Raw genomic sequence first — 57,671 nt, forward strand, 5'->3', positions numbered from 1 at the left:
ATGCTTGGTATCTTAGGCGCGTTATGTGCAGGGCTATTTATCGGTTTGATGAACGGGATCTTTGTAACTAAAGTGCGAGTGAATGCTTTGATCGCAACCTTAGCTATGATGGAAATCGTTAGAGGCGGCGCGTACATTATTTCTGGTGGTAATGCGGTTGGTGTTGTTAACATGAATTTCTTTATGTTAGGACAGTCGACCATCTTAGGATTACCAACCCCTATCGTGATTACCATTATTTGTTTTGTTGTTTTTGGCTTCCTGCTCAAAAATACAGCCTATGGTCGCAACGCTCTAGCTGTCGGGGGCAATTCTGACGCTGCAAATTTAGCGGGCGTAGATGTCGACAAAGTGCGTATTGCCAATTTTGCCATACAGGGTGCGATTTGTGCGGTGGCGGGCATCATTTTGGCTTCTCGTATTACTAGTGGGCAGCCAAATGCATCATTAGGGTTTGAGCTAAGTGTTATTTCAGCCTGCGTGCTCGGCGGGGTTTCACTTAATGGTGGTAAGGCAAGTATAGTTGGTGTTGCGATCGGTGTATTGATCATGGGGACGGTGGAAAATGCACTCAATCTTCTTAATGTCGACTCTTTCTACCAGTATTTAGTGCGTGGTGGCATACTGTTGTTAGCGGTTGGAGCTGACCAGTATCGACAGCGACTTGCTGAAAAAGGCTAATTTCACTGGTATAAGAGGTACATATGATTAAAGGTATGAACAATAAATCAGTTCGCAGCTTCAATTCGAAACAGGTTATGCGCCTTTTATTCCAGCATAGAAAATTATCTAAATCGCAACTGGCTGCCAAGCTAGAATTGAGTATTCCTGCTTTAAGTAAAATATTGAATTATTTGATCGACTTAGAACTGGTTGAGCATATTCACGTGATACATTCGGGGCGGGGGAACTCTACTGGGATGTATCAAATGACACAGAATACGACACCAATTTTGTGCCTCCACATCACACCTTATCGAATATCAACAACAGTACTGAATGGATTAATGGACCCAATTGTTGATTATCGCCACATCGAGATAAATCCTACCCATCCATCAGAGTTAGTTGCATCTGTATTTGAGATTTATCGGCAATGTATAAAAGACACTGGTAGTTCGAAATTTAAAGTTGCAATGGCGCTACATGGCCAGGTTGATAGGCGATCTGGAACATCAGTCTTGATGCCACAAGCAAAGTGGTCTGCACCTATAGATTTCAAATACTTAATAGAAGAGGAGTTTGGTGCTGAGGTTCAAGTAGATAACGATTGTGTCATGTTAGCGTTGGCAGAGAAATGGTTAACGAAAGACCACCCTAAGGATTTCTGCGTTATTAATGTTGACTATGGGATTGGTTCTTCATTTTTGGTAAACGATAAAATATTTCGCGGCGAATTGTTTGGCAGTGGACAAATAGGACATTCTATTATTGACCAAGATGGGCGAAAGTGTTGTTGTGGAAGATATGGTTGTTTAGAGACCATATCTTCCACTAAAGCGATTACATCGGAAATTCGTAAAACTTATAAAACTAATCCTAATCATGGACACAATGCCTCGCAAATTACCTTTGAAGATGTGGTGAGGCTTTTTCACTCTGGAGATATGATCACAAGGAAGACTGTTGAAAAAGCAGCTACTTCATTTGGTATCAGTTTATACAATTTTCTCGTGACTTTAAGTGTTAACGACATAGTTATTTATGGTGATATCAAAGATCTAGGAGAAGAGTGGTTAAACATTGTTAGAACTATAGCATTATCTAATCCATTTGAAGCTAATACGAATGCACTTAAAGAGCAAAGAGCGTCCATTCGATACGGTGAGTTGCCAGATAGTCGTTTATTAAATGGCATAGGTTTCTTATATATAGAGTCGCTAATAGAAACATTTTAAATTGTCTCGCTATTTTCAATAATTTTGTAGCATCGCTATATATTGTATCTGTAGATTTGAGTAGCCGTCTTCAACCGTTGTCTGTTAACGAGAAATCAAGGAGTTAGATCTTGGAAAATAGTGACAGATAAACTTCGCAGAAATGATGTTGCTCACAGAGCTTGTTCCATGATCCACTTCTGATATAACTTCTAACTAAGTGACCAAATTCACTATGCCACTTGTATCTTGAGGCTTTGGATGATTAGCTATCCCCAAGCTCTAAAACAGTGAGGATGTTATGCCACGTAATGTTTAACATTGAGCTGTAGATTATCCCCTGATTTTACTTTCTCTAATACTGGATGGTATCCGAGCACTTAGTGCTTTACTAATGATGCTGTATGTACAAGTGGAGTCATTGATATGAGATTAAATGTTGTAATTGATGTAAGCAAAGAAACGCTCGATCTCTGTTTATTGTTAAATCAAGCCAAGAGCAGCAGCAAATTTAAATGCTTCAAAAACAGAAAGATTGACTATTTAGCCATCAATGATTGGATCTTGAAGCTATCTAAATCTCAGCCTAATGACATTATCATTACGATGGAATCCACAGGGGTTTATCATGAAGAAATAGCCCTGTATTTATACACTATGGGCTTCCAAATCTTTATTTCAAATCCTGGCAAAGCTAAGAAATTTTCGCAAGCACTAGGATTAATCCATAAAACTGATAAGTCAGATGCGTATATGCTCGCAAGATATGGGGTCACTCAAAATGAGCAGATTAATTTATGGAAGTCTGATGATGCTAATACCAGGAATATCAAGGCTTTAATTCGCAGATTATCCGCTTTAGAAAAAGATCGTTTAAGAGAAAATAACCGACTTGAAGCAAGTGAAACCAGCGATGATCATGATAGAGTATTACTCTCAATTACTCGTATTATTAGGTTCATAGAAGACGAAATTCAAGAGATTGAAAACGAAATCGATACTATTATCTCTGCTTGTCCTACCATGAAAAAGAACCATGATTTACTCATGAGTGTTATCGGTATAGGTAAGGTAATGTCACGAGAGTTAGTCTATTTATTTTCAGGTAAAACTTTTCAACAGCTAAGCATATGTTGGCCTAATACCTAAGCTAAATGAATCAGGTTCGTTTAAAGGGAGAGCGACACTGAGTAAAATTGGTCCATCCAGAATTCGATCCAAAATATTTTTAGCAGCAGTTAGTGCTGGAACACATAACCCAGATATTAAAGCACAAAAAAATCGACTTCTAGCTGCTGGGAAAACAAAGATGCAAGCGTTAGTTGCAGCAATGAGAAAGCTAATTCAAATTTGTTTTGGGGTGATAAAGAACCAAACAAGGTGTCAGTCCACATTAGCTTTAAATTAGGTTTGTACTCTGTTCTGAGTTTGGATCATTCCATTCTCAAAGAGGCTATCGAAAAAACTGTAAAGTCATCGGTTCGCTGTAAGCTGGTCGATTATGGAAAGAAAGAATATGACGTCAGCTCAAGTAGAGCGTGCTGAGTAGTTCCTCATCGAGAAGAAGAAACCATTAATGCGGTTCATCCCACACTGTCGACCAATATCTCCACTCCAAGATATACACCAATCAAGATAAAGAGCTGGAAACGACAGGAAATTGTAGCCAGCTGATTATTATTGGTGCGTTACACTTGTCAGGTATCGATTCAACCATTGTTAGCAACTACGAAAGCAATCACAGTGAAAATATTGTTCGCTTTTTCTGGCAAACTCGGAGAAAGCCAAACTTAACACTGCGCACATGCCAGTATCATCTGAATAGAGTTGTGCAGTTTGTGGTTTATATCTTCAATGGGCAGTACTTCGTCCTTCGGTCTGAGAATAGCGCGACCATCGGTTTTTCGGATTAATGCAAAAGGTGCCTCGATACTGAAAAACGGCATTTTCTGGCCTTGAGCTACTCGTCGGAACAGTTCAGGATAGTGGCAGATCCCATTCCCTATAGTACAGAATCGGTAGCTGTCGCCCTCTATGAATAGATCCTTGATATGGATATGTTCCGCAACGCTCAAGCTTTGCACGGTATCCATCAATAGGTCATTCTGCGGTCGGTGTGAAGCTAGGTTGCCCGGATCGAAGTTGATGCCCATAGACTCAGAGGTATAAGCCTGTAAGACAGAAGCAAAGTCTTTACAATCGTTAAGCATGTAAGGTTGCTGATCACCAACATTTTCTATCAGAATCTTGATATTTTCGGCTTCAGCTAGCACAATCGCTTCACGTGCGGCCTGCTGAAACTCAGCCAGACTACCATCACGTGGCGCGTACACGATCAAACGCGGACAATCTAGCAGCCTTGTCAGTTTTACTCGCTTCAAAAGCAACTCATTACAGTTTTCTAATGTTATCTCACAGTGCGCCGCCAATGATGTGCAATGCATCTTGCGCTGGTTAAGCTGTGCGCGAATATTAGTGACAACCTGCTCGTTTACGCCATCTTCATCTAAGTCATACACGGCTCCTTGGATAAGTGCCAGTTCAATGTTGTATACCCCCAAAGAGTAGATGGCATCCAACGCCTCCTCTATAGGGTAACCAGAATAAGCAACGGTACTGATGGAAAAGTTATCCTTCATTCCATTATCCTCCATTGCTGTAGCTAGTCGCGATCTTTAACAGTGACGCATAACCTTCTGCTTGCCATGCTGAGCGACCGACAAACAAGCCATCAATGCTCGGTTGCTGGATCAATTCAGCCGCATTTTCCTGATTGACGCTACCGCCATACAGAAGCACGACCTTTTCTGCATTGGTGCTTCCATATTGGGCAATCAATGCCTGCTTGATTGCCCTCAACCCTTTTTCTGCTTCGTCTGCACGGGCAGGAGTACCATTTTCACCGATGGCCCAGACGGGTTCGTAAGCAATAATCACCTGGTCGAGTTGTTCCTCAGAGACCTCAAACAACGCGATCTTGATCTGTCTGACGACTGACTCAACAGAAACTCCCCAGCGTTTTTCATCAAAGGTATCACCGACACAAATAAGCGGTATCAAACCTTTTGTCAACGCTGCTTTCGTTTTCAAATTGACAGTTTCGTCAGTTTCATTGAAGCAGTGGCGACGCTCAGAATGACCGATCTCCACTATCGTGGCACCGATATCTGTGGCTATCGTGGTTGATATCTCGCCGGTAAAAGCGCCTGATTCGGCCCAGCAAATATTTTGTACACCGATGTGGGTGCCGTGTTGGCTAAGCTGCTTGGCAACCTGATCCACATAAGGATACGGCGGGATCAGGAAGCTCTGAATAGAAGCAGGAAGTTGTTGCAGTGTCGGCTGGATTTGATGACAAAACGCCTCGACCTCGGCCGAGGTTTTGTTCATCTTCCAGCTAGAACCTAGCCATAATTTTTTCATGCCGCTACCTCAACACTACAGTACTCGGCCATAAACTTTAGGATAAGTGACATGGAGATCGCTCCGGGATCTGGGTGTCCCAATGAACGTTCACCTAAGGTTTTGGCCTTACCTGTTGTTGCTATCATCTGTTTCGTCGCTTCAACACCTTGCTCTGCTGCTTTGGCAATCTCAACAATCGCCTGTTCAAATTCGGTATTTTCCAACTCCTGAGCCTTACGTACTGCTGGTGCCAAGGCGTCTATCATCGTCTTTGCACCTTCTGTCGCACCTCCACGTTTGTAGATACCTTCCAGACCCGCATCCAGAAAATGTGCCAGTACCGGTGTGGTCAATTCCATTTCACCAGCAATGGCTTTACCGCCTGCGCGGAACAGGGTGCCAAAGATAGCACCGGATGCTCCACCCATAGTTGACATTAGTTTTGTGCCAATCTTTGTCAGAACATCACCTACATCCGTTGCTGTAAAGTCTTCTATCAGATAAGTGGCTACATTGGAAAAACCGCGCTCGATACCCAAACCATGGTCACCATCACCGATAGTCTGGTCATATTTGGTAAGCATCGGCTCATTTTCTACCATACCGCGTGCGACAAGCTGCATCATTTCAATGGATTGTTGTATATTCATGTTATTTCCTTAGGGCAAAAGAGTGACAAGATTGGTCGTAAAGGAGTTTAAGTTGTTCATCTAGCTTGAGTAGTGAAATAGAGTAGCCGGACATTTCCAATGATGTGCAATAGCTACCTACCAAGCAGTCATGGATGGCCACCCCTTTATCTACGAGGTAGTTACTCACAGCTCGGTTGGCTATAAGCAGTTCCATCTGAGTGGATGCTCCTAGATTGTTAACCAATACACATACTTCGTCACCAGCGCTCAGTTCCAATTCTTTATAGAGCTTATTCATTAACTCAATAACTGTGTCATCGGCGGTACCTAGTTTCGATTTTCCTACGCCCGGCTCACCATGTAGACCCATACCGATCTCGATCTCGTCATCAGCAATATCAAAGTTGAAGGTTTTATTGCGAGGAATTGCGCAAGGACCAAGGGCTACACCCACGGATGCAGTGTTTTGCAGTGCTTTTTCTATGGCGGCGACTACATCGTCAAATTCAGTATACAGTTCTGACGCGGCTCCCGCAGCTTTAAGCACAAACAATGCGCCTGCGATACCCCGGCGCTCTTTGGCGTTGTTTTGCTCTGCAGAGAGCACATCGTCATTAATGCGCACAGTATGTGATTTAATATCATCATCTTGTAGAAGCTCAGCTGCAATATCATAGTTCATGTTATCACCAGCGTAGTTACCGTAGACGAAAATTACGCCATTTTCTGGCTTCAGAGCCATGCAGGTTTCCACAATCACATCGGGGGTAGGCGCTGCAAACACATCACCAATAGAAACCGCATCGGCCAGGCCATTGCCAACATAACCACCATACATCGGCTCATGGCCCGCACCACCACCGGTTACTATAGCAACTTTTTCTGGGTTAAAGTCCTTACGAATAGAGGCTGTCAGTGAACCAACCTGCTCCATATGATTAGCAGCGACCATGAAACCTTCGAATTGTTCTCGCGCAACTGCATCAGGATTATTAAGTAATTTTTTAGGTTTTTTCATCGTTCTTCTCCTAACGCGCCTGAATGGCCGTTTCCAGTTCCATGATACGTTCAACTTTAGGTAACGAAGACTCGTCAATGCTGTCTGCTTTCATCCAGTGATCTAGGATGGTTTTAGCCAGCTCAGAGCCGATCACTCGAGCCCCCATAGTGATGATCTGTGCACCGTTGCTCTTTCGGGCTCGAATGGCCGAAAATACATCATGACAGAGTGCTGCGCGGATACCCGGTACTTTGTTAGCCATAATGGATACGCCGATACCAGTACCACAAACAATAAGTCCACGTTCATGTTTATTATCTGCGACAGCCTTAGCAACCCGCTGGGCGACATCAGCATAATAGTTTTCTTCACCGCTTGGTGCTTCGCTGTAATCGGTATATTCATAACCCAATGAAACAAGATGTTCTTTTAATATATTTTTAAATTCCACAGCTGCGTCATCGCAGCCAATAGCTATATTCATAATATGCTCCGCATTAAATGTTAGGGTAAAAAGAAATATTTCTTTATTATTTACGCTATGACATTTTTAATTAATTATCTAATTAAAAACTCATTGTATTTGACCTGAATCACGAAATATTTATTAATTTATCTATTAAAAAATACGGAAAAAATAAAAGATTAAATAATTTAATTATCTTTGAATGTAAGTGTTTTTTTTTGATTATTAATGCTTTGTAGAAAAACAATAACAAACTTTTTTTATACTTTAATATTTATTTTAGTCAACATTTTTTATAGCTCTTTAATTAGTATTTTAAATAACGTGTATGTACACTTAAATATTTATTTAAAACGTATTTTTTTTGTACTTTAATGTTTATTTAAAAAACGTATTAATGCGTGATTTGGTTCAAATTTTAATCTGACTTGATAAGTTAGACTTCATTCAACTTAACGAATAAATTAAAAAATTTTTTAACGTATGTTTTGGCGTATACACCTATAATTACAATTATCGAAGGGTTATACGAAAAAAGGTAGAAGGAAAATGAAGTTATCAGAGCAAGCATACGTGAAACTTAAGTCAATGATTTTAGGTAATAATTTTCGAATAAATCAGCAGTTATTAATAGAAGATGCAGTCGAAATATGTGGATTTAGCCGAACACCAGTACGTGAAGCGCTACTGAGATTGCAGGAAGATGGGTTGATTACTCTGCATCCAAGACATGGTTTGCGTATCTGCGCACTATGTCGCAGAGACTTAGAAGAGCTATATGAACTGATTGCTCATCTAGAAATCACGGCAATAGAACTTTGTATACAACATACGTTAACAAAAGAACAAATCAGCAAGTTACGTGAATATACGCGTCAAATGCATCTGGCCCTTGAGGACAATGACATTTTTTTGTGGGCCGAACATGACAGGCAGTTTCACGAAGAGATATTTAAATATACGGGAAATTCCCGTTTAATTAAAACCGCAAAGAAATATAACGAACAAAATAAACGTTGTAAGGATATCGTAATTAAACTTCGTCCCATGCCTTGGGATTCTATTAATGAGCATAATAAACTAGTTGATGCTATTGAAAAAAAGGATGCAGTAGGGGCAAGAGAAATGCACTTATCTCACTGGCGTGAAGTTTCAGCACAATTTATTGAATTTTTAGATAATTATCATTTTCTCGATAATTAACTTTAGATAGTCGTATTTTAAATATATTTTTTAAATCTTATTAAATTAAGGAGGGCACTGCTATGCCTAAAAAAAGTGTGGCAGAGCTTTATAAACTCACCCGAGATATTCGTGTAGATATTTTGGACATGGTTTATAAAGCCCAATCAGGTCATATTGGTGGTTCTTTTTCAGCTGCTGAAATTGTCACAACCCTATATTTCTCAGAAATGCAGAACCTAGATCCAACCAACCCGCGCAAAGCAAATCGTGATCGTTTTGTACTTTCCAAAGGTCACGCTTGTCCGGTTTGGTACGCGTGCCTTTGTCGTCTTGGCTTTTTTGAACGTGAGCATTTAGGTTCGTTGCGCAAAATCAACTCTATTTTGCAAGGACACCCGGATATGAAGTCGACCTCAGGCATTGATATCACCACAGGATCTCTGGGCCATGGATGCGCTTCAGCGACTGGTATGGCACTCGAAGGCTTGATGACCAAGGACAACCGCCGCGTTTATTCGGTACTGGGTGATGGCGAAATCAACGAGGGCGTTGTTTGGGAAACCGCCATGGCGGCAGGCAAGTACAAGTTGGATAACCTAGTGTTCTTTATCGATAAGAACAATCTACAAATGGATGGTACCAGCGACCAGATCATGCCGTTACTAAGCATCGAGGATAAGTTCAGCTCATTCGGCTGGAACGTACTAACCATTGATGGCCATGATATTGCACAGATCTTGGAAGCGCTAGAAGCCGCCCGTACCTTCAAAGGAAAACCGACTTGTATCGTCGCCAACACGGTGAAGGGCAAAGGGGTCAGCTTTATGGAAAATGTGCGCAACTGGCACGGTAAAGCACCATCGACCGAAGAGTACGAAGCAGCACGCGCCGAGCTGGTTGCATAAACAGAGACAACAATTGGTATACATTATGAAAGAGCTAGTGAAATCAAACAAGCCTACCCGCTTAGCCTTTGCTGAACGTATGGTGGAGTACGGCGAGATCAACCAGGACTTTGCTGTGTTCGAAGCAGATATCGGTTACTCAACCAACTCTTATTTGTTCAACGAGAAATACTCCGAACGTTACTTCCAGATGGGTATTGCTGAATTTGGCATGATGGCTTCAGCTGCCGGTATGGCTGCCAACGGCCGCCCAGTTATCGTAGCCGGCTATGGTGTATTTCTCACCATGCGTGCCCTAGAAAGTGTGCGTAGTTTTATCTGTTATCCAAACCTGAACGTGAAGCTAATGTCTTCACATGGCGGTACTACTGCTGCCATTGATGGGGTAACCCACCAAGCATCAGAAGATATGGCATTGATGACCTCTTTGCCAAACATGCATGTGTTTGCACCGTGTGATACTGCCTCTACCCGTGCGCTGTTTGACGTCACAATGGAAACTCAAGGGCCTGTCTACTGTCGTCTGATGCGTGACTCTTATAAGGAGCTGTATGACGAAACTACCGATTTTAAGTGTGGTGGCAGTAACGTGATCAGCAAGGGTAACGATATGACCATTATTTCTTATGGTGACATCCTGTTCCAAGCCATTGAAGCAGCAAACGAGCTGCGTGCTTCCGGCGTCAGCGTTGAAATCATCGATGCTTACAGTGTGAAGCCGCTGGACTGGGACACTATCCGCACATCTATCAAGAAGACCGGCCGTGTAATCGTGGCTGAGGGGCACCAACAACGCAACGGAATGGCTTATGAAATTGCCGCGCGCATGGCAAAAGAAGGCATCCGTGTAAAGTTTGACAACTTGGGCCTACGTGACACCTTTGCTGAGTCTGGTGATTACCCTTTGTTGCTAGAAAAATACGGCCTATCCGCCAAACACATCATCGATTCTGCCAGTGCACTTTTGGTTGAGCCGGAAGTAACTGTTTAGAAAATTTACCAATCAACCTGTATCCATGCAGGTAAAGGGAGCTAATAATGTTTAAACATGCAGTAATTACCCCATTTTTGGGGCAAACCAAGGACCGTTTTTCTGAATACAACGAGCCGAAAACCTTGGATCAAAAGTTCCAAACCCTACGCATGATTGAGGGAATGACAGGCGCCGAGCTTATCTACCCATATGAAGTGAACTTCAACAACCTGACAGAAGTAAAACTACTGCTGGCCAAATATGACATCGAGGTTGCGGCAATCAATGTGAATGTGAAGGTTGAGCCAGAATTCAAATCCGGCGGCTTAACCTCTCCAGACAAAGCAGTGCGTGAACGCGCGGTGCAGTTTATAAAAGAAGCGAAAGATTTCGCCCAAGAAGTGGGTGCTGACAAGGTGCAATGTTGCCCACTGAGCGATGGTTACGAGTTCTCATTTCAAGCCGACTATGTCGAGACTTGGAAGCATCTGTGTGAAACTTTTGCTGCTGCGGGTGAATACAAGCCGGAGATCCCTCTGTTTATCGAATACAAGCCTAACGAAGTGCGTGGTCGTTGTTATTTAGACGATGCTGCTAAGACCATCTGTCTGATTAAGGAAATTGGCAACCCGAACATTGGTGTCACCTTAGATTACGGCCACTCACTCTACGGTGATAACAACCCAGCAGAAGAGCTGGCACTGCTGAACTCGCAAGATGTGAAGTATTACATTCATATCAATGATAATGATGGCAAATGGGACTGGGATTACTTCTGTGGCAGCCGCAGCCTGATGCAGTACATCGAGTTCATCTTCTATTTGAAGAAATTTAACTACCAAGGCTGGCTGACGTCTGACACATCACCAACCCGTTGGGATATTGTCAAAATGTTTGAAGCCAACGTCAACATGACAAACCGTATCTCGGCTCGTATCGACGAGATTGGCATGTCCAATTTTGAAGAGAGTCTGCGTAAGAAGGAGTACATGGATATTTGGACAGACTTACAGGGTTACTTTATGAAATTTTAGTTTAGTGACTCTACCCTACGACTAATACTATAACAAAATGTTAACTTAACGGCGTGCTTCGGGCACGAAATATAAAAGGTATATAACATGAAACGAAGAACATTACTTGCCGGTGTTGCTCTGGCAGCAGTTACACTGATGTCTAACGTAGCACTAAGCTCAGATCGCTATCCAAGTCGCAATATCACCGATGTTGTAACTTGGTCAGCAGGTGGTGGTACCGACGTGATCAACCGTGTCGCAACAGCGTCAATGGTAAAATACCTCGGCACCAACATCAATGTGATCAACAAACCAGGTGGTGTATCCGGTTCAGTTGGTCTTTTGGAAGGTTATGGCGCGAAGGCTGACGGCTATACTTTTATCGGCTTGTCAGAGTCAAACGTCACTGCCGCTGTTATGGGGGGCTGGGACAAGCGAATGGATGTGTTTGACTACTTTATTGTAGCCAGTTCACCAGATGTGATCTCAGTATCACGTAACTCAGAGTTCGATACTATTGAAGAGCTGGTTGCTTATGTAAAGCAGAACCCTAACAAGCTGCGTGTTGGCGCGGGCTCTTCTGGCTCACTGCACCACATCAACTACCTAGCGTTTTCTAAAGGTATCGATGGTGAAATGAACTTCATCCCTTACCCAGGCTCATCCAAGAGTCAGAATGCGGCATTGAGTGGTGAAGTAGACGTGGTTATCACCTCAGTGGCTGAGCAGAACCAGCTTATCCAGTCTGGTGACTTCAAAGCGTTGGCAACGCTCACAGATAAGCCGTTCACTGTGGGTGAGATCACTATCCCATCTGGCCTTGAGACTTACCCGTCACTGACCACATACCTTCCTATCTCTCAGGCTATCGGTTTTGCGATGAAAAAAGAAACGCCTAAAGATATCAAAATGAAGGTTGCTAAAGCGTTTGCTAGTGCAATGCAGAGCGATGAGCTCAAAACTTATGCTCGCGAGAACCATTATCAGGTAGTGGGTGAGTTCGGTAAAAAAGCCAACGAGCGTATGGCACGTCTGGAATCTCTGTTCAGCTGGACTCTATGGGAACTTAAAGCAGCCAAGGTAAATCCTGAATCCTTGGGTATCCCTCGTCCAGAGTAACCGCTTTTGACACGTAATCAGGGCTTTTAAGTCCTTTGGCTCTGGTTGCTTTCACCTTCTTGTTTAAATCCTTTAATTGGGGGTCATAATGTCTAGCTCTATCATACACTCGAAAGACGAGCATCTAGATGATGACAATACAGCAGCGGAAGCACTAGAGCAGAAAAAAATGCATGGATGGGACTTTGCGTTCTCCCTTGTCGTCATGTTGTTTTCTGTGGGTGTTATCGTTACCTCGCTAACTATGCCTTTCTCGGGTACTGTGGGCGGTGTGACAACCGAGTGGTATGAATCACCCGGACTGTTGCCATTATTTATCGGCGGTTCTCTATTTGCTGCTGGTTTGTCGGTATTTATACAGGCAAAAAATTCAGATGGCCGAGCGCTGTTTGCTAAATACTTTAAAGAAATCAATCCAACTGGTTTCCTAATTTCTGCCGGTGGTATCATCAGTTACATTTATGTTCTGATCTCTTGGTATGACTTCTTCCTAGCCTCAGTGGTCTTCTTGTTACTGTATATCGGGATATATTATTTAGATGATGATGCTATCTCACGCAAACTCCTGAAGATCTATTACTCAGCGATTATATTATCTATCGCTCTATTCATGACAGGAGCCGAAAAATTGCTGAACAGTGGTTATGCCTTTACCACTGACTTAATACTGCTTGTCACTGCGGTACTGCTGATATTGGCGATGTACCGCTCAGCCTACGAGGACAACAGTGAACTGCGCCAGAAGGTTCGTCGCCTGACATTGATCGCCATTATTTTCCCGGCGGTTCTTTGTCCAATCTTCCGTTACTTCCTCCTAGTGCCACTACCAAAAGAAGGTCTAGTAGTAGAGCAGGTGTTTAATCACACCTACTACACCTACATCAATACTGGCACCGTCACCGAAGAAGTTGAACTATCTGATGAGCAGATGTCGCTGCTTGAAGATGCATTTTAACAGGAAATAACACATGGACATTTTATCTGTATTCGGAAGTATGTTTTGGCATATTTTCACCTCTCCACTACTGATACTTATTTTGGCAGGTAGTACCTTTCTTGGGATTATCTTTGGTGCGATGCCCGGACTGACCGCGACTCTAGGGGTTGCACTATTAACCACACTAACCTATGGTTTGGATAATCAGACCGCTCTACTGGCACTGCTCTCTATTTATGTAGGCGGCGTGTACGGCGGCATGTACACCTCTATTCTCCTCAATATTCCGGGAACGGCGGCATCCGCTGCGACCGCAATGGACGGCTATCCGATGGCGCAGAAAGGCCAGACCGGCCGAGCCTTTGGCCTGGCGACGACCTCATCACTTATCGGCTCAGCGATCGGTATGGTATTTGTGGCTCTGTTGTCACCGATGATCGCAAAAGCGGCGCTGCAGTTTACCTCGTATGAGTACTTCTTGTTGGCTCTGTTCGGCATCTTGATCAGTGGTAGTTTGACCTCACCAGAGTTGGCTATCAAGGGTTGGATCGCTGGTCTGTTTGGTATTTGGCTCTCAACTATTGGTCAAGACCATATGCAGATGTACCCTCGTTTCACTATGGGTATGCATGACCTAGATAACGGCATCGATGTCGTTCCGGTACTGATTGGAGCTTTTGGTATCCCACAGATCATGTCAGTACTTGAATCCAAGATAAAGATGAAGTCGATGAACGCCAAGTCTGTCGGCAAACTACTACCTGATATGAAGACCATGTTCAAAAACTCGCGTCTGATTGGTAGTTCAGCGATAACCGGTGTGGGTATTGGTGCGGTACCAGGCATCGGTGAAGATATCGCTGCCTGGGTAGCGTACGGCATTGCTCGTAAGACCAGCAAAAAACCGGAAACCTTTGGTAAAGGTGCGCCGGAAGGTGTTATTTCTACCTCAGTGGCCAACCAAGCCTGTGTTGGTGGTGCGATGATTCCGCTACTGAGTCTTGGTATCCCTGGTTCACCGCCGGCAGTAATGCTACTGGGTGCGTTGATGCTACATAACGTGGCACCGGGTCCGATGCTTCTGAAAACCAATCCAAATTTTATCCCTGAAGTAACCGCTATCCTGTTTGCGGCCGCGATCGCGATGTGGGTATGTGGCATGATCCTGTCTAAGCAGGTAATTCACATCCTTCGTATCCCTCAGACACTGTTTATGCCTCTTATCGCTGTACTGTGTGTGATCGGTTCATTCGCTCTGGGTATGCGCGTGTTTAACCTGTACTTGATGGGTGTTATCGGCATTATTTCTTACTTCTTCATGAAGCTGAATGTACCGATTGCACCGCTGGTTATTGGGGTGATCTTGGGCCCTATGGCTGATACTTCACTACGTACCGGTCTGAAAACAACTGGTGGTAGCCTGATGCCGATGATCGAGCGTCCTATCTCTTTCGTTCTGGTGTGCATCATTGTGATGATTATCTGTAGCCAAATCCCACCAGTAAACAAGGGTATAAAGGCACTGTTTTCCAATCTAAAGAGTAGACTCGCACCATCATCTTAGGGAGAATATTTATGAAAACTATCGTATGCCTTGACGGTTATACGCTGAACCCAGGAGATAACTCCTGGGCACCAGTTGAAGCACTGGGAAACTTTATCTGCTATGACCGATCAACCGACAGTACGCAGCAAGTGATTGAACGTGCTCAAGCTGCCAATATTGTTCTGACCAACAAAACGCCTATCACCCGCGAAATAATTGATACTTGTCCGAAGATAGAGTGTATCGCGGTACTCGCTACTGGCTACAATGTAGTGGATGTGGAATATGCTAAAAGCAAAGGCATACCTGTGATGAACGTGCCAGTTTACGGTACTGATACCGTAGCAGAGATGGTGTTTGCGCATATAATGCATCTGGTTCGCAATGTTGCGGCTAACAGCGATGATGTGCAAAATAACCTAGGCTGGACTAACAATGATGACTGGACCTACTGGTTGAATACACAGATCGAACTGTCAGGAAAAACCATCGGTATCATCGGCTTTGGTAACATCGGCCAGCGCGTAGGCGAGATAGCTGCGGCCTTTAAAATGAAAGTAGTGGCCCATGATGCTTATGTACAGAAATTCCCAGATTATACGCATAGTATGCTGGATTTGGATAAAGTACTGGAACAAGCTGATTTTGTCTCTCTACACTGTCCAGCTCTGCCAAACACCATCAATTTTATGAACCGTGATAAGTTTATCCTGATGAAGAATGAGGCGTTCCTTATCAATACTTCAAGGGGGCAATTGGTGGTCGAACAAGATCTGGCGGATGCACTCAACACGGGTGAGATCGCTGGTGCCGCTCTAGACACTCTTTGGCAGGAGCCGCCAAGTGCGAGCAACCCGTTGCTCAGTGCTAAGAACTGCACTATTACCCCTCATCTTGCCTGGGCAACACTGGATGCTCGTAGGCGTATTACTGCTATGGTCGCGGACAACATCCGCTCTTTCCTTGAAGGTAACCCGAAAAACACCGTCTGACGGAATACATCAAAGGCTTATAATATGAAGATAGAACGGTTTCCATTTGGCACTTTCTATAACCAGAGTGTCAGAAGGATAGTGTTGTCAAATGAAAATGGTATGTCTGTCTCCATCCTTGAGTTAGGAGGGATCATCTCAAACTTGCTTGTCCCAGATAAACAAGGGGATCTGGCGGATGTGGTTCTTGGTTTTGATAACATCAAAGACTATGTCAGGCACGACACCCACTACTTTGGTGCTCTTATCGGCCGAGTAGCAAACCGAATTGAAGGAGCGCAGTTTGAACTGGATGGTGAAATGGTTCAGGTTCATGGTAACGCTTATGGTGGACGGCACTGCGTGCATGGTGGTCGTTTTGGTTACCATCGCCGCGTGTGGCAACAGGTTAAAAGCGAGCAGACCCACGATCACGTATCGGTGACGCTACGTCTTATCGATAATGACGGTGAAGAGGGATTCAAACATACGGTTTTAGTACATGCCACTTATACCTTAACTCGTGATAACAAGCTCAGCTTGATCTTCAATGCAGATGCTGACGGGCCGACGCCAGTTAATATGACGGCACACAGCTATTTTAACCTGTTTGGACATCAGCACGGCTCAATCAAAGCGCATACATTGACGTTGCATGCTAAGCAATATCTGGGTCAGAAAGCGGACCGCATCCCAGATGGCAGCTTAGTCAGTGTTGATGATTCGATGTTTGATTTTAGCCAGACGAGAGTTTTAGCAAAGGGAGTGGCCTACGGCGACGAAGTGAATCACTCCTACGTATTTGATCAGACAGGTGCGTCACGCGACAAATTGCATAAAATGGCCGTTCTGCAAGGAGGAGGCCGCCAGCTTACTATCTACTCTAACGAGCGTACCTTGCATTTGTACAATGGTCATAACTTGGACGGTGTTTCTGGCAAACAAGGCAGTATCTACAACCGCTACGCTGGGCTTTGCTTAGAGCCAAAAGGGTATGTAAATGGCATTAATGAGATCAACTTCCCATATACGATTATTGACAGTAGCAACAGCTATGAACACCGTATCATTTACGACTTTAGTCACTGAACGCACCAGCCCGTATTAGCGTTTTTATACGGGCTCCTCTCCAGTTGAATTCAACTCACAATGAATTTTGTTATGCCGCCAGTAATAGCCATTGATTCATCTAAAGAATTGTTATCCGTATAGGAAGTCATCAATTGTATCCGGTGACGATGTCACGGAAAAATCATGAACATCCCCGCTCCCTTGTGTCAGACTACTTGTCTAGAGGCATTAAAAATGAGCGTAAAATTCACTGAAGCATTTAAAGGTGAAAATCATAGAACTCATCATCTCAGCCTTTATTCTTGGTTATGTTCTGAGCCAATGATTCAAAAGTGTTGAAGAGTTTTTCTTCTGGAGTCTCTTTTCTTCGTTCTAATAATAAGTTGCTAAACTGCTCAAAAGTGCCATCAATAATGGCAATTCTTCGATCACCCTTATTGATAGCTGGGTACTGTCAAGATAACCGATGCTATGGCAGTATTTCTTCATGAGCATATATAAAAGACATCGATTTCCTCCTGAAATCATCCGACATACCGTCTGGTTGTATTACCGTTTTAGCTTGAGTTTTAGAGATGGTGAAGATTTTCTAGCAGAGAGAGGCATTACAGTAAGTTACGAAACTATTCGAAATTCGGGCGTATCTATAGCAAACGTCTCAAGAAACACGCCGATCGATTTGGTGATACGTGGTTCATTGACGAGGTCATATTAATATTCGTGGTGAACGGTAGATCAGGATGGTGATGTTATCGGTATTCGCATCCAGAAAAGAAGTGTAATGATCCACTTCTGATAACTAGGTGGCCAAATTAACTATGCCACTTCAGTGAAAGCGATGCTTGGTGAACAAGCATTAGAAGATCGCACAATTACCGCTATTGGTCGCAGAGGGGAAGATGGTAATATCCACGAATCGAGCCTATTAATGCAATTTGGTGAACAACAGACGGCAAATGTACACACAGCAGAGGACCATGGTCTAAAGCACCAATTCACTATTCTTAGTAGCAAAGGTTGTATTACTCTAGATTCCAATCCGTGGTTACCGACGCAAGAAAACCAATTCAGTGTCGAAATCTACGAAGACTCAAAACGTACGGTTTCAGTTTTTGCAGAAGGCGATGCTTTTTTCTACCAGGTTCGTAACATTCGTGACGCGGTAGAGAACGGGTACAAAGAACTAGAAAGTCCATGCCCAACATGGGGAGATTCGCATCGTATCATGCAACTACTTACAGAATGGGAAACAGCTGTCTCATAGAAAGTAAAACTGTTGGTTGAACAGCAAAGCGGCGCCCAAATTAGTGTGCCGTTTTACGATCGTTTGAATTAAATATATAGGTACTTCCCAATTTTTCAATATGAGAAGTTATCCGAGAAATCATAGGTTCCAGAGTGTAATAAATACTTAGAACTCAATGAGTGGTGTATTTTGTTATCAATGTTTCGATCGTCGCTAAAACTTCATTGCTCTTTTTATCGTTAAGAGCATCAGTATGCGGGGACGCGAAAGCTGTAATATCGTTATCGAAGTAAGCACCATGTGCTTCAGAAAATTCTTGTGAAAGTGCTGCTTTGACCAAAATATCGGCTCCTAGTTGAATATCGTGACCAGGAATGTTGTATGCATTGCGAACCATTTTGCTGCCAAGAAATGATTTAGGGTTTACAGAAACCACTAATGGCCCTTTACCTTTTAATTTCAGTCCCAATACTCGTGACCACATTGTTAGCGCCAGTTTGCTTTGAGCGTAAGCTTCCCCATCGCTAAGCACCTTAGTTCCTTGGAGAGCTAGTAAATCAACGGAAGATTGTGCAGCCGAAGAAAGGTTAATAATACGACCAGACTCATCAAAAAGCGCTAAGAGTGATTTAACGAGAAGGTATGGAGCAATAGTATTTACCATAAATCGAATATCAAGATTTTCTTTTGTTTGGGTTTGTTGAGTTGAGTACACCCCTGCGTTATTGATGAGTATATCCAGTTTACCAAAGCGTTCAGCAACTTCTCTAATCATACTGTTGAGAGCATCAAAAGATGAAAGGTCTGCAACTATGGTGTCAATTTTACCAGTGCCAATCATGTCTAAAGACTTTTTTACATTCTGAACTTTTTGGTTGTTGCGACCATGGATAATGACATGATGACCTTGATGGGCTAATGCTTTCGCGGTCTCTAAACCAATGCCATCAGTTGACCCCGTGACTAATATAATTTTTTGCATAACTGGACTCTTTATCTGACCGTTAGTAATGCAACCAATTATAGACATTAGGCTTCATTACACTAGTGAGTAAAAAATCAAAACAGTTTATTGAAAATGTTGAAAGTCCACTGAGTTTAAACCGTACCGATCTAGGATGGAAATCACGTAATGCATTTTATTAATAGTGTTTATTATACAGCTTCATTAAAATTGCGTTTGAATAACAACTGGAGCGACATTGTCCGCAGCCATTGCAGAGCTCATTGTTTAGGCGTGGCAGTTCATCATCTTGAATCGAGATGGCATGCTGTGGGCAGGCGGAGGCGCATTGCTGACACTCCATCTGAAGATAATTGTTGCAGTTTTGCGAGAAGTGCGGACGCAAGTTGATGTCTAACGGTACCGAAGCGTGCAGAGCATCGCTCGGGCAGGCTTTGACACACTCGTCACACAAACTGCACTGGCTGTAATCGAGATTGAGCTGCGCGAGTTGGGCATCTAGCTCAATGACACTATTTGGGCAAACTTTTAGGCATTCACCACAGCCGTCGCAAAGACGCGCAAACAACGCCTCATCCACCGCGTGAGGTGGGCGAGCGACAGGGCGGGGTGTTATTTCTACTTGCCGAGCTCGTTTTACTGGTTGGCTAAAACGGCTCAGAAAGCCTCGTCGATTATTATCGATAGATTCACTCATCTAAATAGATCTTCTTTTTCACTACTTCTATGCGCTGTTGTTGAATCAATGCGTTTAGCCATTTCGAGACGTCTGCTGCTAATCGGTGATAAAACGAATTTGGCGCTTTGTCTCTGAATTGCTCAAGATAGGTTGAGCCCCAAGGCATTAAATGCTCTCCAAGTAGCTCACATGCTGCTTGTGTTTGGTCTTGCTCAAGAAAATATGCGCAGGCTAATAGCATTAAACCAAATTGATCCTCCGGCTCGCGTTGACCTGAATCTAATTCGATACCGTTCTGTTGTAAAAACAACCGATATTGCGTGTTCGATTCACCGAACAATACCTGCTCTCTGTCTAAATACACGGATCCCCAAGGTGGAACTGGCATGCAGCCCATTCCTTCAAATAGCACGCTAAAATCCTGTTCGAGCTGTTCTTCTGTTAAAGAAGTGAGCGCATGCAATGTTTCTGTTTGAAGAACATTGTCTGCCACTAAAGAGCGTACCAGCTCAACGGATTCTGATTTGCTCCGCTTGTGGTAGAACAGTGTTCCTAATATCTTAAAAGTATCGATAATCATTTTCATTTCAATAAATTAGCTTAACAATGTGTGTTTCTATTCTTTCATATTTACGTCAAGTTTAATCACAAATTTGACAATTTAAAATTAAATTCATATTCATGTTGATTTATATCAATAGTGGTTGCTCTCATCATTTTAATTGAAAAAATAACCCTTAATATAGTGTGTGAAAGCAATGTTAAGGCATCCAATTATGACGAAGAATAAACAGCAATCTGACTTGATGAATCTGACTCGTCGCGGGTTCATTAAAGCGAGTTCTGCGGTGGGTAGCGCAGCGGCGTTAGCCAGTGGTATTAGCTTACCATTTAAGTCTAGTTCTGTGCACGCAGCAGAATCAGTAACAAGTGACGAGAAAGTTGTTTGGAGCGCATGCACAGTAAATTGCGGTTCACGCTGCCCGCTACGAATGCATGTACAAAATGGTGAGATTAAATATGTTGAAACCGATAATACCGGTGGAGACGTGTTTGGAGACAGTCCTCAAGTAAGGGCTTGTCTTCGTGGACGCTCAATGCGTCGCCGAGTCTATAATCCAGATCGATTGAAGTACCCAATGAAACGGATTGGGAAGCGTGGCGAAGGAAAATTCAAGCGCATCAGTTGGCAAGAAGCATATGATGAAGTCGCCACAACGATGCAGCGCTTGATTAAAGACTACGGCAACGACTCAATCTATTTAAACTACGGTACGGGTACGCTTGGCGGAACGGTGACTAAGTCTTGGCCGCCAGCGTCAACATTGATTGCTCGTTTGATGAATTTATGCGGAGGCTATTTGAATCACTACGGTGATTACTCCACTGCGCAAATTTCGGAAGGTCTCAGCCATACCTACGGCGGTTGGGCGAAGAATAACTCATTCTCAGATTTGGCTAACGCAAAACTCAATATTCAGTTTGGTAATAACCCAGCTGAGACGCGTATGTCTGGTGGAGGGTTGATTCATCACTATGTTGAGAGTAAGAACAAGTCTAACGTAAGAACCATCATTATTGACCCTCGCTATACTGATACGGCAGGTGGGCGTGAAGACCAATGGATTCCAATTCGTCCTTCCACGGATGCGGCGTTGGTGGCAGGTCTGGCGCATGTGCTGATCACAGAGAACTATGTTGATCAGGCTTTCCTTGATAAATACTGTATCGGTTACGATGAGAAAACCCTTCCAGCATCTGCGCCTAAAAACAGTGACTACAAGTCATACATTTTAGGCTTGGGTGATGATGGGGTAGAAAAAACGCCAAAGTGGGCGTCTAAGATCACAGGGATCCCTGTTGACACCATTATCAAACTCGGCCGTGAAATGGGCGCAAACAAACCATGTGCGATTCATCAAGGCTGGGGAGTGCAACGCACGGCGAACGGTGAGTTAGCATCGCGCGCTATTGCTATGCTGTCTCTATTGACGGGCTCGGTAGGTGTGTCTGGTGGTTCAACAGGTGCGCGTGAGACTGATATCAATATTCCGTTTGTTCGTTTTCCAAAGGTTCCTAACCCAGTAAAAACCTCTATTTCGATGTTCTTGTGGACGGATGCAATTTACCGACACCATGAAATGACAGACAAAACCGATGGTGTGCGCGGTGCAGAGCGCTTAGCTAATCCGATCAAGATGATTTGGAACTACGCGGGTAACTGCTTGATTAACCAGCATTCGGAGATCAACCGTACTCACGAAATTCTACAAGATGAGAAAGCGTGTGAAATGATCGTGGTGATCGATAACCACATGACATCTTCTGCTAAGTACGCCGATATTATCCTGCCGGATTTAACTACCTCTGAACAAGATGACTGGGCGATGGACGGTAAGGCATCGAATGCGCCTTATTTCATCTATGCCCAGAAAGCGATTGAGCCTCAGTTCGAAGCGAAAAGTATCTACGAAATGTGCTCTGAAATCGCCAAACGTATGGGAGTAGAGAAAGAGTTTACCGAAGGGCGGACGCAACAAGAGTGGGTGGAACATTTGTACGCGGAAACCCGCAAACAAGATCCATCTTTGCCAACCTTTGAAGAGATGAAAGAGTTGGGAATTTATAAGCGTCAATATCAGCGTGATTACATCGCTTATCAAGATTTTCGCAATGATCCGCAAGCCAATCCGCTTTCAACACCAAGTGGCAAGATTGAAATTTACTCCGAAACACTAGCGAACATCGCTAAAGAATGGACGCTAAAAGAAGACGAGGTCATTCATCCTCTGCCTATCTATACGGATTCGTTTGAAGGGCACAATGATCCGCTAACCGCCAAATATCCGTTGCAACTGACTGGCTTTCACTTTAAAGCTCGTTGCCACTCTACATACGGTAACGTTGCGTTGCTTAAAGCCGCGGCGCGTCAGGAAGTATGGATTAACCCGATCGATGCCGAGGCTCGTGGAATCAAAAATGGTGACATGGTGAGTATCTTTAATGATCGCGGTGAACTGCGTATACCTGCTAAAGTTACGCCACGTATCTTGCCGCATGTAGTCGCGTTAGGAGAGGGCGCTTGGTATGCCCCCGATGGACAAAAAGTCGATCACGCTGGCTCGATTAACGTGTTAACCACCCAACGACCGAGTCCACTGGCGAAGGGTAATCCGCAACACACCAATCTGGTGGACATTAAGTTCGCTAATAAAGCATAAGGTAGGTAAAGATGAAACAATACGGCTTTTACATAGATTCAAGTAAATGCACAGGTTGTAAAACTTGCCAGCTTGCTTGTAAAGATTATCGGGACTTGGATGTGAAGCGCAATTATCGCCGTGTCTATGAATACGCCGGTGGCAGCTTTGTCCAAGATGGGGATACGTGGATCCAAAATGATGTGTTCTCTTACTATTTGTCCATTGCGTGTAACCACTGCTCAAATCCAGCTTGTGTGAAAGTGTGTCCGTCAGGCGCGATGCATAAACGCCAAGAAGATGGTTTTGTGGTAGTAAACGAAGAGGTTTGTATTGGCTGCCAGCACTGTAGCAACGCCTGCCCTTATGGCGCGCCTCAATTTAGCAAAGAGAAAGGCCATATGACTAAGTGCGATGGGTGCTACGAGCGTGTGGCTGATGGCAAGCAACCTATGTGTGTTGAATCTTGCCCTCTGCGTGCGTTGGAATTTGGGGAAATCCAAGTCTTGCGTGAGAAATACGGCACAACCGCTGATGTTGCGCCACTACCTTCTTCACACCTGACTTTACCCAATATTGTGATTAAGTTGAACAAGAATGCTAAGCCAACGGGTGATACAACGGGCTACTTAGCAAACCCTCAGGAGGTTTAAGATGATTTTCCATGAGTATTCTTTAATCTTCTTTACTGTGCTGGCGCAAACGGCTGTCGGTGGTTATTTACTCGTTAGCGCGCGTGCATTGGCCATGGGTTTTGATGAGGCAAAAATCAACAGCTACAAAGTGCCGATGTTTGCGTTGTGGGCGATTATGGGACTGGGCTTTTTGTTCTCGATCACCCATTTAGGCTCTCCGCTACGCGCATTTAACTCATTTAATCAGCTAGGTTCAGCGTGGCTGTCGAATGAAGTGTTCTTTGGCGCAGCGTTCTTCGCTGTTGGTGGACTACAGTGGTTACTTTCAGTATTGAATAAAGGCAGTGTCGCAGTTCAAAAAACCTTAATGATTGGTGCGATGGTCCTGGGCTGTATCTTTATGTATTCCATGGTGAATGTGTACATGATCAATACCGTTCCAACCTGGTTCAACATTTACACACCGTTAAGTTTTGTGATGACGATGGTGGTCTGTGGTTTATTGCTATCGCAGCTGGTGATCGTATCTGCCAAGGATAGCCGCTTCACTGTGGATCGAAATATCGTGATGTTGGCTGTTGTTGCCGTTGCCATTAGCCTGGTCGTGACGGTCGGCAAGATGAACCTTGTGAATGAAGTACAAAGTTCAATTGTTAAAGCTTCTGAGCTGGTGGATGGACTTGGTGGTTATCTGAGTGTGCAAGTGGCACTTTTACTGGCTGGTCTACTCATCTGGGTATTGCCGATGATCAATAAGTCGAGTGTCAACCTAGTTAACTTAACCGTCGCGCTAGTATTGATTTTAGCGTCGGAGTTGATAGGACGTGGTTTGTTTTACAGCTTACATATGACGGTCGGTTTCTAGGGCGTGTTGATTTTTGCTGTGTATCTTTTATGCAGCAATACATCGGTAGCCACATCATAGTAAACGCCAGTGATATCATACTGGCGTAATTTTTTGTGACTACTCACCGCCCCCCTAACGTGTTCGAACTCAAAGACACTAGTTTTGACGCTAATGCTTAATCAACAACTTGCTTGTGAACGATTACCGTAATGAGAGTCGCGCATTTAAATTAAAAATTGCTGTGCCCGATCAAAACACAAATTATTTATTTCCAAGCGCCAGCCTTGAATTTATTTTTAGTGATAGAAGGTAAGATTATAATTATAATGAATGGTACCGTATATTAAGCAGGACAATCCTTTGTGCTACCTTGTCAAGTCAAAACGATTAGGCAAAAATTGTTATGAGCTTGTTTATAACAAAAGAGACTCCCAATAATTAAGAATGGTATATGCAAGGAGGTAACTTTACTGCGGTGCTAACGGGGTAGATGAACATATAACTCATCTGGCCCCTAAAATTCATAAAGTAGGAGAGCACTGTGTCATTGTGTGTTTTTGCTTTAAATAAATATGCTGATTTCCTCCCTGTAAATCGCTCTAAAAGCGTCACAAGCTTACAAGGCAGTCTGGAAGCATACGTCTTGAACAAGTGTCTAAAATCTTGCTTAATAAGCGTTTGAAACGTTCTGATGACTGTTTCTGATTGTAAACTCGTTGGTTTACTAGGAGTATCGCGCATCAAGTTTGTTTGGACTAACAGACATTGGACTAAAACTAGAGGTATTAACGTAGGGCATGGGTATCTGAAAGTCGACTTAAAAAATGCCAGTAAAGCTAGGCCATTAAATTACTTTCTAGTTCATACCTTGAAAGTAATTTAAATAAGCCTCACCTATATCTTAATAAGAACAGATAAAAATACAACAAGTCCCACTTTGGTTGTTCGCGTAAACCATGAATCTTTTTATTAATGCTGCATTAGGATTATTTACTATGCTCAACACTTTATTCCAACCTTATTACCTTAACGATACGTTAACATTATCTAATCGAATTACAATGGCACCTTTAACTCGTTGCATGGCGAGTGATGATTTAGTTCCGACGGATCAAATGGTGGCATATTATGCGCGTCGAGCGGATGTCGGTTTAATTATTAGTGAAGCCACAATTATTCGTGCTGATGGCCAAGGCTTTCCTAATACGCCAGGGCTATTTACTCAAGCTCAAATTGACGGTTGGAAAAAAGTCACCGCGGCAGTACATGATAAAGGTGGCAAAATGTTTGCTCAACTTTGGCACTTAGGTCGCCAAGCTCATTCGCATTATTTTGGGGAAGGCATTGTTTATGCTCCTTCAGCGTTACAAATTGAGGGGACTTTACCGCGTGCTCGTGATTTACATTATGAAGTGCCAAAAGCGGCCGATAAAGAAGAGATAGCTCAATTAATTGCGGATTACACTCAAGCGGCTAAAAATGCGATTGAGGCAGGTTTTGATGGGGTTGAAATACATGCAGCTAATGGGTATTTAATCGACCAATTCCTACACTTTAACACTAACCTTCGTGATGATGAGTACGGCCAAACGCCAGAAAATATGGCTCGTTTTGCACTAGAGATCACAGATTCAATCAGCGCGGCAATTGGCCAGGACCGTACCGCTATTCGTTTATCACCAGCGGCTTACACTCATATTGAAATTGATGCTCGTGATAAAGAGGTGTTCGATTACTTACTGATGAAATTGTCTGATAGGAACTTAGCGTATGTACACGCAGGGATTTTTGATGACAGTGTGGTGTATGAGCATTTAGGCGGCAAAGTGTCACAATACATGCGCAAGACATTTACCGGTCATTTTATGGCTGTAGGTGGCTATTCAGCCGAGCAAGCCGCCAAACATATCGAAAATAATGATTTTGACTTAATCGCAATTGGTCGTCCATTGATTGCTAACCCAGATTACATTGAAAAAATTAAAAGTGGTAAAGAGCTCACCCAATATAGTGCTGATATGTTAGGTGAACTGATATAAGCTCGATATTCGAATTCAACCATCACAGTTGTAGTACGAACTCTGAAGGTCGCCAGTGGGTGGCCTTTTTCGTTATTGCACTTAATGTGATCTGTACTATCAAGTCAGGACACTGAGTTAAGATATTTCCATTCCTGCATGACACTTATTTATGGATTGCGAATTAGCACATCCATGGATACGTATTTGTCCAGAGATGTGCCAGCGCGGTTATCGCTAGCACGTTTCTGCCCCAAACCTTCTTAGTCCGAACGAACTGACCGCCTAGCCAGTACTGCAATAGACCAAATTAATCTAATCCGTACTTTGGGAAGCTTTCCGTTGTTCTACCCAGAAATTCTCAGTCAATATACACAACACGTTGATAGCAGTTTAGTTTCATAATAAATACCAGCAACATAGACGGAATGCAAAGACGGAAAAATCCTGTCTATAAAGCGTTATTTTTTCATCAATTTCTGTTGTAATTCAGAGTTATATAGATAGAATGTGCAACAGTTTACGAACGTATGGCATTGAGTTTATCTCTGTGCTGTCAACCGTCCCGCTAGGTTTGCTACTCCTTAAATAAGCGGGTTTAAAAAAAGTAGCAAAAGTCTGGACGTTCCTATGCCTAGTGTTTTGAAAGACTGGGGACAGTTGATGGAGGGTTTGCCTATGGTAGATCAGTCGTTGGCGAGTTCAGCAAGCTTACACCTGAGGCTCGGAGCTTTTGGTGTGCTGTTTGGAGCCTTGGTGGTGTTTTTTACGCCACCTGTAGCGTTCTGTCTTACAGTGCTTACTACTATCTTCTTGTCAAAAGTGTAACTGCTTAGGCACGTAACAGTTCGGCTGACGTGCCGCCTCTCTTTTCTGAACATCCTTCCAATACAAACATAACAAATTGTTCAACTGGATTCCAAAACGCTTGGCACTTTTGTAATGGTTAGCTTTTGTGGTTAAGGTGGTCATATCAAGTTTGGTGGCATTGTTTTGTCACTAGTTAACAAGGCTATGTGTATAGAGGAAACTATGGAACAGCAGGAGCTAGCAGTAATATTAGAAATGGTTGCGAAATCTCAGCCGAATCAATGGATTCCTGTAATTTCTGCTCTTGGAGGGGCATTCGTTGGTGGTTTGGTCACGTTTTTCCCCACAAAGTTTCTTGAAGATCGCAGATCTAAACAGTTTTCAGAACAAGTGCAAAACTCGATAATTTCGGAGATTTCGGCATTAATACGAGTTATAGAGAGTCGGGGATATCTTGAGTCCATTAAAGAGGCTGTAGAGTATCTAAAGAAAAACCCTAACAGTAATTACACTCTATTCGCCGATATCCCTGCTCATTACTCTCATATATATCAAGAGCAATGTAGACATCTTGGGGCATTGGAGCGAGAGGTAGCGCGAGATATTATAAACTTTTACCAGTTGATAGATGCGGTTGTCCAAGATATCAAACCAAATGGAACATTTTCAAACCACCCTAGCTTAGAAAGGTATCAAGAGTCCTTAGCCTTGTTTCAACTAGCAATGCAAATTGGTAAGAGTTTAGAAAAACGGTAGAACATACACTGAACTGCTCCAGTGATACTGGACACTCAAATAAGCGAGTTACCATACCTCAGTTAATTCAGGTTTTGCTAAATGAGAATATACGCAACTCGGAATTGTCCAGAGGCTTCATAGACCTGAAGTTTTACTCGTGGCACTTTTCTCAAAAGTGCCAGCTAACTCAGATCTGCCCCAAAACTGCTTAGCTCAAGATTCCTGACCACTTTCACATGTCAGTTCTTGGCCTACATATACTAATAACAGATTATAAATCTAGTTGAGTAATTGTTATTATACAGACATGTTCTGCAATCTGTGAGAGCAAGGGAGCTAAGGGTTGCAAGAACAGTATATTGCTGCTTAGGAGTCTGTATTTTAAAACAACACCATATAGACAATGTTTGCTGAAAAGATACTGTTATGATTTTAGTCGGAGGCTACAATTGGATAAAGATAGAGCACATGCCCTAATGCCGTTCACTTAAGGTGAACGGCATTGTTTTTTCTAGGATATCGGCTTGGCTTTTTCTTCACGACTCTAGGGAAAGATCTGTCTCGCCTTGGCTCTAATATTAAACTCTCACTCATCGAGTAAAAGTTCTGGAGTTGCCGCGGGATTGCTCCCGGTGATGAATATGGAAGACCGACTATTAAACGCATAATATGGGCTAATGCACCGTTGAAGCTTAGCTGATATGGCAAGTAATCTCCATTTAACGTATTACACATTTGTACTGTTACCAGCAATGCAAAAATGGGTCATCCGCAACTTAGGTGGTGAAAATTTAATGAAACTTTTTATTTAACAACGATCTAAGCTACTTTAAGTTGGGATAATTAAATGGCTTCGCTCAAGACCTTATTACAGCTTCCTCGAGGATGGCATCCAACTCGACAAAGCACCTCTATAACTGGACTCAATGTTTATCTAAAGGCTTCCAGTAAGACTGCTCGTTGCCCTGATTGTTCGAAGCGCAGCAATTCTATACATAGCCACCGTAAACGTCGCCTACAACATCTGCCATGTGTTGGACAGACGCTATATTTGATATTTACAGTGCGACATTGGTACTGCCGCAACCGATTCTGTAAACAACGTATTTTTGCTGAATCATTGTCACCATTCGCTGAGCCTCGCCAACAGTCTTCTATTGCTCTCCAAAATTTGCAGCGTCAATTTGGATTGATCGCAGGTGGTAATGCAGGGAAGCGAGCAGTGTCGGTATTCGAACGAGTGCGGACACTTTGCTTCGCAGAGTAGTGCAAGCACCTGAGGCACCTCAACCCAAAACTCCACACATAGGTATTGATGAATGGGCGTGGCAACGTGGTCACACATACGGGACGTTGATCGTTGATCTTGATACCCATCGACCTTTAGTCTTACTTCCTGGTCGAGAGAAACGAGCATTAACAACCTGGTTTAGGAAATATCCTGAAATACAGGTTGTCTCTAGAGATCGTGGGGGTATCTATGCTGTTGCGGCTCGTGAGGGAGCTCCCCAAGCTAGGCAAGTAGCCGATCGATGGCATCTTTTGAAAAATATAGGTGACGCTTTAGAACGGATGATGCATAGACATATGCCGTTAATACGAGAAGTTGCGAATGAATTATCACCCAAAGTAACAACACAAGCCGCGATCCACAAAGCCCCATCAATTCCGAGTAATTCGAGTTCGATACAACTGAAGCAACAAAAAAGAGAAAAGCGTTATCAACGATGGAGTCAAGTGAATGACCTCTATAAAAAAGGGAGCGGTATTAGAGAAATATCAAGGGTCACAGGGCTGTCACGAGTAACTGTTCGACGATGGATACAGTCGAAAACTTTTCCTGAAATATCAAGTAAACCACCGAGACCTAAGCTCATCGATTCGTGGCATGACTGGCTAGAAAAGCAAATCCAAAGCGGCCAATGTAATGCAAGCCAGTTATGGCAAGAAATGCTCGAAGCTGGTTTTACAGGTAGTGTTAGTACAGTGAGGGATGCTGTTTTCAAGCTTCGTAAAGGTAAGGTCTACCCAATGAATATTCCAGCACGCATTCCGTCAGCATCTCGTATCAGTCGATGGTTAACACCTTGGAGAATAATTCGAGGGGAAGAAAACTATGCGTCACGATTTATTAATCTGATGTGTGCCAAAGAGCCTCAGTTCAAATTAGCACAAAAGCTTGCTTTAGAGTTCTACAAAATACTTAAAACAAAGAATAAAAAGTCATTAAATCGATGGTTCGATGATGTAAGCGATAGCGAACTTATCGACCTTCAGCGAGTTGCTAGAGGAATGGAGGCAGACTTAGCTGCGGTCAGTGAAGCTGTCGTTAGCCGCTGGAGTAATGGTGTTGTTGAAGGACATGTAAATAGATTGAAGATGTTAAAGCGTCAAATGTACGGCCGTGCAGGATTCGAGCTATTGAGACGTCGAGTGATGAGTCCTTTAGCATGATTTTATGCACCCTAGTTGCGGAAGACCCTGAAATGAACCAGTACAGCGAAAGTATTGCTGTGCCAAAACCTCAAAAGAATGAAGTGTTAATAAAGGTAATGGCAGCTGGCGTTAACAATACCGATATTAATACACGTATTGGTTGGTATTCTAAAGGTGACAACGATAGTGAAGATGCCACTTGGTCGGGTAATGCGCTCTCTTTACCGCGAGTACAGGGTGCAGATGTATGTGGGGTGATTGTTGCAGTAGGTGAAGGTGCAGGTGTCTCTCGTATCGGAGAGCGAGTGATCATCGAACCTAGTATGACACATGCTCGTGGACAGAAACTTGGTTCTCCTTGGTATTTTGGTTCTGAGTGTGATGGCGGTTTTGCTGAATACACAGCGGTAGATTCGCGTCATGCCTTTCGAGTTAACTCTGATATGACAGATGTTGAATTGGCGTCATTCCCATGTTCCTATTCAACTGCGGAAAATATGTTAACGCGTGCAAATATCGTTGAGACAGATACTGTACTGGTATCAGGTGCGTCTGGTGGAGTGGGCTCTGCTGCCGTTCAACTCGCTAAAGCGCGTGGTGCGAAGGAAATTGCAATCGCTAGCGCAACAAAGAAAGAGGAAATTCTCGAACTAGGCGCTGATCAAGTGATTGCTCGTGGCGATAATTTGGTTGCTGAGTTAGGAACAAACAGTGTTACTGTTGTGATAGACCTGGTTGCGGGTGAGCAATGGTCTGATTTTCTTGAAGTGTTGACGCCAAAAGGTCGTTATGCCGTCTCGGGAGCGATCGGGGGTGCAATGGTTGAGCTAGATGTGCGTACACTGTATCTCAAAGACTTGAGTTTCTTTGGCTGTACTGTTCTAGAGCCTGAGGTATTCCCAAATCTGGTTAATGTGATTGAACAACGTAAAATCAAACCTTTGGTAGCTCAGACATTTGCGTTAAACGAAATCAACGAAGCACAAGCAACGTTTTTGCAAAAAAAGCACATCGGTAAGTTAGTGCTAAAAGTAAACAGTGCCAACTATCCACTTAGTTGATGGTAAACATACGCAAGCTCAATGCTAGGGTATTTGAAGTCATCAACGTTTGTATGGGCATTTTTGATTGACTCTAGATGATTAATTAACTTTAGAATGAGCGCTGTTAATAGAAGTCATTGCGGTCTTATTTATGAGATTTCTACTACTCATTTTTCTAGATTATATTTATATCTTATCGAATGATGCCGATTATTTTTTTAATACATCATTGATTTTGAAAATAATTTCATGTGAACAAATATTATCAATGTTTATGAAATTGTGATACGTGCCACCGAATCGTATTTATTAGTGCGATAGACAGACGAAATATCACTATGTTAGCGTGAAAAACCGATTGTTTTATGCCGCGGTTTCTGATGTGGAATATGAGAATGTACAGAAGGTAGAAATCGGAACTTATATTTTACGTTATAAATAGAAAGGGACTGGTTATGAATAGGCTTAAAATAGTATGGATATTCTCAGTGTTTTTGGTTGCGTGTGGTAATGATAGTTCTACAAATGAAGGAGTGTTTATTGATAGTGCAGTTGAGGGAATAACGTTCAGCTATGATGATGTCAGTGGTACTACTGATTCTAGTGGTACATTTACTTATGTAGAGGGTACAGAAGTAACCTTTAGTGTGGGTGGAATAGTGTTAGGTAGTGCGACAGGGCGTTCTTTTATTACTCCTCTTTCTCTAGTTCCCGGTGCTACGGATGAAACGGATCCACATGTTGTTAATATCGCTCGCTTCCTTCAAACTTTAGATGATGATGATAATCCAGATAATGGTATTACTCTTAATCAAGCACTTTTATCTGAAGCTGGCAGTTTATCGATCAATTTTGATCAGAGCCTCGATGCGTTTGCCAATGATGTTAACGTTCAGTCAGTAGTTTCATCGTTAACCAGTTTTAACAATACAGGGCAACGTACACTTGTTAGTGCAGACGATGCGTTAGAGCATTTACAAGAGTCGTTAGCCAGTATAGCGAATAGTGGTGATAGTTATGAGTATGGTACTATTGCGATTGTTGGTGCTGACACTTCAACAATCGGAACTTCTTTATTGGTTGAGGATGTCGTTTATGGTCGGGAAGATTTGACAAATTTAGAAGAGTCAGTGGTAATTACTGGTCGAGGTATTATAGTAAATGCCAAAGGTAGCGATTCGATATTTACTCACGATAGTTATACCGAAGGTTTTATACTTAGTGTTGGCGCTGGGGCTATCTCTATGACAGTAATCGATGGAGAACAACAATTTGATTACACATGTACGGTATGTAATACCACTTTAAACGTGAATACTCGTCAGCTAACTTTTTCTAATTCGATAGTTTACAATGTAAATGGTGGAGAAGAGCTCATGTTAAATGGCATTATCACTTGGAATGCCTCAGACGAAGATTTATAGGTTAAGCCTTTGCATTTTATGCCGAAAAGTTCAACACGTCCTAGCTATTATGAAATAGAAAGATAATATGAATACATACTCATACAGCAGAGAAAGAACGCTAATTGTTCGTTTTTTTTCGACCATCGGATTTATAGCTACCTTCGCTATGGCGTGTGTTGCAATGTCTAATGCTGATATAGTGCTTGGTATTTTGCTTTTAGTTTCTGCTGGTTTATATGCATGGGCTTTTCTTTATAGCGCAGTTGAAAAGTCAGCGACCACCATATTATATAATCTTTACTGTTTAATGTTGTATTTAGTAATCACTGGTGGAGTCGAAGGTACTGGTCCGATTTGGATATTTATTGTATCACCAGTGGCTTACTCAATTAGAGGCCTTAAAAAAGGAACAATTGATATTGTTGTCTTCTTATTTGTTGTGATCGCCGGCTTTATTATCACAGATAACTATAATATCTATGATTATCAGCCTGAAGCACTTCCATTGAGGGTGGTCATTTCTTTTATCATTGTTGCGTTATTAACCGGCTTTTATGAGCGTTTACGTGAAAAATACAATGAAGAAATAGTCGCTCTGAGTCAAAAAAATGAGCGCCTTGCTACAATCGATTTCGTAACTGATTTGCCTAACAGGCGTTTTATGATGAAAGAGCTTGTTGAGCTTAAACACCGCCATAAAAAAACTAAGCAGCCGTATGTGATTTTGTTAGCTGATGTTGATAATTTCAAAAAAATTAATGACAACTACGGCCACGACTTAGGTGATGAAGCGTTAACCCAACTTGCCAATATTTTAAAAAAGAGCATGCCAACGCAAGGTATTGCTTCTCGATGGGGCGGGGAGGAGTTTTTGATTGCATTACCAAACAGCGACAAAGCGTTGGGACAAAGTATTGCAGAAAAAATTCATGCTGAATTACAAAAAACAACGATCTACATGAACGGAAAATCGGTAGCATTAACACTAAGTATAGGGCTTGTGCAAAGCCAGTTAGATAAAACTATAGCTCAAGATATAAAGCTGGCCGACGAGCGCTTATATAAGGCAAAAGAGCAAGGCAAAAATAGAACTTGTTCTTAATGTTTGTGTCTAGCGTAAGTATGACAACCACCTCAAATGCTGTCTGTTTACTCTACCGAAAAAATCAACATGTCCTAGTTAACCTCAGATCTGCATAAGAAACGACTTTTCAAGCCAAGTAACTTTAATACTCGGCTTCTTTGCTTTAAAGCTATAAGTTATTATTCTTTTTGACCAACAATTTCTAATGATACAAATTCAAAATCAGCTGGTTAGCGTAAACAGTGCTCGATGCTATTCAATAGGTTTGTGGGACTTAATTATTGACATGTGCATTGATATTTGGGGAATGGATTTTTTGGGCGTAACTGTATGATATAAAGGTTTCCATGTTGAACTTTTATAGCCTCGAACCGTTAAATAATGAACAAAAACGCTTTGCTAAGCTTGTAGCGAAAAGCTCATCATCAGGGTTTTCTTAGTCATCAGTAAGTGATAATACCGGATGTTTTTGATTTTAATACGTGATAGCGTTGTTTCATTAATAGGATGCATTTTTGACGACATGGAAAAGAAAGAATTAAAGATAAAATCGAAAATAATTCATCAATATACTTTGCCTTTCAGCGTACATGGTTGCCTGGCACTGTCGAATGATATTTGTGTGATTCTGGGTGTAGGTGAATTAGGTAAGTTCTTACTCTTAAATTCAGGTTCTGTAGAAGTGCTTGATTATGAAGTGCCTTCAATGGATAAGTGTGGCTTCAACTACCGCGGGGCATTATTTAAAACGGAGGTTGGGTTTGGTTGTGTGTTTGATTATGAGCTTGTTGAATATGACCTTCGTAAAAGAACTTTTAAAACTACTCGTATTAAAGATTCACTTCCTCGTGATGAGGCTAACCGTAAGACGGGACCTTATCGTGCTGCGGTTAAAGTTGGTGAAAAGGAATATATTGTTACACTTCAAGATAACTCGCATTACTTTAAAACTAAATATTTTTGTACTTTGAAAAAAAACATTTGGGGTGCGCGTTATGAGCCCTTTATTTACAAGATGCAAAGAGCGACATTTAGCAGCACAGTTGATTGTCATGCTACTTTTACCAATGGTCGGTTACTTTTTCATAGGTGTGAGTACTTATCGATGCTAGTCGATAGAAGCAATGATATTTCTGAGTTTTGTGAGATAGCAAACGGTAGAGAAAATGTCATTGCCACTATAACGAAAGGTATAGGGCGATTTAGCAGCGATGAGGAACACTTGCTCATTAAAACGTACACAAAACCCTACGTACTTGAGTTCTATTCATTACAAGGTGAAAAACTATTTACTATCCCACTGACTCCTAAGCGCGTAATAGGCAACATACAAAAGCAATTTCTAGAGTTTTTTGATAAATATGATTCGACTATATGGATGGGCCGGAATCACAACGTCACACAAACTCGATTTGAAACATCTTAATAACATACAAGTGGTGAAGGTTTCAAGAAAAACGCTGGTCGATTTGGTGGTTGATGGACGAGATGGAAAGGCTGCCAAGCGTTTCTTCAGCCGCTCATTAACAAGAAATCAAGGAATTAGCCCTTAGAAAATAGTGACAGATCCACATGGTTAGGTTTTGGCGCAGTTTAAAATGTTGCTCACCGGGAGTTTGTTCCATGATCAACTCACGAAAATAGCAACTCACGACAATAGCAATTCACGACAATAGCAAGTACCGCAATAATCGGTGTGAAAGTTCTCATGAGCCAACAAGGGTGAGGGAGCGGCAAATGAGAAAATTCAAAAGTATCTTTTTAACTAGTGCTCTATTGATGTTGAGAATATGTTCATGACTAACACCCCTGATATGATCAATATCATCCCAATGATTGCTGCTAAATCTAACTTTTGATTGAATGCCACAGTTCCTACTATAGCAACAAGAACGACTCCAAGTCCTGCCCAAATAGCGTAAGCTACTCCAACAGGAATGACTTTTAGCACTAGTGATAGAAAATAAAAAGCCACTCCGTAACCCATTATCGCCACAAAGCTAGATAATGTTTGAGTGAATCCTTCAGATGCTTTTAGGGCGCTTGTTCCTATTACTTCTGCAATTATTGCAATCGCTAGGTAAAAATATCCCATAATGTCTTTAACCTTAACTTTGAGGTGTGTTTTTTATAGCATGCTCAATAAACCAGAAAATATATTGGTGCCCGTTATAAAAACTCAGTGAAACTTAATTTTATAAGGCTTAACCGTTAATTGATTGACTCTAAATGCATATTATTACTGCTCGTTAATCTATTATTGGTTAAACCGTTGAGGCCAAAGCTAGTTAACTTGACTGTGCCTTTAAAATGGTCGGAACTTGTACTTTAGCGATTGCTTTCGTCCTCTATTTTCCAATAAATGCCATTAGCACTTTCTACTTGTTCGAGTAACCTTTCCTTTGGCGACAGCCCTTCTAGATGTTTGACCAGATCTTCAATTACCGGCAGCTTATTAGCGTAATAAGAGTGTGATTCGGGGATACTCCAAGGCGCAGCATTGAGATCGCTCGTATCTATCACATCAAAATTATTGGCCAAACTGACAGGCATACCTAATCGTTTGGCCTCGTTAACTTTTTCAGAAGCCATTAACGCACCGTCGTTGGCTGAGGTGTAAATTGCCCAGTTTTTGGAAAGTTTGCTAATTCGTGGCGCGAGTTGATAGGTAAACCATTCGCTATCAACATCGGGGGCGGCCAGTATGATGCTGCCAAATTCTACTTTTGAGTAGGCGTCTTGTAGGGAAAGCTCGTTTAGCGCATTAAGCAGAACTTGGTTGCCCATACTGTGGGCGACGATATGAATATTAGCCGTTGAAAAACGGTTTTTTAGATCGACCAAGAACTGGGCCAAATAAGTCGCACTCCAGATAGCATCTTCCCTGTCTGACGCGTAGCCGAGTAGCGAAGCATTGGATGGCCATGAAAATAGCATGGGTACCCCAGAATAATCGAAGTCATAGGCCATTTGAGCGGTGCGCTTGATTGCCGAAGAGAACGCCACATTATAGCCATGAATGTAGACAATCATGCTGTTTTCCCACACCCCCACACCAGAGTGAATAGGAAGAGACGACCAAAACTGATCGGCTTGAAGCTCCGTAACCGATTGAATCAACACATGCTTGTCGGCTTGTTTTAACCACTTAACCGATAATAGCGGCTGTTCCACTTGCCCTTTTTGATGATTTTTCGGAATGGATATATCCGCCTGTCCAAAATGTATCGGATCCTTTGTATCTCTTTGGCTGCCATAAAAATGTTCGCTGGGGACGGGAGAACGCGTTGTCGCATAATAAACGGTTTGCACGTGGAATGCTTTCTCTGCAGAAGAACGTGATGTGCTGAGTGTTGGTGCTAATGCAATATTGTCTGCTAGTTCAGATACGGTCTCATAAAGCTCATCAGGTTGGGATTTTTTTCCTAGAGTATAAGCGAGGTACTGTATTTCTGCTATTTGGTCGAATGAGAGTCCAAGGTCGTCAACAAAGTGTGAACTTGGCGCAATCGCAATTGGGCTGCTAATGATATGACGAGTGGCTTGTAGACTTATTTCGAGCTCTGGGGTCAATTGCGCACAGGAAGTCGCAATAATAGTGGTCGCTTTTGGCGCGGCAGGCGCCGTTATGGTGTAGAGCCCATGATTGTCTGTTTGATCGGTTAGCCAAATTATCGTGCCACTATCGGGATTATGTGTCATGACCGTAAAGGGGTTTTGTTTGGTAATATTGGGTTTGATTTGCTCCCCACTTAAAAGTGGATAAGAAAATTCAAACTCTGGGCAAAGAGGTGTTTTGGCAGCATATGTTGGTAACGAGAGCAGTGTTATGGTTGCCGTTGCAATAGCAATAAGTGTCGAGACTTTCAAAGCATCCATCCTTAGTTTCGCAACCTAAAACGTGATTATAATCCTGACATAAACACGGTACGATGAGTTTATGTAAACAGCATGTTATCGAAGTATAATGAAAAAAGATGGTAACATGTTGTTCATCTGGTTTACAAATGATTGGTATATGAGCAATATTGGAACGGTATACCTCTAATCTTGTTATGGCGAAAACTTAAGAAAATTAAGGCATAAAATAAATCAGAACTCCATCATTTCAAGGAAGAATAGATGAAAAAAATACTGTTGCTCATTAGCTTACTGTGTTCACCTGTTACCTGGTCAATGGATTATTATGCGCTCATAGTCGGCGTATCAGAGTACCCAAATTTAGACGAAAACCTATCATTACAAGGTCCTAAATTTGATGCGCTTCGAGTACAGAAGATGCTGTTACAACAAGGGTTCAATGAGGACAATGTGCACCTTTTAGCTGATGGGGTACCTGGGGCGGCGTTACCAAATAAACAAGCCATTATGCAAGCCATCTACGATATTGAACGCCAAGTTCAGCCGGGAGATTTTGTTTATTTGCACTTTTCTGGCCATGGTAGCCAGCAACCGGTTAAAGGAGACGGGGACAGTAGTGATGCTGTCGATGGATTAGATGAAATCTTTTTACCCAGGGATGTGCAGCAGTGGTCGAGAGCGCTCGGTGAAGTCCCCAATAGCTTGAGTGATGACGAAGTTAATATTCTTACCACGCGTTTGCGTAATAAAGGTGCTAACGTTTGGTCTATTTTCGATTCTTGCCACTCAGGAACCATGACTCGAAGCGTCACAGGTCAACAAATTCGGACAAGAAACATAGAGTTAGACCTACTTAGAGATGCAGGTAATATTGAACCGTCAGGGGCGGTTTCGTCTTCAGCTACCTCATTGCAACCCGTGGAGCTTATTGAAGGTGCGGGCTCATTAATCAGTTTTGGCGCCGCTCAAAGTAACGAAGAAGCGCCTGAAATGGAACTACCTAACGGCGATTCTCCAGCTCCGCAAGGTTTGTTTACCTATACCATGACCTCGATGATTAGCCAAAACCCGACCATGAGTTATCGGCAGTTGGCTCAAGGTATTCTAACCGCATATAACAGTTTACCCTGGTATCGAACCACGCCCCTTTTTGAAGGGCAAGCATTGGATAAACCTATCTTTCATAGAGAAGGGTCGATTGACATTCGTTATCCGATTAATAACAACAAAAGCCGATATTTGATTGAAGCCGGTCAACTGAATGGATTTGAAAAGGGTGCAGTCGTTGCTGTCTTTGATGATGTGACATCTGATACACCGGTTGCAACACTTGAGGTGACTAAGAGTCAGTTTGCAACCAGTGAAGCGGTGGTTCGCAGCGGTGAGATGAAGGGTAAAAAAGGGTTTGTTAAACTGCAGAGCCCAGCCTACCCACAAGCGCTTAAAGTTAAATGGCAAAGTACGCCCAACCAAAAATGGCAAGACGCTATGCAAAATCAATTGGTTGATAATGCGTTTTTACAACGGACGATTGATTGGGTTGATTCGGATAAACCGGCTGACCTTTCTTTGTATGTATCGGATACGGATTTGTATTTTTTTACCATGAGTAATGCCCGTTTACCTTGTCAGTTAATGACATTGGAACAAGAACATTGCAGTAACCAAATCGAACGTTATTTGAGCCTTGATTTGTCAGAGTTAACAGCCGAAGAGGCTTTGAATAATGGTTTGACTCGTATAGTAAGAGCACACAACTTAAAACGTTTAGCCACGCAAATGACGGGTGCTTCTTCTGTGATGTCGGAAGTGTATGTTAATGATGCGCCGATTGCTTTGGATAAAGTGATTCAAACTTACGATGGTGACCAACTGTACATGAGTTTTACCAATCAAAGCAGGGAGCCTATCGACTTGACGGTGATGTTTATCGATAGTGGTCAAGGCATTATGCAAATATACCCAGAACCCGGTCACAGTGGACGATTGTTTGCGGGGGAGTTTGCTGAATTTGGTGGTGAAGTCAGTAGTAGTGAAACAAATGGAGAAGAGCAGTTTGTGGTTATTGCGATCCCTGTCAATCGTGATGCGCCACAGGTATCACTGGCACATTTACAACAAGAGCCGTTAGAGAGCAAAGTTTTTGCGCAACCGGAAACAGTGACAACGCGCGCGAGTAGCGATTCAGGCTATGAAGTGCTGTTTACCCAAGCATTGGGTGATATGCCTCAACAGCGTGCTTTTAAAAAAGCACAGAAAACCGCACCAAGCGCCACCATTAGCGTGATCCGGTTACAAACAGAATGATTAATACTATTATCACACGATGCCAACAGGTGTTTGGGCGTGTTCATCAACGGTTCACTTTCTTGACGCAATGGACGGTCATGTGTGTTCTTGGTGCATGGCTTATTTATGGCGTTCCATACCAGCTGGGCAGTGCGAGTGAACAAGCTGCTGAGCGAGCCGTTTACCGGTTGATGTCGGGTATTTACGATGCTTCAGAGAGTGAAGACAATATTCTTGTTGTGCTGTTTAACGATCAATCGATAGAAAATCTTTACCCTTATTTGAGGGAATCAAATGATTGGCCACTGGCGTACAGCGATCAAGCCAGCATATTAACAACCATCATGTCATTGCAGCCGTTAGGCATATTTTATGATGTTGCGTGGATGAAGCAGCGGTCATTAGATAATAGTTATTCGCGTGCTATCGAACAATTGAAGGCGATGGCGCAAACCACGCAAATACCGCTATGGTTTGCACGAGGAGCAGTTAACTCGAATATGGCAGAGAATGTTAAACAAGATCTCACTTCGTTTGCGCATCTTGCGATAAACGGTTGGCAAGGGCAGCGAAATTTGTATCCCCTTTATTCTGCTGAGTCGCCCACGATTGCGACCATGTTATACAATGTTCATTGTCAACAACATGCTTGTGAGGGAATAAAAGATAGTAACGCGTCTCCTATGAGTGTGCGATGGAATGCCAATACTGCACCGATATTACTACCTCATCGTAGTGAGGAATGTCGCGAGAAGAAAGAGGCGTTGCAAACCTTGGCGTTGGCGCTTAAGTCTATTATATGGAACATTATTCCTGGTTTAGATGAGCAATCACAATTGCAACTGTGTCCTGCGCAACGCGTTATGTACATTGATGAAGTTATAGCGATGGCTCGCTCGCAAGATGTAACTGAACGGGATCGAATCAAAGCAATAGTGGAAGGTTCGTTAGTGTTGGTTGGTGGACAAATAGAGGGGGTACAAGATTACGTTGTATCACCCGTGCATGGTTCGCTGCCTGGTGTGTTTTTTCATGCGATGGCTTTAGATAATCTGATGACATTTGGTGAAAATTACACGCGTGAGGATGATCAAGCGGATCATATTAACTTTGCTATTTGGTTACTGTATTTAACGCTACTTATTTTTGTTCGTCGTTTCGCCACTCAACATTCAGCGCTTTTATGGCTTAATCAAAGATTATGGCTCTTGAGCGGCCTGTATATCGTTGGTGTATTTAGTGTGGTGTTTTGGGGGTTTAATTATGCCCCTTCTAGTTGGATTTCTATTCTGGCTCTGGGTTGGGTTGGTATTCAACTCATCACGAAAATAGAAAGCTATTACGTCGACCCAGATACATAGAAACTCGGAAATATAGATACATCGAACTCTAGATACGTAAAAACACAGATACACAGATACACAGATATAAAGATACACAGATATAAAGATATAAAAAGTAAGAGGATGGCAAATGAGCCAAAGTAAAGTGAACATATTATCACGGCTTGTTATGTACGGATGCATTGTGTTCTCTACATCGAGTTTCGCCGACCTTTATGTTGAACAATGGCTTCAACCCATCATTCCAATTAAAACGGCGAATGACCAATGGCAAATGAAACCGTTGGCGACGTTGCCTCATCCACCGGTGTCGGTTCTTCAGCAAGAAGGCGCTTTCGTGCAAGTTAAGTTACGGCGTATTGGCACAGTTTGGGTGCCTAAAACGGTGCTTCGCTTAAACGAGGAAAGCCTTTCGCTGGTGTGCCAAGAAACCGCCTCTGCTCGCGCAAGTGATTATCAAAATTACGGAATGCGAGGGGATGACTCCACGCCCTTTATTTGTATAGTGAAATAGCTCGACTGGTTTTCAAATAAAGCATATTAATTGTATTGCAAGGATGCGAAATGAAAATGTTTAACAGACTCGTTTTTCTATCAGTTAATTCTACCTCGCTAGGTGTCACACTATCTGCTGCGCTATGTTCACTGCTGTTGTCTCATTTAAGTTATGCCGGCAATGCGATTTCTATTCCTCAGTTTGAGTTAGCGCAAGACGAAGCCATGTTTACGCTATACAGACGACAGATCACCTTACGTCAACGTGAGGGTGTGCATGCTCGCTATCACGAAATTAAAGACGAAGGATTTGTGCGCATGCAAGTCCGAAAGCCTATTCAAGACGGGGAAAGTCAACGTTGGTTTGTTCAGTATCTTGAGCACTATAAAGGTGTCGGGCAGAAGCTGAACATGGCGTATGAGAATAGCCGCTTAATGGGATCGTCTTCGACTGTGGTTTTAGACAATGGCGATTGGCGTTTAGAGAATGAAGACCCTGGTCAAGAAATCGATGATGGATTTAATGAGCAAGAGCGCAAACATTTAATTCGTGTTGTTAGTACACAAAGCTTCTATGCATTGTTAAGCGGCCTTATCTCGTCTAAACCATATGAGCTGAATATATCCAGTGATTTGCCGGCTGAATTAGCCAGTGTGTTGGGGGGCGATGGTTCCATTTCATTAACGTCGTTAACCGATCGTTGGGGCTCGAAGGTCGCGAGCTTCACGGTGTCACTCTCCTCATTTTTTGACAATGATATGTTGGCACCGTGCCAGTATCAAATTGATGCGTTTGTTGATGATGGACGAATAATCAATATCGGGTTTGCTTGTAATACCATGCTTACAAAACAGCCCAATGTGGTCAGTGGTTATTTTTCTGAGCAAATTGGCTATGCTTATTCGAACCGAGCCATCAGCCAGTTTTCTCCTGAGCCGGTTATGAGTGTTCACCCTAACGGTGACATCACTGATATGAAATATATGCCAACGTTTGGATTGTTAGCTTATGTGAGCAAAGGTATTAAAACTAACGATAGCGGAACCAATTGGTTAAGTTTTTGGGATATTAATCAACAAAAAAACCTTTTTAGTACCTCGGTACCGGGTCAAAATCTGACGTTGTCCGATAAGGGCGATACGTTGGCGTCAGTCTCTGATTCACGCTTAGTCAGCACTTATGTGCCTATTGGTGGACGCTTTGTGCCGTTCGGCCATTTCTCTGAATTCGATCTGAAGCGAAAGCTTGTCTCCCAAAGCGCGTTTGGTCGTTACCTGCTTGCGGTTAATGAAATGGGGGAGCTTGAATTACTTAACCCTGGTTACAATAGCTCACTGGTATTGATGGATAAACTTGAGAAAGGCACGATGGTCTCGGCAGCAGAAGATGGCCGAGTATTACTGGTCACTCCAACTGGACAAGCGAAGCTTTATACATTAACAGTCAGCCATGAGTTTTGTGGTGATGGAGATTTTACCACTTCATGGTGTGATGAACCCGATGTACATTTTACAGCAAACGAGAGTATTGAAACTCAAGGTGATTGGGCTACGTTACCGTCTTTGAGTCCCAGTGCTGAATCTACCGATAGTGCACTTGAGGATAACCAGGCTAAGAACAGTGCATCAGAAAAAAATACGTCACTTTTGAATCTTGGTTCGCTGGAATTGCACCGAGAGTTACCGATGGCGATGCTCTGTTTTACCGAACCTAAGTCTTGCGCGGTCTATCAATATACTAACAACACACTCAGTCTATTGAATACTGGGTCGGCCACGTTTTATAAGGCTAACTCTGTTTTAAGCTCCAAAGGTAAGTTTGAACTTTCAGATAAATTTGGACTTCCAGGTGACTTTGGACTTCCAGGTAAAATAGCTACCCCCTTTTCTGATGCTTGGTTTGCCAGTGAACCTGACGCTTTTGCTATTGCAGATGACAGGGAGGTAATGTTTGTTGCTCGATCGAAACTTAGCCAAAGTCGCTTTATTCCTACTATTGAAGTAAGAGATAGTGTGCAAGGGCACTTGATAAGTGAGATAACATCACAAGTGGACAGCCTTGCCCATGTTGCTCATCACAACGGTTTCTTGTATCTCATATCACTCAATCAGTTTCAACGTACCAGTACCATTCGTCAACTCAATTTGTCCACATTAGAGTTAGACACAACGGTGTTACCTTTTATCGTAAAAAATCTGTCAGTTGACAGCAATAATTTGTTGATTCAGGCGCAAGATATCGTAGTTATTACACCGCTTGATAGTCGATTTGAGCCAATTGAGATTCATAAATCGATTACATCCTATTCTTGGTTTAACAACGGGGTACTGCTAGTTGATGCACAAGGTACATTGACCCGTGTTGATTTTTCGGATGCCAAAGAAACGACTGTGCGAGAGTTTGCGGAACCGATCTATGAGGTGGAAGCATTATCAGACGATGGGTCGCAATATGTGGTGAGAGCAGGAAGAGGTCGTCTGATATTAAGCCATAGTGATGAAGAGCTTAATATCGGTTATAGAAATGCGCCTTATCCAGCGTTATTGCGTGTGAACGACCAATCAGAGTTTATAGTTGCTGGCTTAAATGACAATACCAATGTTTATAATTCAGCCATTCCCATTGCTAGTCGCTTTACGGCTCAAGGGGAGCAGTTGGATACTCTTGAACCCAGATGGGGGATGCCTACTGCCCATTTTATCTCTGCTAATGGTGAATATTGGCAGGGAAGTAACTCAGGCCAGATTACGGTGCGGAACATTGCATCGGGAGCCATATCTGATGAATTTCAGGCGCATAATGGTGAGGTGATCACGATTTTGCAGCTTTCTGATGGGGTGATTCTTACTGCTTCTGATTTAGGTGAAGTTAAACTTTGGAAAGAGAGTGTGGTCAGTACGTTCCCTCTTAATGCACAATTTTTGGTATCAAAACCGATACTTGAACAAGATATCGCTAATCGTTCCAATAAACTGAAACTGACGATGGTGATAGATAAACATGGAGAAGTGGTCATAAGCGGCCCGGATGGTTATTACTGGGGCACACCCAAAGGGATACACAACGCAAGCTTTATCAACAAAGATACGTTGTTTGACTATCGACGCTATGATACTTGGCTTAATCGGCCTGATATTATTCTTAGCCGGTTAGGTTTTGCAGATAAACGGCAGATAGAGTTTTGGTCCAATTTAGTTTTAGCTCGTCAAAAACGAATGCCTTCGTTTAACGCTAAGCTCAGTTTTTTCAAAGATAACGGAGTTGAGTTTAGTGTGACGGGGGAGAAACAACTGTTACAAACAGATGATGTTCAACTAAATTGGCATACCAGCGAGGCGTTTGAAGGGCAGTTATTTGTTACTGTGAATGAAACTCCGCTCGTTGGTCTTTACGGCCAAAATATCACGGGAAATGATGGCCAGTTTACCGTGGCGCTTACTCAAGGTAATAATAAAATTCGAGTTTATGCGGTGGATTCTGATGGGCAGCCTACACAGAGCCAAACATTCAATTATTTCTATCCAGGCACACAACAAAGTCCAGATCTTTATATTGTCAGTGTAGGGGTGTCGAATTATCAAAATGCCGATCTTAACTTAAATTACGCCAGAAAAGACGCTGAAGATATTCAAGCGTTACTGTCTGACAGTAGTGAGTTTAATGAAGTAAAGACTTTGTCTTTATTTGATGAAGCCGTCAACGTGGCATCGATAGAAAAAATGACGCAATTCCTAGAGGGAGCAAGAGCCAATGACCGAGTGATTGTTTTCTTTGCCGGACACGGCTTTTTAGATAGTAATGAAGAGTACTATTTTGGTACTCATGATATCGATCCGCAATCGCCAGAAAAGCACGGTATTAGTTATCAATCAATCAGTAAGGTATTGGCCTCTTCTCGTTCGCGCTTTAAATTACTCATGCTTGATACCTGTCATTCTGGCGAGGTGAATCAATTTGCTAGTATGAATAACAGTGTGTTAGAAACAGGGGTGGTTAGCAGGGGCTTTAAAGTAAAATCGAGAAAACCGAATGATCGAGACGCTCTTGCGCAATCGTATCAAAAACTTCAAACCTCATTTGTTGATCTTAGAAGCACCACTGGAGCGGTAGTGATCAGTGCATCGGGCGGGTATGAATTCGCGCTGGAGAAAAGCAATATCGCTAACGGTGTGTTTACCTCTTCTGTATTGAGTGCATTAAGAGATAAGAAAGCGGATCTAAATAATGATGGCAAAGTAACCACGTCGGAGCTGCGCAGTTATACCTATAAAGAAGTTCAGCGCCTTACCTCTGGTCATCAAAAACCCACCACGCGAAGTTATAACTTGGACACCGATTTTGCTGTGTATTAAAACGCAAACTTATAAGAAGTAACATTGTGCTGGTACAGTATGATAGAAAACCAGTAATTAAGCGAGTAAAAGAGCCTCGCAGACAATTTATGTTATTGGAGAGTTAACTTCAGATTCAATATTATGATGATAGATTGTCAGAGTAGTTTTATCGCTGATAGTAATAATATTTACATTTAATATTCTATTACTCTATAAAGCGAGCCTATAACAGCGTAGGATCAGACGACTTTAAACTCATGACTAGGTTTGCACTTCGGTGCACGAACAAATGAACAAATGAAACTAACAGCAAAACCATCACAGAATAACGCGCTACTTATTTCGATTACCACGCCTGAATTCAAAGGCGAAGAAGCAAAAGAATCTCTTGCTGAACTTGCTCGTTTAGTCACAACCCTAGGGTTTAAAGTGGTTGGAACGCAATCGCAAAAGCAAAGTTCGACCCAAAATCTTAACGCACTCGGGATAGGAAAACTGGCGGAAATTGCGCATCTGACTGGTTATCAAGGCTCAATTGAAGAGGCCGAATATGACGATCTTTTTGATGAAACCGATTTTTCAGATCTTCCCACAGAAGATTTGCCTTATGCATCGGCAGATGTAGTGGTATTTGATTGCGATTTAAGCCCATCTCAGCTTCGAAATGTCGAAAGCCATTTAGGTGTAGAAGTATTTGATCGCACCGGTATTATTATTGAAATATTCAGTCGTCATGCTCGTACCCGAACCGCACGCTTACAAGTCGAAATTGCGCGCCTTAATTACTTGGTTCCACGGCTTCGTGAATCTGCCAGTGGTGATAAAGAACGCCAAATGGGACAAGGTTCTGGTGAAACTTCACTCGAGCTTGATCGCCGCAAAGTACGTGATCAATTAGCCGATCTAAGGCGTGAATTAGTCAGTGTGCAAAATGAATTAAAAAATCGCCGTACACAGCGTTCAGAGCTATTTTGCGTGGCTCTAGTTGGCTATACCAATGCTGGAAAATCATCGATGATGCGCGCAATGACTGCCACTGAAGTAGTTGGTGAAGATAAGCTTTTCGCCACTCTTGATACCACCGTTCGTGTGTTACAGCCGATTACGCAACCTCGAATCTTAGTTTCAGATACGGTGGGTTTTATTAAAAAGCTCCCGCACGATTTAGTCGCGTCATTTCATTCAACCTTAGCAGAAGCGCATGATGCATCATTACTGCTGTATGTAGTGGATGCATCCGATCCTTCTTTTCGTGCGCAGCTCGATGTTGTTCACGATGTTTTGGGACAAGTCGGCGTAGAAGATAGCGAAAAACTCTTAGTATTGAACAAGTCCGACCGTCTAAGTCCAGAACAACAGCAAGCGTTGCTGGAAGAGTTCCCAGATGCGATGCTCACATCAACTCATAACCCTCTCGATATCAAAAAACTGCACGCGTACATTGTTAATCTCGCGGAACAAGGAATGATCGAAGAGGAGATTAAGGTGCCATACACGGCAAACGGAGTGATCGGTGATATTCGTTCTAGCATGAGTGTTGTAAAAGAAGAGTATGGTTATGAACATGTGACATTAACCGTACGCTCAAGTGCAATTGATTTAGCAAGGTTAAAAAAACGCATGCAGTAGTGGTTACTCGTTGTATAAATAAACCCCCGATGAAGTGATATTATTCACTCATCGGGGTTTTTCATTGTCGCTATTTGAAGGTTAAAGTGTAGAAGGCTGCGTTGAACTTATTGAAATAGTGGCCAAATATTCTTGGCCACTTAATTCAAGGTATGATTGTTAAGTACGTACTTATTTAAATATGTAGCCGTTTACTATATTTTCTAAGTATTCTTGTTTCCCAGATTCTTTGACTGGTTGAATATTACTATCTGTTGCGAATTTGGCTAGGCTCTCAAGAGATAAATCACCGTTAATAATTTGTTTGCCAAGATCCTGATTCCATCCGGCATAACGCTTAGATATATTTGCGGCTAATGTGTCATTTTCTATCATGCTGGCCGCTTTTTCTAACGACAGAGCCATTGTATCCATACCGCCAATATGGCCGTAGAACAAATCTTCATTGTCAATTGATGGGCGACGCAAGCGTGAATCAAAGTTGAAACCACCAGTCGTAAAGCCACCAGCTTTAAGTATTTCGTACATTACCAACGTATTTTCTTCAACGCTATTCGGGAATTGATCAGTATCCCAGCCAAGTTGAGGGTCACCACGGTTAGCGTCAATAGAGCCAAATAAACCTAATGCTGTTGCAGTCGCTACTTCGTGTTGGAAACTATGTCCTGCCAGTGTTGCATGGTTAGCTTCAATGTTGACTTTAATTTCGTTTTCTAAGCCAAATTGTTTTAAAAAGCCATAAACCGTTGCTGTATCATAATCATACTGGTGTTTAGTTGGTTCTTGTGGTTTTGGTTCAATCAAAATCGTGCCCTTGAACCCGATTTTGTGTTTATGCTCCACAACCATTTGCATTAAGCGACCAAGTTGCTCTCGTTCTTGACGCAGATCGGTATTTAACAGTGTTTCATACCCTTCACGACCACCCCAAAGTACATAGTTTTCTCCGCCTAGACGTTTTGTGGCGCCCATTGCGTTAAATATTTGTGTTGCTGCATAGGCAAATACTTTTGGGTCTGGGTTTGTACCAGCACCTGCCATGTAACGTGGATGAGAGAATGCATTCGCGGTTCCCCAAAGTAATTTCATGCCAGTATCAGATTGTTTTTGTTCAAGAACATCAATCATTTCAGCAAAATTATTTACATATTCTTTTATAGAATTGCCTTCAGGTGCTACATCAACATCATGAAAACAATAGTAAGGAATGTTCAGTTTAGTGAAAAATTCAAATGCTGCATCAGCTTTCATTTTTGCCATTTCCATTGCATCGCCAGCTTGATGCCATGGGCGATCAAATGTGCCTGCACCAAATACATCAGAACCCGGCCAACAGAAGTTGTGCCAGTAACATGCTGCGAAACGTAAATGATCTTTCATTGATTTACCAAGGATTATTTTATCTTGGTCATAATGACGAAATGCTAAAGGGTTATCAGTTTCGCTCCCTTCAAATTTTATTGGAGCTACAGTTTTAAAAAATTCAGTCATAATCTTATTCCATTTTGTGGGGACGATTAATAATTAACTTATTATGGCTTTCTCTCAATTATGAAATTTAGTAATGAATTTAAGCTATTTGCTATTTGTGCTCTAAGTCCCAAATTTAATTTGTGTAAATAACATAAGTTATTTTTAATTAATTGATATCTCTATATATAAACTGGCTTGAAAATACTAACTAAATAGATTCTATTTATAAAAGAAAGGCGATAAACAAAAATAAGGATGAAATAATACCGTTCATATTACATTTTAAACGGTATTATTTTGGTGTTGATTTACTTGCAAAAATAAAGGTTATTGAAAAGCTTTAATACGCCGCACCATCTTCAATAAATTGGTCAACATTGTTTTTGTCGACCAATTCTGCAGCTAAAATCACCCTGGATGGAGAGCTATGGTACATCTTTCCAAGATGTTCATGTTTGACTCCTGTTATTGCCAACGCAACTCCAGACGCTACCATACTTGGTGGATAAGTTACCGTGGCACGAACTACTGGATCGTCATGCTCTATCATATGAATTATATCTTGTGAACCTGCACCACCAAGAACCGTTTTAATATCCGTTCTTCCCGATTCTTTAATCGCTTGCATTACACCTTTCAACATGTCGTCATCTTGACACCAAACGGCATCAATTTTAGAGTGTTTTTGTAAGTAATTTTCCATTACTGCTAGGGCTTTTTGGGTGGACCAGTCTGCTGGTTGACTATCAAGTATTTCGATATTTTTATGTTTAGCAATGACTTCATTGAAAGCATCAACACGTTGCTTGTTGATAGGAATAGACATTCCTTCAATCACAACAATTTTCCCTTTACCATCTAATTCTTCTGCTAGCCATTCACCACTAACGCGACCAAGCCCTGCATTATCACCAGCGATAAATACATTTTGTGCAGGCTTTTCAAGTTCGCGATCGACTACGACAGTGTATATACCTTCTTCATAAGACTCTTCTATGACTTTTTGAAGAGTTGCTGGATTATGAGGTAATATGACTAGAGCATCGATACCTTTAATCATCAGATCTTCAACGTCTCCAACTTGTTTGGAGCCAGAGCTTGCTGCGACAATGTAAAACTCTAAATCATCGTCTTGCGCTTTAAAATCTTTAGCGGCTTTTTCTGCCCACCAAAGTAGGCCTGCCGTCCAGCCATGGTCTGCTGAAGGAACTGATACACCTATTTTTAAAGTATCTGCCATGACGACGTTCGACGTTATTGACCCGATTAAAAAGATACCTAATATACCTTTGCCTATGAATTGTAATAAGCGCATGGTTTTCTCCTTGTTATTATTGATTATTTGAGGGTTACTGATCACGTTTAAACTGCATTAGTACTGCTATTAAGATTACTAAGCCTTTCACCGCGCCTTGCAAATACGGTGAAATACCAAGCAAATTGAGCATGTTGTTGATTATTCCTAGAATAATGGCACCGACCACAGTGCCCCATAATGTTCCTTTACCTCCTGATAATGATGTCCCGCCGATAACCACTGCAGCGATAGCATCGAGTTCGTAAAATAAGCCTGCATCACCAGGGCTGATTGAATTTAAGCGTGAAGACAACATGATGGCTGAGAGCCCAACAGTGAATCCTACGATAACAAACGTAAAAAAATAGGTTCTAGATACATTGATAGCGGAATAGCTAGCAACTTTTGAGTTAGATCCAACGGCGCAAACATGACGACCAAATGCGGTATGGCGCAGTACAATATGGCCTAATGCTGCTAGGCTTAGAAATAACCACACTGGAATTGGAATTCCGAACCAATATCCGCCACCTATATCAGGGTAATGTTGATTACGGGAGACTATTTCACCCGCATCGCTGATATAAAGGGTGAGGGAGCGAAATATTGACATGGTTGCCAATGTAGCGACGAAGGCAGTAATTTTACCTTTAGTTGTTAGTAAACCATTAATTGCGCCTAAGATTGCTCCAATTATGCATGCTGTAAACAGGGCAATAAATACCGCACTCCAGCCATCGCCCAGGTAATTAAGCAACATTAAAACGAGCACTCCGACCAGCGCAACCATTGAACCAACCGATAAATCAATACCACCAGCAATAATGACGAACGTCATGCCTAACGCAATGATCCCCGTGTAGGATACTTGTCTTAGTACATTGGTAATGTTTCTCGGCATTAGGAAGTGATCGCTTGCGAGAGCTGATAGAGCAATAAGTATAATTAATGCTATCAGTGGTGCCCAATTTGACAGGTTGAATTTTTTTTGTACTATTACTTTTTTATGCGAGTCAAAGGTATTCGACTTTACGTTTATAGCGTTTTTCATGCGACGACCTCCTGTGGCTTATTGTTATTTGTTTTCAGGTTATGTTGTAAGCCCGCAGCTAAAAACATGATGTTTTCTTCATTGATTTCATCTTGTTGTAATTCTCCTTGCTTCCTTCCCTCGCGCATCACGACAATACGGTGAGCTAAGCCAATGATCTCTTCCATATCAGATGAGATAACAATGACGGCAAGGCCTTGCTCGGTTAGATTGTGAATAAAATGGTATATATCTTTTTTGGTGTTAACATCGACCCCGCGAGTTGGCTCATCGAGAATTAATATTTCCGGTTGCGTATCCATCCATTTTGATAAGTAAACTTTCTGCTGATTTCCACCACTTAAGTAGAATAATTCTGTGTCAAGGGATGCGGCTTTGATACTAAACTGATCGACATACTGCTCAGTTTTTTTCTTGGTTTTGCTATGATCAATTAATCCTGAACTTTTTCTATAGTTGTTTAATGCAATCAAGCTGATATTTTCCACAAGATCAAAATTCATTGTTAGACCACATCCTTGCCTATCTTCGCTTAAATAAGCTAAGCCATGTTTGACGGCGTCTTTTATGGATTTAATATGAACACGCTTTCCGTGAATTTTAACTGTTGCTTGTTGGTGTTTACGTAAGCCCATTATAGCTTCTGCTATTTCTGTTCGGCCGCTACCCACTAAGCCGGAAAATCCCAGTACTTCACCTTTGCGTACTATAAAGTTAATATCATGCAGTAGCTCAGGGATAGAAAGATTGTCAACTTGTAGCGCAATGTCAGTGCGAGCAACTGAATGTGGTGGAAATACTTGATTAAGCTCTCGTCCAACCATTTTTCTGGCCATATCTTGTTCATCAATGTTACTTACTTCATCGATTGAAACGAGCTCACCATCACGCATAATCATTAGGCGATCACATAGTTTTTTCACTTCTTTTAATTTATGGGAAATGAATAAAATTGTGACGCCTTTAGCTTTGAGAGTGTCGATTAATTTGAATAAAACGGTGACTTCCTGACTGGTTAATACCGTTGTTGGTTCATCCATTATCAAAATTTGTGCATCGTTCACTAATGCTTTGGCAATTTCAACCATCTGTTTTTCTGCTACGCTTAAATCTTCAATTAAGGTATCTGGAGAAATATTGGTTTCTAGCTGAGTGAGTAATTTTGAAGTTCGTTGTCGCATTGCTCGTTTATCAAGCAATGCTCCTGATTTTAATTCTTGGCCTAGAAAGATATTCTCAAATACATTTAATGTAGAAATGAGATTAAATTCTTGAGGGATCATGGCTATCCCTAAAGCTTTTGCTTCGGCGGGACTGGTTATTTCCACGTCATCACCCGCAACATTTACCTGACCAGATGTTTTCTGGTAAATGCCTGAGATGATTTTCAGCAAGGTCGATTTTCCTGCACCATTCTCACCTAAGATACCTAAAATTTCGCCTGCATGTATCTCGATACTGATGTTGTGTAGAACTTGGACACCGGAAAAGCTTTTGCAGATGTTTTTTAGAGTCAATGCGTTGTTAGGTGAGTTCATTGGCATTCTCCAATTTCGTCCATTTCCCATTGTTATGAGAAGAATGGATCATAGCGGTAATAAACTGAAGACCTTCTACGCCGTCTTGCGTATTTGGAAGTAACCTTGTTTCTATCGGTTCGTTAATAGGGTTACTTTGTCTTAATTGCCGGATAACTTGTGCTGTTTCTAGATATAAATTGGCAAATCCTTCGAGATAACCTTCAGGATGTCCAGCCGGAATTCGAGTTAAATGCGTATGAGGAGATTGATAACCGTGTCCAGCACGCGTTAAGAGTTGAGTTGGCTGACCAAAGGGATGAAAGGTAAGTAAATTGGGATGCTCTTGTTCCCATTCGATCCCACCTTCGCTACCGTATATTCTAATTTTTAAGCCGTTTTCATGACCCGGTGCCACTTGTGATGTCCACAACATCCCTTTTACACCTTGTTCAAAACGTAACATGGCGTGAACGTTGTCATCTAATAATCGATTTTCCACAAAGGTAGAAAGATCTGCGCTAACTTGTTCAAGTTGTAGATCTGAAATGAAACGCGCTAAATTATATGCATGGGTACCAATATCTCCTAAGCAACCAGCATTGCCGGATTGGGCTGGGTCGGTGCGCCATTTAGCTTGTTTATTACCCGTTTTTTCTGTGGAGGTAGTCATCCAATCTTGGATATATTCAACTTGAACAAGGCGAAGTTTACCTAGCTTGCCTTCTTGTATCATTTGTCGTGCTTGGCGCACCATTGGGTATGCGGTGTAATTATGTGTTAAAACGAAAAGTCGGTTACTTTGCGTTGCAATGACGTTAAGTTCTTCTGCTTCTTGTAAAGTACATGTCATTGGTTTATCGCAAATTACATGGATTCCTGCTTCAAGAAATGCTTTGGCGATAGGAAAATGCATATTGTTTGGTGTCACGATACTAACGACTTCAATACCATCGCTTCTTTGAGCTTCTTGTTGTGCCATTTCTTGGTAGCTTGAATAACTTCTTTCGGCGGAAATGCCCAATTGCTTCGCTGATTCTAAGCTGCGTATGGGATCTGAATTTAAGGCACCTGCAATTAATTCGTATTGATCATCAATACGTGCCGCAATACGGTGAACACCACCAATGAATGCTCCGACACCACCTCCAACCATACCGAGTCTAATTCTTTTCATGTGGTACTCCTTATAATCCCAAAATTCTTAAATTCGCATCTTGATCTACTGCGCTGTCAGCAAAGTCGTCAAAGGCTTTGTCTGTTACTCGGATGATATGTTTCTTAACAAATTCAGCTCCTTCCTTTGCACCATCTTCTGGGTGTTTTAAACAGCATTCCCACTCGACTACTCCCCAACCGTCAAAGTCGTATTGCGCCAGTTTTGAAAAAATACTATTAAAATCGACTTGGCCGTCACCTAATGAGCGGAAACGACCAGCGCGTTCAGTCCAACTTTGGTAACCACCGTAAACGCCTTGTTGGCCTGTCGGGTTAAATTCAGCATCTTTTACATGGAACAGTTTGATTCGAGAATGATAACGATCGATAAAATCTAGGTAATCAAGTTGCTGTAACACAAAATGGCTTGGGTCGTATAAAATATTGGCTCGAGGGTGTTGATTTACTTCGGCTAAAAACATTTCAAACGTGATGCCATCATGCAGATCTTCTCCAGGGTGAATTTCATAACAAACATCAACTCCTGCATCATCAAACGCGTCTAATATAGGTAACCAACGTTTGGCTAATTCTTTGAATCCAGTCTCGACCAAACCCGCGGGACGTTGTGGCCATGGATACATAAATGGCCAAAGCAGAGCTCCCGAAAAAGTCACGTGAGCAGTCAATCCTAAATTTTTTGAGGCTTTTGCAGCTAACAACATTTGTTCTACTGCCCACTGCTGACGCAAGCTAGGATTGTTATGCACTTCTTTGGGGGCAAAGCCATCAAACATCTCATCATAAGCGGGATGAACTGCCACTAACTGGCCTTGTAAATGAGTTGACAGTTCCGTTAACGTTAAACCTACTTTATCGAGTATGGCCAATACTTCATCACAATAGCTTTGATCCTCTGCTGCGCGTTTTAAATCAAATATTCTTGCGTCCCAAGTAGGAATTTGAACGCCCTCAAATCCAGCCTCAGCAGCCCAACGAGTAATATTTTCTAACGTGTTAAATGGGGGAGTATCATCGATGAATTGAGCTAAAAATAATGCCGCGCCTTTTATTGTTTTCATTTCTAGTCCTCGTAGTTATTGTCGTTATTTTTATGTGTATTTCGCAATAAAACCTGCTAAAATGTAATCGATTTCATACTTATGATTATTTATTGTATGAAAAATGATGTTAATAATTTGTTATTTTTATAGGTGTCTTTTTAATTAAATTGACCAAATCCTAGGCGATTGAATGGTTTTTATCTAATTAATGTTATTAAAATGTGATCTTTATTTCTTTTTATATGACAGAGTCAATCAAGATTGAGAAGTAGGTTTATAAAATTATGTACCATGTAATGTAACCCATTACATTTAGAAAGGTGAGGGTTTATGCCAACAATAAAAGACGTTGCAAAGCTGGCCGGCGTTTCAACCGCAACGGTGTCACGCACAATGATGCATCCTGACAAAGTATCAGAGAAAACAAGACGTAAAGTAGAATTAGCTATCGCGCAATCGGGATTTTCTCCCAATGCTATGGCGAGAAGTTTGCGGCGAAGTGAATCGAAAACAGTAGTAATTATTGTGCCAGATATAGCCAATATGTTTTTTGCTAATATTGTGCGAGGAATACAATCGGTTGCATTGGATCATGGTTATAAAGTGCTATTGGGTGATTCCATTCATACTGTTGAACAGGCAAAAGTATATCTCGACTTAGTCAGTAGTAAACAGGCAGATGGTATTATTTCGTTAACATCGGAGTTGCCAAAAGATATTCGGCAAGGAACATCTATTCCGATGGTGATGGCTTGTGAATACTTTCTGGATTTTCCTATTCCGACGGTTCGTGTCGATAATCGAAGTTCTGCAAAACGTGCGGTGGATTATTTAATTGATATTGGACATTCAAAAATAGGTTGTATTTCTGGTCCGTATGAAAACCCGCTCTGTATAGATCGAAAGGCTGGTTATGCTGATTCTTTAGCTAATGCATCTATAGCATTTGATGAGCAAGCTTTCGAAGAAGGCGATTTTAGTTTTCAGTCTGGATTTTCAGCGTTTATGCGTTTGTATCAAACATATTCAATGACAGCGTTGTTTTGTTTTAACGATATGATGGCACTTGGTGCTATGAAAGCAGCAATGCAATTAGGTGTTAAAGTGCCAGATGAGCTTTCTATTGTAGGGTTTGATGACCTCCCATTTTCTGATTATGTAAACCCCGAACTGACTACGATCAGACAACCACAAGAGAAGATAGGAATTGCTGCAATGCAAGTAATGTTGAAAATTTTAAACGGAGGTAAAGTTCCTCAAGATACAATCATACCCACACAATTACTGGTGAGATCGAGCTGCTCAGTGCCTAAAATTTAGTTCTTATATATCCTACATTGGTCACATTTATTTTTGCTTAGAATGGTATCAGATCACGAAAAATAAAAATCATAATCTGAAAACAAAATCTCTCAAATGAGGAATATATTTTCCTGTTCTAGTTTGTTTATAGCTTTTCGAAAGAGAGCGCCCTACGAAGTAAAAAATAATATAGAAACGGATGACAATGAGGATCTGAATATGAAAAAAATATTAGGCTATATTTGCGTGTTGATGTTGGCGATGACTAGTTTGCCGTCGCTTGCAAAAACGACAATAGGTATGGCAATCGATGATTTACGTTTAGAGCGTTGGCAAAAAGACCGAGATATTTTTGTTGCTAAAGCCGAGGAATTAGGTGCAGAGGTTTTTGTGCAATCGTCAAATGGTAACGAACAAACGCAATTATCTCAGATAGAAAATATGATTTCTCGTGGTGTTGATGTGTTAGTTATCATTCCTTATAACGGCGAAGTGTTAAGTAATGTCGTAAAAGAAGCTAAACGTGATGGAATTAAAGTTCTTGCGTATGACCGATTAATCAGTAACGCAGATATAGATTTCTATTTGTCATTCGATAATGAGAAAGTGGGTGAAATACAAGCGCAAGCCATGCTTGATAAAAAACCA

At 42.0% G+C, this 57,671-nt stretch carries 45 protein-coding genes and 5 pseudogenes (1 of these 50 running past the window's edge); 33 read left to right on the plus strand and 17 right to left on the minus strand.

The genetic code is table 11. From position 1 onward, the window contains the following. The 5 genes and pseudogenes from R3X26_RS13925 to R3X26_RS13940 form a co-directional block, all read left to right on the plus strand. Positions 1 to 681: ABC transporter permease subunit (locus R3X26_RS13925; RefSeq protein ID WP_317717939.1), on the plus strand; the 681-nt coding region annotated here is incomplete at its 5' end. A 23-nt stretch (positions 682 to 704) separates the two neighbouring features. Beyond that, positions 705 to 1,898, plus strand: a complete 1,194-nt coding sequence (locus R3X26_RS13930; protein WP_317717940.1) for an ROK family transcriptional regulator — start codon at positions 705 to 707, stop codon at positions 1,896 to 1,898. Positions 1,899 to 2,303: 405 nt separating this feature from the next. Continuing rightward, positions 2,304 to 3,026, plus strand: a complete 723-nt coding sequence (locus R3X26_RS13935) for an IS110 family transposase (protein ID WP_317717941.1) — start codon at positions 2,304 to 2,306, stop codon at positions 3,024 to 3,026. Positions 3,027 to 3,063: 37 nt separating this feature from the next. Then, positions 3,064 to 3,285, plus strand: a complete 222-nt coding sequence (locus tag R3X26_RS19090) for a hypothetical protein (RefSeq protein WP_411572423.1) — start codon at positions 3,064 to 3,066, stop codon at positions 3,283 to 3,285. Between the two features lie 164 nt (positions 3,286 to 3,449). After that, positions 3,450 to 3,650, plus strand: a pseudogene (locus tag R3X26_RS13940) (IS630 family transposase); the annotation flags it as partial. Between the two features lie 17 nt (positions 3,651 to 3,667). Here R3X26_RS13940 and R3X26_RS13945 read toward each other — a convergent pair. The 5 genes from R3X26_RS13945 to R3X26_RS13965 are packed head-to-tail and all read right to left on the minus strand — an operon-like array spanning position 3,668 to position 7,398. Then, positions 3,668 to 4,516 (minus strand): sugar phosphate isomerase/epimerase family protein, encoded by an 849-nt coding sequence (locus R3X26_RS13945; protein WP_317717942.1) that lies wholly within the window; start codon positions 4,514 to 4,516, stop codon positions 3,668 to 3,670. 4 nt (positions 4,517 to 4,520) lie between these two features. Continuing rightward, on the minus strand, positions 4,521 to 5,300 hold the full coding sequence (locus R3X26_RS13950) for a triose-phosphate isomerase (RefSeq protein WP_317717943.1): 780 nt from the start codon (positions 5,298 to 5,300) through the stop codon (positions 4,521 to 4,523). After that, positions 5,297 to 5,932 (minus strand): dihydroxyacetone kinase subunit DhaL, encoded by a 636-nt coding sequence (gene dhaL / locus R3X26_RS13955; RefSeq protein WP_317717944.1) that lies wholly within the window; start codon positions 5,930 to 5,932, stop codon positions 5,297 to 5,299. The genes R3X26_RS13950 and dhaL overlap by 4 nt, the downstream gene beginning before the upstream one ends. A 1-nt stretch (position 5,933) precedes the next feature. Further along, positions 5,934 to 6,932, minus strand: a complete 999-nt coding sequence (locus R3X26_RS13960; RefSeq protein WP_317717945.1) for a dihydroxyacetone kinase subunit DhaK — start codon at positions 6,930 to 6,932, stop codon at positions 5,934 to 5,936. Between the two features lie 10 nt (positions 6,933 to 6,942). Further along, entirely contained in the window at positions 6,943 to 7,398 is a 456-nt protein-coding gene (locus R3X26_RS13965; RefSeq protein ID WP_317717946.1) for an RpiB/LacA/LacB family sugar-phosphate isomerase, read from the minus strand. Positions 7,399 to 7,929: 531 nt separating this feature from the next. Here R3X26_RS13965 and R3X26_RS13970 point away from each other — a divergent pair. From R3X26_RS13970 to R3X26_RS14020, 11 genes and pseudogenes are all read left to right on the plus strand, one after another. After that, entirely contained in the window at positions 7,930 to 8,583 is a 654-nt protein-coding gene (locus R3X26_RS13970; protein ID WP_317717947.1) for a GntR family transcriptional regulator, read from the plus strand. Between the two features lie 62 nt (positions 8,584 to 8,645). Then, a complete protein-coding gene (locus tag R3X26_RS13975; protein WP_317717948.1) occupies positions 8,646 to 9,470 on the plus strand; it encodes a transketolase in 825 nt (274 codons plus the stop codon). Positions 9,471 to 9,495: 25 nt separating this feature from the next. After that, positions 9,496 to 10,461: a transketolase family protein gene (locus R3X26_RS13980; protein ID WP_317717949.1), complete on the plus strand. Its 966-nt coding sequence runs from the start codon at positions 9,496 to 9,498 to the stop codon at positions 10,459 to 10,461. Between the two features lie 47 nt (positions 10,462 to 10,508). Further along, entirely contained in the window at positions 10,509 to 11,477 is a 969-nt protein-coding gene (locus R3X26_RS13985) for a sugar phosphate isomerase/epimerase family protein (RefSeq protein WP_317717950.1), read from the plus strand. Positions 11,478 to 11,564: 87 nt separating this feature from the next. Further along, positions 11,565 to 12,578, plus strand: a complete 1,014-nt coding sequence (locus R3X26_RS13990; protein ID WP_317717951.1) for a tripartite tricarboxylate transporter substrate binding protein — start codon at positions 11,565 to 11,567, stop codon at positions 12,576 to 12,578. A gap of 88 nt (positions 12,579 to 12,666) precedes the next feature. Then, entirely contained in the window at positions 12,667 to 13,533 is an 867-nt protein-coding gene (locus R3X26_RS13995; RefSeq protein ID WP_317717952.1) for a hypothetical protein, read from the plus strand. 13 nt (positions 13,534 to 13,546) lie between these two features. Continuing rightward, entirely contained in the window at positions 13,547 to 15,079 is a 1,533-nt protein-coding gene (locus R3X26_RS14000) for a tripartite tricarboxylate transporter permease (protein ID WP_317717953.1), read from the plus strand. An 11-nt stretch (positions 15,080 to 15,090) separates the two neighbouring features. Beyond that, a complete protein-coding gene (locus tag R3X26_RS14005; RefSeq protein WP_317717954.1) occupies positions 15,091 to 16,053 on the plus strand; it encodes a D-2-hydroxyacid dehydrogenase in 963 nt (320 codons plus the stop codon). A 24-nt stretch (positions 16,054 to 16,077) separates the two neighbouring features. Further along, positions 16,078 to 17,121 (plus strand): aldose epimerase family protein, encoded by a 1,044-nt coding sequence (locus R3X26_RS14010; protein ID WP_317717955.1) that lies wholly within the window; start codon positions 16,078 to 16,080, stop codon positions 17,119 to 17,121. A 469-nt stretch (positions 17,122 to 17,590) separates the two neighbouring features. Then, positions 17,591 to 17,734: pseudogene (locus R3X26_RS14015) on the plus strand (IS6 family transposase); the annotation flags it as partial. A gap of 201 nt (positions 17,735 to 17,935) precedes the next feature. After that, a pseudogene (locus tag R3X26_RS14020) lies at positions 17,936 to 18,367 on the plus strand (gfo/Idh/MocA family oxidoreductase); the annotation flags it as partial. 154 nt (positions 18,368 to 18,521) lie between these two features. Here R3X26_RS14020 and R3X26_RS14025 read toward each other — a convergent pair. The 3 genes from R3X26_RS14025 to R3X26_RS14035 form a co-directional block, all read right to left on the minus strand. Beyond that, positions 18,522 to 19,331 carry an SDR family NAD(P)-dependent oxidoreductase gene (locus tag R3X26_RS14025; protein ID WP_317717956.1) on the minus strand — a complete coding sequence of 270 codons (810 nt, stop codon included), beginning with the start codon at positions 19,329 to 19,331 and terminating at the stop codon, positions 18,522 to 18,524. A 160-nt stretch (positions 19,332 to 19,491) separates the two neighbouring features. Then, entirely contained in the window at positions 19,492 to 20,010 is a 519-nt protein-coding gene (gene napF / locus R3X26_RS14030; RefSeq protein WP_317717958.1) for a ferredoxin-type protein NapF, read from the minus strand. Then, entirely contained in the window at positions 20,003 to 20,572 is a 570-nt protein-coding gene (locus R3X26_RS14035; RefSeq protein ID WP_317717959.1) for a molecular chaperone, read from the minus strand. The genes napF and R3X26_RS14035 overlap by 8 nt, the downstream gene beginning before the upstream one ends. 196 nt (positions 20,573 to 20,768) lie before the next feature. Between R3X26_RS14035 and R3X26_RS14040 the strand changes: the two genes are divergently transcribed. The 5 genes from R3X26_RS14040 (at position 20,769) to R3X26_RS14060 (ending at position 28,258) form a co-directional block, all read left to right on the plus strand. Next, on the plus strand, positions 20,769 to 23,213 hold the full coding sequence (locus tag R3X26_RS14040; protein WP_317717960.1) for a DmsA/YnfE/YnfF family dimethyl sulfoxide reductase: 2,445 nt from the start codon (positions 20,769 to 20,771) through the stop codon (positions 23,211 to 23,213). 11 nt (positions 23,214 to 23,224) lie between these two features. Continuing rightward, on the plus strand, positions 23,225 to 23,845 hold the full coding sequence (locus R3X26_RS14045) for a DMSO/selenate family reductase complex B subunit (protein WP_317717961.1): 621 nt from the start codon (positions 23,225 to 23,227) through the stop codon (positions 23,843 to 23,845). Between the two features lies 1 nt (position 23,846). Further along, on the plus strand, positions 23,847 to 24,692 hold the full coding sequence (locus R3X26_RS14050; RefSeq protein ID WP_317717962.1) for a dimethyl sulfoxide reductase anchor subunit family protein: 846 nt from the start codon (positions 23,847 to 23,849) through the stop codon (positions 24,690 to 24,692). Between the two features lie 977 nt (positions 24,693 to 25,669). Beyond that, complete coding sequence (locus R3X26_RS14055) at positions 25,670 to 26,713, plus strand: alkene reductase (RefSeq protein ID WP_317718003.1); 1,044 nt, start codon at positions 25,670 to 25,672, stop codon at positions 26,711 to 26,713. 1,011 nt (positions 26,714 to 27,724) lie between these two features. Beyond that, positions 27,725 to 28,258 (plus strand): hypothetical protein, encoded by a 534-nt coding sequence (locus tag R3X26_RS14060; protein WP_317717963.1) that lies wholly within the window; start codon positions 27,725 to 27,727, stop codon positions 28,256 to 28,258. A 465-nt stretch (positions 28,259 to 28,723) separates the two neighbouring features. Here R3X26_RS14060 and R3X26_RS14065 read toward each other — a convergent pair. Continuing rightward, positions 28,724 to 28,981 (minus strand): annotated as a pseudogene (locus R3X26_RS14065) (IS4 family transposase); the annotation flags it as partial. Between the two features lie 106 nt (positions 28,982 to 29,087). On the opposite strand from R3X26_RS14065, the pseudogene R3X26_RS14070 reads away from it, so the two are divergent. The 5 genes and pseudogenes from R3X26_RS14070 to R3X26_RS14090 all read left to right on the plus strand — a co-directional run bounded on the left by R3X26_RS14070 (position 29,088) and on the right by R3X26_RS14090 (position 35,635). Then, a pseudogene (locus tag R3X26_RS14070) lies at positions 29,088 to 30,694 on the plus strand (ISL3 family transposase). Beyond that, positions 30,691 to 31,737, plus strand: a complete 1,047-nt coding sequence (locus R3X26_RS14075) for an alcohol dehydrogenase family protein (protein ID WP_317717964.1) — start codon at positions 30,691 to 30,693, stop codon at positions 31,735 to 31,737. The pseudogene R3X26_RS14070 and the gene R3X26_RS14075 overlap by 4 nt, the downstream one beginning before the upstream one ends. A 437-nt stretch (positions 31,738 to 32,174) precedes the next feature. Next, entirely contained in the window at positions 32,175 to 33,143 is a 969-nt protein-coding gene (locus R3X26_RS14080) for a hypothetical protein (RefSeq protein WP_317717965.1), read from the plus strand. A 67-nt stretch (positions 33,144 to 33,210) separates the two neighbouring features. Further along, the gene (locus tag R3X26_RS14085) at positions 33,211 to 34,227 is read left to right on the plus strand and encodes a GGDEF domain-containing protein (RefSeq protein WP_317717966.1); all 1,017 of its coding nucleotides are present in this window, start codon (positions 33,211 to 33,213) and stop codon (positions 34,225 to 34,227) included. Between the two features lie 505 nt (positions 34,228 to 34,732). Beyond that, positions 34,733 to 35,635, plus strand: a complete 903-nt coding sequence (locus tag R3X26_RS14090; RefSeq protein ID WP_317717967.1) for a hypothetical protein — start codon at positions 34,733 to 34,735, stop codon at positions 35,633 to 35,635. 339 nt (positions 35,636 to 35,974) lie between these two features. Here the strand turns inward: R3X26_RS14090 and R3X26_RS14095 are convergent, their stop codons facing one another. Together R3X26_RS14095 and R3X26_RS14100 are read right to left on the minus strand one after the other, a co-directional pair. After that, entirely contained in the window at positions 35,975 to 36,307 is a 333-nt protein-coding gene (locus R3X26_RS14095) for a DMT family transporter (protein WP_317718004.1), read from the minus strand. A gap of 230 nt (positions 36,308 to 36,537) precedes the next feature. Further along, positions 36,538 to 38,079, minus strand: coding sequence for an alpha/beta hydrolase (locus R3X26_RS14100; RefSeq protein WP_317717968.1), 1,542 nt, complete (start codon positions 38,077 to 38,079; stop codon positions 36,538 to 36,540). A 252-nt stretch (positions 38,080 to 38,331) separates the two neighbouring features. Here R3X26_RS14100 and R3X26_RS14105 point away from each other — a divergent pair, with 252 nt between their 5' ends. The 5 genes from R3X26_RS14105 to hflX all read left to right on the plus strand — a co-directional run bounded on the left by R3X26_RS14105 (position 38,332) and on the right by hflX (position 48,161). Next, the gene (locus R3X26_RS14105; protein ID WP_317717969.1) at positions 38,332 to 40,377 is read left to right on the plus strand and encodes a caspase domain-containing protein; all 2,046 of its coding nucleotides are present in this window, start codon (positions 38,332 to 38,334) and stop codon (positions 40,375 to 40,377) included. Then, a complete protein-coding gene (locus R3X26_RS14110; protein ID WP_317717970.1) occupies positions 40,374 to 41,720 on the plus strand; it encodes a CHASE2 domain-containing protein in 1,347 nt (448 codons plus the stop codon). The genes R3X26_RS14105 and R3X26_RS14110 overlap by 4 nt, the downstream gene beginning before the upstream one ends. A 112-nt stretch (positions 41,721 to 41,832) precedes the next feature. Further along, a complete protein-coding gene (locus tag R3X26_RS14115) occupies positions 41,833 to 42,216 on the plus strand; it encodes a hypothetical protein (RefSeq protein ID WP_317717971.1) in 384 nt (127 codons plus the stop codon). A 50-nt stretch (positions 42,217 to 42,266) separates the two neighbouring features. After that, positions 42,267 to 46,550 (plus strand): caspase domain-containing protein, encoded by a 4,284-nt coding sequence (locus R3X26_RS14120; protein ID WP_317717972.1) that lies wholly within the window; start codon positions 42,267 to 42,269, stop codon positions 46,548 to 46,550. Positions 46,551 to 46,829: 279 nt separating this feature from the next. Next, on the plus strand, positions 46,830 to 48,161 hold the full coding sequence (hflX, locus tag R3X26_RS14125; RefSeq protein WP_317717973.1) for a GTPase HflX: 1,332 nt from the start codon (positions 46,830 to 46,832) through the stop codon (positions 48,159 to 48,161). Between the two features lie 171 nt (positions 48,162 to 48,332). Here the strand turns inward: hflX and xylA are convergent, their stop codons facing one another. The 6 genes from xylA to R3X26_RS14155 form a co-directional block, all read right to left on the minus strand. Continuing rightward, positions 48,333 to 49,652 carry a xylose isomerase gene (gene xylA / locus R3X26_RS14130; protein WP_317717974.1) on the minus strand — a complete coding sequence of 440 codons (1,320 nt, stop codon included), beginning with the start codon at positions 49,650 to 49,652 and terminating at the stop codon, positions 48,333 to 48,335. Between the two features lie 322 nt (positions 49,653 to 49,974). Further along, entirely contained in the window at positions 49,975 to 50,949 is a 975-nt protein-coding gene (locus R3X26_RS14135; protein ID WP_317717975.1) for a substrate-binding domain-containing protein, read from the minus strand. A 34-nt stretch (positions 50,950 to 50,983) separates the two neighbouring features. Then, positions 50,984 to 51,982 carry an ABC transporter permease gene (locus R3X26_RS14140; protein WP_317717976.1) on the minus strand — a complete coding sequence of 333 codons (999 nt, stop codon included), beginning with the start codon at positions 51,980 to 51,982 and terminating at the stop codon, positions 50,984 to 50,986. Next, the gene (locus R3X26_RS14145) at positions 51,979 to 53,520 is read right to left on the minus strand and encodes a sugar ABC transporter ATP-binding protein (protein WP_317717977.1); all 1,542 of its coding nucleotides are present in this window, start codon (positions 53,518 to 53,520) and stop codon (positions 51,979 to 51,981) included. Before R3X26_RS14145 ends, R3X26_RS14140 begins: the two co-directional genes overlap by 4 nt. Next, positions 53,507 to 54,676, minus strand: coding sequence for a Gfo/Idh/MocA family oxidoreductase (locus R3X26_RS14150; protein ID WP_317717978.1), 1,170 nt, complete (start codon positions 54,674 to 54,676; stop codon positions 53,507 to 53,509). Before R3X26_RS14150 ends, R3X26_RS14145 begins: the two co-directional genes overlap by 14 nt. A gap of 10 nt (positions 54,677 to 54,686) precedes the next feature. Then, positions 54,687 to 55,739: a sugar phosphate isomerase/epimerase gene (locus R3X26_RS14155; protein ID WP_317717979.1), complete on the minus strand. Its 1,053-nt coding sequence runs from the start codon at positions 55,737 to 55,739 to the stop codon at positions 54,687 to 54,689. Between the two features lie 312 nt (positions 55,740 to 56,051). On the opposite strand from R3X26_RS14155, the gene R3X26_RS14160 reads away from it, so the two are divergent. Together R3X26_RS14160 and xylF are read left to right on the plus strand one after the other, a co-directional pair. Beyond that, complete coding sequence (locus tag R3X26_RS14160; RefSeq protein WP_317717980.1) at positions 56,052 to 57,041, plus strand: LacI family DNA-binding transcriptional regulator; 990 nt, start codon at positions 56,052 to 56,054, stop codon at positions 57,039 to 57,041. Positions 57,042 to 57,242: 201 nt separating this feature from the next. Then, positions 57,243 to 57,671, plus strand: the beginning of a protein-coding gene (xylF, locus tag R3X26_RS14165) for a D-xylose ABC transporter substrate-binding protein (protein WP_317717981.1). It continues 567 nt past the right edge of the window; 429 of the gene's 996 nt are visible here — the first part of the coding sequence; the start codon lies at positions 57,243 to 57,245; the stop codon falls past the right edge of the window.

It is taken from the genome of Vibrio sp. TH_r3 (assembly GCF_033101115.1).
Taxonomy (GTDB): domain Bacteria; phylum Pseudomonadota; class Gammaproteobacteria; order Enterobacterales; family Vibrionaceae; genus Vibrio.

Coding starts and splice junctions, on each gene's coding strand:
- R3X26_RS13945 (WP_317717942.1), bottom strand. CDS start 4,516: ATGAAGGATAACTTTTCCATCAGTACCGTTGCTTATTCTGGTTACCCT.
- R3X26_RS13990 (WP_317717951.1), top strand. CDS start 11,565: ATGAAACGAAGAACATTACTTGCCGGTGTTGCTCTGGCAGCAGTTACA.
- R3X26_RS14055 (WP_317718003.1), top strand. CDS start 25,670: ATGCTCAACACTTTATTCCAACCTTATTACCTTAACGATACGTTAACA.
- R3X26_RS14085 (WP_317717966.1), top strand. CDS start 33,211: ATGAATACATACTCATACAGCAGAGAAAGAACGCTAATTGTTCGTTTT.
- R3X26_RS14005 (WP_317717954.1), top strand. CDS start 15,091: ATGAAAACTATCGTATGCCTTGACGGTTATACGCTGAACCCAGGAGAT.
- R3X26_RS14080 (WP_317717965.1), top strand. CDS start 32,175: ATGAATAGGCTTAAAATAGTATGGATATTCTCAGTGTTTTTGGTTGCG.
- R3X26_RS14155 (WP_317717979.1), bottom strand. CDS start 55,739: ATGAAAACAATAAAAGGCGCGGCATTATTTTTAGCTCAATTCATCGAT.
- R3X26_RS13970 (WP_317717947.1), top strand. CDS start 7,930: ATGAAGTTATCAGAGCAAGCATACGTGAAACTTAAGTCAATGATTTTA.
- R3X26_RS14120 (WP_317717972.1), top strand. CDS start 42,267: ATGAAAATGTTTAACAGACTCGTTTTTCTATCAGTTAATTCTACCTCG.
- R3X26_RS13985 (WP_317717950.1), top strand. CDS start 10,509: ATGTTTAAACATGCAGTAATTACCCCATTTTTGGGGCAAACCAAGGAC.
- R3X26_RS14040 (WP_317717960.1), top strand. CDS start 20,769: ATGACGAAGAATAAACAGCAATCTGACTTGATGAATCTGACTCGTCGC.
- R3X26_RS13975 (WP_317717948.1), top strand. CDS start 8,646: ATGCCTAAAAAAAGTGTGGCAGAGCTTTATAAACTCACCCGAGATATT.
- R3X26_RS14060 (WP_317717963.1), top strand. CDS start 27,725: ATGGAACAGCAGGAGCTAGCAGTAATATTAGAAATGGTTGCGAAATCT.
- dhaL (WP_317717944.1), bottom strand. CDS start 5,932: ATGAATATACAACAATCCATTGAAATGATGCAGCTTGTCGCACGCGGT.
- R3X26_RS14140 (WP_317717976.1), bottom strand. CDS start 51,982: ATGAAAAACGCTATAAACGTAAAGTCGAATACCTTTGACTCGCATAAA.
- R3X26_RS13950 (WP_317717943.1), bottom strand. CDS start 5,300: ATGAAAAAATTATGGCTAGGTTCTAGCTGGAAGATGAACAAAACCTCG.
- R3X26_RS14090 (WP_317717967.1), top strand. CDS start 34,733: ATGGAAAAGAAAGAATTAAAGATAAAATCGAAAATAATTCATCAATAT.
- R3X26_RS13930 (WP_317717940.1), top strand. CDS start 705: ATGATTAAAGGTATGAACAATAAATCAGTTCGCAGCTTCAATTCGAAA.
- R3X26_RS13980 (WP_317717949.1), top strand. CDS start 9,496: ATGAAAGAGCTAGTGAAATCAAACAAGCCTACCCGCTTAGCCTTTGCT.
- R3X26_RS14145 (WP_317717977.1), bottom strand. CDS start 53,520: ATGAACTCACCTAACAACGCATTGACTCTAAAAAACATCTGCAAAAGC.
- R3X26_RS14110 (WP_317717970.1), top strand. CDS start 40,374: ATGATTAATACTATTATCACACGATGCCAACAGGTGTTTGGGCGTGTT.
- R3X26_RS14000 (WP_317717953.1), top strand. CDS start 13,547: ATGGACATTTTATCTGTATTCGGAAGTATGTTTTGGCATATTTTCACC.
- R3X26_RS13960 (WP_317717945.1), bottom strand. CDS start 6,932: ATGAAAAAACCTAAAAAATTACTTAATAATCCTGATGCAGTTGCGCGA.
- R3X26_RS14025 (WP_317717956.1), bottom strand. CDS start 19,331: ATGCAAAAAATTATATTAGTCACGGGGTCAACTGATGGCATTGGTTTA.
- R3X26_RS14105 (WP_317717969.1), top strand. CDS start 38,332: ATGAAAAAAATACTGTTGCTCATTAGCTTACTGTGTTCACCTGTTACC.
- R3X26_RS13935 (WP_317717941.1), top strand. CDS start 2,304: ATGAGATTAAATGTTGTAATTGATGTAAGCAAAGAAACGCTCGATCTC.
- R3X26_RS14115 (WP_317717971.1), top strand. CDS start 41,833: ATGAGCCAAAGTAAAGTGAACATATTATCACGGCTTGTTATGTACGGA.
- R3X26_RS14035 (WP_317717959.1), bottom strand. CDS start 20,572: ATGATTATCGATACTTTTAAGATATTAGGAACACTGTTCTACCACAAG.
- R3X26_RS14160 (WP_317717980.1), top strand. CDS start 56,052: ATGCCAACAATAAAAGACGTTGCAAAGCTGGCCGGCGTTTCAACCGCA.
- hflX (WP_317717973.1), top strand. CDS start 46,830: ATGAAACTAACAGCAAAACCATCACAGAATAACGCGCTACTTATTTCG.
- R3X26_RS13965 (WP_317717946.1), bottom strand. CDS start 7,398: ATGAATATAGCTATTGGCTGCGATGACGCAGCTGTGGAATTTAAAAAT.
- napF (WP_317717958.1), bottom strand. CDS start 20,010: ATGAGTGAATCTATCGATAATAATCGACGAGGCTTTCTGAGCCGTTTT.
- R3X26_RS14075 (WP_317717964.1), top strand. CDS start 30,691: ATGATTTTATGCACCCTAGTTGCGGAAGACCCTGAAATGAACCAGTAC.
- R3X26_RS13995 (WP_317717952.1), top strand. CDS start 12,667: ATGTCTAGCTCTATCATACACTCGAAAGACGAGCATCTAGATGATGAC.
- R3X26_RS14135 (WP_317717975.1), bottom strand. CDS start 50,949: ATGCGCTTATTACAATTCATAGGCAAAGGTATATTAGGTATCTTTTTA.
- xylA (WP_317717974.1), bottom strand. CDS start 49,652: ATGACTGAATTTTTTAAAACTGTAGCTCCAATAAAATTTGAAGGGAGC.
- R3X26_RS14050 (WP_317717962.1), top strand. CDS start 23,847: ATGATTTTCCATGAGTATTCTTTAATCTTCTTTACTGTGCTGGCGCAA.
- R3X26_RS14150 (WP_317717978.1), bottom strand. CDS start 54,676: ATGAAAAGAATTAGACTCGGTATGGTTGGAGGTGGTGTCGGAGCATTC.
- R3X26_RS14045 (WP_317717961.1), top strand. CDS start 23,225: ATGAAACAATACGGCTTTTACATAGATTCAAGTAAATGCACAGGTTGT.
- R3X26_RS14010 (WP_317717955.1), top strand. CDS start 16,078: ATGAAGATAGAACGGTTTCCATTTGGCACTTTCTATAACCAGAGTGTC.